53 protein-coding genes and 1 tRNA gene (2 of these 54 running past the window's edge) are annotated in these 56,579 nt (G+C 71.1%); 19 read left to right on the forward strand and 35 right to left on the reverse strand.

The window, feature by feature from the left end; translation table 11 throughout:
* The 10 genes from era to WMR31_RS18315 form a co-directional block, all read right to left on the reverse strand.
* A protein-coding gene (gene era, locus WMR31_RS18270; protein ID WP_340540321.1) for a GTPase Era crosses the window boundary here: on the reverse strand, nucleotides 1-53 show its 5' portion. 895 nt of this gene lie to the left of the window's left edge; the window shows 53 of its 948 coding nt (coding positions 1-53); the start codon lies at nucleotides 51-53; its stop codon lies off the left edge, out of view.
* Complete coding sequence (locus WMR31_RS18275) at nucleotides 50-841, reverse strand: siderophore-interacting protein (RefSeq protein WP_340540322.1); 792 nt, start codon at nucleotides 839-841, stop codon at nucleotides 50-52. Before WMR31_RS18275 ends, era begins: the two co-directional genes overlap by 4 nt.
* Before the next feature lie 203 nt (nucleotides 842-1,044).
* Nucleotides 1,045-2,325, reverse strand: coding sequence for a class I SAM-dependent methyltransferase (locus tag WMR31_RS18280; protein ID WP_340540323.1), 1,281 nt, complete (start codon nucleotides 2,323-2,325; stop codon nucleotides 1,045-1,047).
* A 10-nt stretch (nucleotides 2,326-2,335) separates the two neighbouring features.
* The gene (locus tag WMR31_RS18285) at nucleotides 2,336-3,697 is read right to left on the reverse strand and encodes an FAD-binding oxidoreductase (RefSeq protein WP_340540324.1); all 1,362 of its coding nucleotides are present in this window, start codon (nucleotides 3,695-3,697) and stop codon (nucleotides 2,336-2,338) included.
* Between the two features lie 105 nt (nucleotides 3,698-3,802).
* Nucleotides 3,803-4,168, reverse strand: a complete 366-nt coding sequence (locus WMR31_RS18290; protein ID WP_340540325.1) for a cytidine deaminase-like protein — start codon at nucleotides 4,166-4,168, stop codon at nucleotides 3,803-3,805.
* Nucleotides 4,169-4,299: 131 nt separating this feature from the next.
* Nucleotides 4,300-6,036: a signal peptide peptidase SppA gene (gene sppA / locus WMR31_RS18295; protein WP_340540326.1), complete on the reverse strand. Its 1,737-nt coding sequence runs from the start codon at nucleotides 6,034-6,036 to the stop codon at nucleotides 4,300-4,302.
* A gap of 36 nt (nucleotides 6,037-6,072) precedes the next feature.
* On the reverse strand, nucleotides 6,073-8,316 hold the full coding sequence (locus WMR31_RS18300) for an Ig domain-containing protein (protein ID WP_340540327.1): 2,244 nt from the start codon (nucleotides 8,314-8,316) through the stop codon (nucleotides 6,073-6,075).
* Between the two features lie 94 nt (nucleotides 8,317-8,410).
* Complete coding sequence (locus tag WMR31_RS18305) at nucleotides 8,411-9,760, reverse strand: hemolysin family protein (RefSeq protein WP_340540328.1); 1,350 nt, start codon at nucleotides 9,758-9,760, stop codon at nucleotides 8,411-8,413.
* 7 nt (nucleotides 9,761-9,767) lie between these two features.
* Nucleotides 9,768-10,217 carry an rRNA maturation RNase YbeY gene (gene ybeY / locus WMR31_RS18310; protein ID WP_340540329.1) on the reverse strand — a complete coding sequence of 150 codons (450 nt, stop codon included), beginning with the start codon at nucleotides 10,215-10,217 and terminating at the stop codon, nucleotides 9,768-9,770.
* 7 nt (nucleotides 10,218-10,224) lie between these two features.
* Nucleotides 10,225-11,238, reverse strand: a complete 1,014-nt coding sequence (locus tag WMR31_RS18315) for a PhoH family protein (RefSeq protein WP_340540330.1) — start codon at nucleotides 11,236-11,238, stop codon at nucleotides 10,225-10,227.
* A 165-nt stretch (nucleotides 11,239-11,403) separates the two neighbouring features.
* Between WMR31_RS18315 and WMR31_RS18320 the strand changes: the two genes are divergently transcribed.
* Complete coding sequence (locus WMR31_RS18320; protein ID WP_340540331.1) at nucleotides 11,404-11,667, forward strand: hypothetical protein; 264 nt, start codon at nucleotides 11,404-11,406, stop codon at nucleotides 11,665-11,667.
* Nucleotide 11,668: 1 nt separating this feature from the next.
* Here the strand turns inward: WMR31_RS18320 and WMR31_RS18325 are convergent, their stop codons facing one another.
* Nucleotides 11,669-12,016 carry an HIT domain-containing protein gene (locus tag WMR31_RS18325; protein ID WP_340540332.1) on the reverse strand — a complete coding sequence of 116 codons (348 nt, stop codon included), beginning with the start codon at nucleotides 12,014-12,016 and terminating at the stop codon, nucleotides 11,669-11,671.
* A gap of 82 nt (nucleotides 12,017-12,098) precedes the next feature.
* On the opposite strand from WMR31_RS18325, the gene WMR31_RS18330 reads away from it, so the two are divergent.
* From WMR31_RS18330 to WMR31_RS18340, 3 genes are read left to right on the forward strand one after another with little or no spacing between them, the layout of a single operon-like run.
* Nucleotides 12,099-12,617, forward strand: a complete 519-nt coding sequence (locus tag WMR31_RS18330) for a SigE family RNA polymerase sigma factor (RefSeq protein ID WP_340540333.1) — start codon at nucleotides 12,099-12,101, stop codon at nucleotides 12,615-12,617.
* Entirely contained in the window at nucleotides 12,614-14,290 is a 1,677-nt protein-coding gene (locus tag WMR31_RS18335; RefSeq protein ID WP_340540334.1) for a Gmad2 immunoglobulin-like domain-containing protein, read from the forward strand. Before WMR31_RS18330 ends, WMR31_RS18335 begins: the two co-directional genes overlap by 4 nt.
* Before the next feature lie 37 nt (nucleotides 14,291-14,327).
* Nucleotides 14,328-15,278, forward strand: coding sequence for a Gmad2 immunoglobulin-like domain-containing protein (locus WMR31_RS18340; RefSeq protein WP_340540335.1), 951 nt, complete (start codon nucleotides 14,328-14,330; stop codon nucleotides 15,276-15,278).
* A gap of 72 nt (nucleotides 15,279-15,350) precedes the next feature.
* Here the strand turns inward: WMR31_RS18340 and WMR31_RS18345 are convergent, their stop codons facing one another.
* From WMR31_RS18345 to hrcA, 3 genes are all read right to left on the reverse strand, one after another.
* Nucleotides 15,351-16,091 (reverse strand): 16S rRNA (uracil(1498)-N(3))-methyltransferase, encoded by a 741-nt coding sequence (locus WMR31_RS18345; protein ID WP_340540336.1) that lies wholly within the window; start codon nucleotides 16,089-16,091, stop codon nucleotides 15,351-15,353.
* 7 nt (nucleotides 16,092-16,098) lie between these two features.
* Nucleotides 16,099-17,247, reverse strand: coding sequence for a molecular chaperone DnaJ (gene dnaJ / locus WMR31_RS18350; RefSeq protein ID WP_340540337.1), 1,149 nt, complete (start codon nucleotides 17,245-17,247; stop codon nucleotides 16,099-16,101).
* Between the two features lie 64 nt (nucleotides 17,248-17,311).
* Nucleotides 17,312-18,322, reverse strand: a complete 1,011-nt coding sequence (hrcA, locus tag WMR31_RS18355) for a heat-inducible transcriptional repressor HrcA (RefSeq protein WP_340540338.1) — start codon at nucleotides 18,320-18,322, stop codon at nucleotides 17,312-17,314.
* 179 nt (nucleotides 18,323-18,501) lie between these two features.
* On the opposite strand from hrcA, the gene WMR31_RS18360 reads away from it, so the two are divergent.
* From WMR31_RS18360 to WMR31_RS18370, 3 genes are all read left to right on the forward strand, one after another.
* Nucleotides 18,502-19,383 (forward strand): MBL fold metallo-hydrolase, encoded by an 882-nt coding sequence (locus WMR31_RS18360; RefSeq protein ID WP_340540339.1) that lies wholly within the window; start codon nucleotides 18,502-18,504, stop codon nucleotides 19,381-19,383.
* Between the two features lie 72 nt (nucleotides 19,384-19,455).
* Nucleotides 19,456-19,710, forward strand: a complete 255-nt coding sequence (locus WMR31_RS18365; protein WP_340540340.1) for a hypothetical protein — start codon at nucleotides 19,456-19,458, stop codon at nucleotides 19,708-19,710.
* A gap of 36 nt (nucleotides 19,711-19,746) precedes the next feature.
* On the forward strand, nucleotides 19,747-20,586 hold the full coding sequence (locus WMR31_RS18370) for a DUF3097 domain-containing protein (protein ID WP_445321649.1): 840 nt from the start codon (nucleotides 19,747-19,749) through the stop codon (nucleotides 20,584-20,586).
* Between the two features lie 339 nt (nucleotides 20,587-20,925).
* Here the strand turns inward: WMR31_RS18370 and hemW are convergent, their stop codons facing one another.
* From hemW to WMR31_RS18400, 6 genes are all read right to left on the reverse strand, one after another.
* Entirely contained in the window at nucleotides 20,926-22,149 is a 1,224-nt protein-coding gene (gene hemW / locus WMR31_RS18375) for a radical SAM family heme chaperone HemW (RefSeq protein ID WP_340540342.1), read from the reverse strand.
* Between the two features lie 52 nt (nucleotides 22,150-22,201).
* Entirely contained in the window at nucleotides 22,202-24,022 is a 1,821-nt protein-coding gene (locus WMR31_RS18380) for an AMP-dependent synthetase/ligase (RefSeq protein WP_340540343.1), read from the reverse strand.
* Nucleotides 24,023-24,139: 117 nt separating this feature from the next.
* The gene (locus tag WMR31_RS18385; RefSeq protein WP_340540344.1) at nucleotides 24,140-25,045 is read right to left on the reverse strand and encodes an aminoglycoside phosphotransferase family protein; all 906 of its coding nucleotides are present in this window, start codon (nucleotides 25,043-25,045) and stop codon (nucleotides 24,140-24,142) included.
* Nucleotides 25,042-25,560, reverse strand: coding sequence for a GNAT family N-acetyltransferase (locus WMR31_RS18390; RefSeq protein WP_340540345.1), 519 nt, complete (start codon nucleotides 25,558-25,560; stop codon nucleotides 25,042-25,044). Before WMR31_RS18390 ends, WMR31_RS18385 begins: the two co-directional genes overlap by 4 nt.
* A complete protein-coding gene (gene lepA / locus WMR31_RS18395; RefSeq protein WP_340540346.1) occupies nucleotides 25,557-27,449 on the reverse strand; it encodes a translation elongation factor 4 in 1,893 nt (630 codons plus the stop codon). Before lepA ends, WMR31_RS18390 begins: the two co-directional genes overlap by 4 nt.
* A gap of 137 nt (nucleotides 27,450-27,586) precedes the next feature.
* Nucleotides 27,587-29,167, reverse strand: a complete 1,581-nt coding sequence (locus WMR31_RS18400; protein ID WP_340540347.1) for an FMN-binding glutamate synthase family protein — start codon at nucleotides 29,165-29,167, stop codon at nucleotides 27,587-27,589.
* 62 nt (nucleotides 29,168-29,229) lie between these two features.
* On the opposite strand from WMR31_RS18400, the gene WMR31_RS18405 reads away from it, so the two are divergent.
* Complete coding sequence (locus tag WMR31_RS18405; RefSeq protein ID WP_340540348.1) at nucleotides 29,230-30,192, forward strand: phosphotransferase family protein; 963 nt, start codon at nucleotides 29,230-29,232, stop codon at nucleotides 30,190-30,192.
* Between the two features lie 151 nt (nucleotides 30,193-30,343).
* A complete protein-coding gene (gene rpsT, locus WMR31_RS18410) occupies nucleotides 30,344-30,604 on the forward strand; it encodes a 30S ribosomal protein S20 (RefSeq protein WP_340540349.1) in 261 nt (86 codons plus the stop codon).
* A 204-nt stretch (nucleotides 30,605-30,808) separates the two neighbouring features.
* On the opposite strand, the gene holA is transcribed toward rpsT, so the two are convergent.
* From holA to WMR31_RS18425, 3 genes are read right to left on the reverse strand one after another with little or no spacing between them, the layout of a single operon-like run.
* Nucleotides 30,809-31,783, reverse strand: a complete 975-nt coding sequence (gene holA, locus WMR31_RS18415) for a DNA polymerase III subunit delta (protein WP_340540350.1) — start codon at nucleotides 31,781-31,783, stop codon at nucleotides 30,809-30,811.
* Nucleotides 31,784-31,821: 38 nt separating this feature from the next.
* Nucleotides 31,822-34,170: a ComEC/Rec2 family competence protein gene (locus WMR31_RS18420; RefSeq protein ID WP_340540351.1), complete on the reverse strand. Its 2,349-nt coding sequence runs from the start codon at nucleotides 34,168-34,170 to the stop codon at nucleotides 31,822-31,824.
* Nucleotides 34,171-34,185: 15 nt separating this feature from the next.
* Nucleotides 34,186-35,274, reverse strand: coding sequence for a helix-hairpin-helix domain-containing protein (locus WMR31_RS18425; RefSeq protein ID WP_340540352.1), 1,089 nt, complete (start codon nucleotides 35,272-35,274; stop codon nucleotides 34,186-34,188).
* 110 nt (nucleotides 35,275-35,384) lie between these two features.
* On the opposite strand from WMR31_RS18425, the gene WMR31_RS18430 reads away from it, so the two are divergent.
* On the forward strand, nucleotides 35,385-36,425 hold the full coding sequence (locus tag WMR31_RS18430; RefSeq protein ID WP_340540353.1) for an HPP family protein: 1,041 nt from the start codon (nucleotides 35,385-35,387) through the stop codon (nucleotides 36,423-36,425).
* A 6-nt stretch (nucleotides 36,426-36,431) separates the two neighbouring features.
* On the opposite strand, the gene WMR31_RS18435 is transcribed toward WMR31_RS18430, so the two are convergent.
* The gene (locus WMR31_RS18435) at nucleotides 36,432-37,313 is read right to left on the reverse strand and encodes a DegV family protein (protein WP_340540354.1); all 882 of its coding nucleotides are present in this window, start codon (nucleotides 37,311-37,313) and stop codon (nucleotides 36,432-36,434) included.
* A 26-nt stretch (nucleotides 37,314-37,339) separates the two neighbouring features.
* Nucleotides 37,340-39,841, reverse strand: coding sequence for a leucine--tRNA ligase (gene leuS, locus WMR31_RS18440; protein WP_340540382.1), 2,502 nt, complete (start codon nucleotides 39,839-39,841; stop codon nucleotides 37,340-37,342).
* A 215-nt stretch (nucleotides 39,842-40,056) separates the two neighbouring features.
* Here leuS and serS point away from each other — a divergent pair, with 215 nt between their 5' ends.
* Nucleotides 40,057-41,319: a serine--tRNA ligase gene (gene serS, locus WMR31_RS18445; protein WP_340540355.1), complete on the forward strand. Its 1,263-nt coding sequence runs from the start codon at nucleotides 40,057-40,059 to the stop codon at nucleotides 41,317-41,319.
* Nucleotides 41,319-41,780: a VOC family protein gene (locus WMR31_RS18450; RefSeq protein WP_340540356.1), complete on the forward strand. Its 462-nt coding sequence runs from the start codon at nucleotides 41,319-41,321 to the stop codon at nucleotides 41,778-41,780. The genes serS and WMR31_RS18450 overlap by 1 nt, the downstream gene beginning before the upstream one ends.
* A 135-nt stretch (nucleotides 41,781-41,915) precedes the next feature.
* Here WMR31_RS18450 and WMR31_RS18455 read toward each other — a convergent pair whose 3' ends face one another.
* Nucleotides 41,916-42,542, reverse strand: coding sequence for a TetR/AcrR family transcriptional regulator (locus WMR31_RS18455; RefSeq protein ID WP_340540357.1), 627 nt, complete (start codon nucleotides 42,540-42,542; stop codon nucleotides 41,916-41,918).
* 121 nt (nucleotides 42,543-42,663) lie between these two features.
* Here WMR31_RS18455 and WMR31_RS18460 point away from each other — a divergent pair, with 121 nt between their 5' ends.
* From WMR31_RS18460 to WMR31_RS18480, 5 genes are all read left to right on the forward strand, one after another.
* A complete protein-coding gene (locus WMR31_RS18460; protein WP_340540358.1) occupies nucleotides 42,664-43,467 on the forward strand; it encodes an SDR family NAD(P)-dependent oxidoreductase in 804 nt (267 codons plus the stop codon).
* 3 nt (nucleotides 43,468-43,470) lie between these two features.
* Complete coding sequence (locus tag WMR31_RS18465; RefSeq protein ID WP_340540359.1) at nucleotides 43,471-44,610, forward strand: DUF5938 domain-containing protein; 1,140 nt, start codon at nucleotides 43,471-43,473, stop codon at nucleotides 44,608-44,610.
* A gap of 5 nt (nucleotides 44,611-44,615) precedes the next feature.
* On the forward strand, nucleotides 44,616-46,157 hold the full coding sequence (locus WMR31_RS18470) for an acyl-CoA synthetase (protein ID WP_340540360.1): 1,542 nt from the start codon (nucleotides 44,616-44,618) through the stop codon (nucleotides 46,155-46,157).
* 206 nt (nucleotides 46,158-46,363) lie between these two features.
* Entirely contained in the window at nucleotides 46,364-47,155 is a 792-nt protein-coding gene (locus tag WMR31_RS18475) for an SDR family NAD(P)-dependent oxidoreductase (RefSeq protein WP_340540361.1), read from the forward strand.
* A 68-nt stretch (nucleotides 47,156-47,223) separates the two neighbouring features.
* Nucleotides 47,224-47,757, forward strand: coding sequence for a hypothetical protein (locus tag WMR31_RS18480; RefSeq protein WP_340540362.1), 534 nt, complete (start codon nucleotides 47,224-47,226; stop codon nucleotides 47,755-47,757).
* Here WMR31_RS18480 and WMR31_RS18485 read toward each other — a convergent pair.
* The 3 genes from WMR31_RS18485 to WMR31_RS18495 form a co-directional block, all read right to left on the reverse strand.
* A complete protein-coding gene (locus WMR31_RS18485; RefSeq protein ID WP_340540363.1) occupies nucleotides 47,735-48,505 on the reverse strand; it encodes an alpha/beta fold hydrolase in 771 nt (256 codons plus the stop codon). The genes WMR31_RS18480 and WMR31_RS18485 overlap by 23 nt on opposite strands.
* A gap of 111 nt (nucleotides 48,506-48,616) precedes the next feature.
* Nucleotides 48,617-49,237: a response regulator gene (locus WMR31_RS18490; RefSeq protein ID WP_340540364.1), complete on the reverse strand. Its 621-nt coding sequence runs from the start codon at nucleotides 49,235-49,237 to the stop codon at nucleotides 48,617-48,619.
* The gene (locus WMR31_RS18495) at nucleotides 49,234-50,415 is read right to left on the reverse strand and encodes a sensor histidine kinase (RefSeq protein ID WP_340540365.1); all 1,182 of its coding nucleotides are present in this window, start codon (nucleotides 50,413-50,415) and stop codon (nucleotides 49,234-49,236) included. The genes WMR31_RS18490 and WMR31_RS18495 overlap by 4 nt, the downstream gene beginning before the upstream one ends.
* Nucleotides 50,416-50,577: 162 nt before the next feature.
* Between WMR31_RS18495 and WMR31_RS18500 the strand changes: the two genes are divergently transcribed.
* Together WMR31_RS18500 and WMR31_RS18505 are read left to right on the forward strand one after the other, a co-directional pair.
* Nucleotides 50,578-51,654 carry an ABC transporter permease gene (locus tag WMR31_RS18500; RefSeq protein WP_340540366.1) on the forward strand — a complete coding sequence of 359 codons (1,077 nt, stop codon included), beginning with the start codon at nucleotides 50,578-50,580 and terminating at the stop codon, nucleotides 51,652-51,654.
* Nucleotides 51,651-52,385, forward strand: coding sequence for an ABC transporter ATP-binding protein (locus WMR31_RS18505; protein ID WP_340540367.1), 735 nt, complete (start codon nucleotides 51,651-51,653; stop codon nucleotides 52,383-52,385). The genes WMR31_RS18500 and WMR31_RS18505 overlap by 4 nt, the downstream gene beginning before the upstream one ends.
* 24 nt (nucleotides 52,386-52,409) lie before the next feature.
* On the opposite strand, the gene WMR31_RS18510 is transcribed toward WMR31_RS18505, so the two are convergent.
* From WMR31_RS18510 to rsfS, 6 genes are all read right to left on the reverse strand, one after another.
* A complete protein-coding gene (locus WMR31_RS18510; protein ID WP_340540368.1) occupies nucleotides 52,410-53,609 on the reverse strand; it encodes an acyl-CoA dehydrogenase family protein in 1,200 nt (399 codons plus the stop codon).
* A complete protein-coding gene (locus tag WMR31_RS18515; protein WP_340540369.1) occupies nucleotides 53,606-54,760 on the reverse strand; it encodes a CaiB/BaiF CoA transferase family protein in 1,155 nt (384 codons plus the stop codon). Before WMR31_RS18515 ends, WMR31_RS18510 begins: the two co-directional genes overlap by 4 nt.
* A gap of 312 nt (nucleotides 54,761-55,072) precedes the next feature.
* Nucleotides 55,073-55,291 (reverse strand): addiction module protein, encoded by a 219-nt coding sequence (locus tag WMR31_RS18520; RefSeq protein WP_340540370.1) that lies wholly within the window; start codon nucleotides 55,289-55,291, stop codon nucleotides 55,073-55,075.
* Between the two features lie 373 nt (nucleotides 55,292-55,664).
* Nucleotides 55,665-55,737: transfer RNA gene (locus WMR31_RS18525), tRNA-Ala, on the reverse strand.
* Between the two features lie 98 nt (nucleotides 55,738-55,835).
* Entirely contained in the window at nucleotides 55,836-56,453 is a 618-nt protein-coding gene (locus WMR31_RS18530; RefSeq protein ID WP_340540371.1) for a histidine phosphatase family protein, read from the reverse strand.
* A protein-coding gene (gene rsfS / locus WMR31_RS18535) for a ribosome silencing factor (protein WP_340540372.1) crosses the window boundary here: on the reverse strand, nucleotides 56,450-56,579 show its 3' portion. It continues 293 nt past the right edge of the window; 130 of the gene's 423 nt are visible here — the last part of the coding sequence; its start codon lies beyond the right edge, outside the window; the stop codon is at nucleotides 56,450-56,452. The genes WMR31_RS18530 and rsfS overlap by 4 nt, the downstream gene beginning before the upstream one ends.

The following is a 56,579-nucleotide window of genomic DNA, read 5'->3' on the forward strand; positions in this document are numbered from 1 at the left end:
AACCCGCTGCGATGGGCTGTGGTGGTCTCGTCCTCGCTCGGCTGCTTGCTCATCGCTCCCGCGCCTCGTCGTAGTCGGCCCAGATCTGCTCGTCGGTCTTGCCCGCTGCCTTGCCGGCCCGCCAGATGGGGCCCGGGTCGACGGCTCGCGGCTGGCGGCCGGTGGTGGCGCGCCAGTAGCCCATCACGTCGTAGTCGCTGCTGGGAAGGCGGCGCTCGCGCATCAGGTGCTTGCGGATCGCGCGCATCTGCGCGGACTCCCCCGCCATCCAGAAGTAGCCGGAGCCCTCGGGCCACACCAGGTCGCTCACGACCTCGGCCAGCCGGCTCTCGCCGTCGCCGGGCTGCACGAGCCGGTCGACCTCGACGTCGGGCAGGTAGGCGGTCAGGGACGTATCGGCGTCGGGATCATCGGGCACCTCGGCCCACACGCGGATCGGGACCCGGCCGCCGTGGGTCTGGCAGATCCGCGCCATCGCCGGCAGCGCCGTGAGGTCGCCGACCAGCATCAGCCATCGCGCGTGCTCGGGCATCGCGAAGGAGCCCTTGGGCTCGCTCACCGTGACGACGTCGCCGACGCAGTCGCGACTGGCCCACTCGGTGACCAGCCCGACGTCGTGCACGACCACGTCGAGCACGAGCTCGGCGCCGTCCCAGGAGCGCACGGTGTAGTAGCGGCTCTGGAACTGCCCCGGCACGACGAGGCCCACCCACTCGTCGGGGATCGCGGTGGAGCGGAAGTCGGCCAGCCCCGGCCCACCGAGCACCAACCGCACCAGGTGGTCGCTGAGCGGGGTGCGCGAGAGGACGGTCGCCTCGTACATCGCTGCCCTGGTGCTCACCCGCCGAGCCTAGTGGGCCGCCTCCCCCGGCTCTCCCGGTGGAGCCGTCGTCCGCAGTTAGTGCGGACTTTTGGGATAGTCCCTGGCGTTCGGGTTGTTTTGAAACGTTGCAGAGGACCCAAACGGCCGGGACTATCCCGACCGGCGGCCCGACACCGGCCCGGTCAGATCACCCGGTCAGATCACCGGGTGGGCCGGCCGGGTCACCAGGTGGGGCGCAGGGGGAAGCCGTCGGCGCCGTCGGGGCCCGTCTTGACGGCGAGGACCTGGTGCAATTGCACCTCGTTGCGCTCGAAGCCCACCCGGCAGGCGGCCATGTAGAGGCCCCACACCCGGGCGGTCCCGATGCCGACCTCCTCGACGCAGGCGTCCCAGTTCTCCACGAGGTTGTGGTTCCAGTCGCGCAGGGTGAGCGCGTAGTGCAGCCGCAGGTTCTCCTCGTGCATGACCTCGAGGCCGGCGTCCTGGATCTCGGTGATGATCCTGCCCGAGCCGGTGAGCTCGCCGTCGGGGAAGACGTAGCGGTCGATGAAGGCGCCCGCGTTGGTCGGCCGGTTGTCATGACGGGTGATGCAGTGGTTGAGCAGCCGCCCCTCGGGCTTGAGGTGGTCGCGCAGGAAGCCGAAGTAGGCCGGGTAGTTCTTGATGCCGATGTGCTCGGTCATGCCGATCGAGCTGATCGCGTCGAAGTCGGTCTCGGCGACGTCGCGGTAGTCGAGGTGGCGCACCTCCGCGAGGCCGGACAGCCCGGCCTCCTCGATCGCCGCCTGGGCCCAGGCCGCCTGCTCGCGGCTGAGCGTGACGCCGAGTGCCTTGACGCCGTACTCCTTGGCCGCGTGCATGACCATCCCGCCCCAGCCGCACCCGACGTCGAGCAGCCGCTGCCCAGGCTCGAGGCCGAGCTTGCGGGCCACGAGGTCGAACTTCTCGTACTGCGCCTCCTCGAGCGTCGAGGAGTCCTTGGGGTAGATCGCGCAGGTATAGGCCATCGAGGGGCCGAGCACGTGACGGTAGAAGGTGTTCGAGACGTCGTAGTGGTGGTGGATCGCCTCGGCGTCGCGGGTCAGCGAGTGCCGCACTCCCTCCATCATGCGGCGCCAGCGCGGCAGGTGCTCCTGCGGCGGCGGGGGCGGCGGCTTGAGGTTGGAGAGCCCCAGGCCGCGCAGCAGCGTGACCAGCTCCGAGGGCGACGGCGCCCGGAACTTGGTGTGGTCCTTGAGCTTGCTCATCACCTCGTACGGGTTGCCCGGATGCTCACCATGGACGACGAGATCACCGCTCACATAGGCGCGAGCGAGGCCGAGGTCACCGGGTGCCGTGGCGAGGTACTGCAGGCCCCGCTGGTTGACCAGCTCGAGCCGGATCTCGGCGTCCTCCGGGCCGCTCGCACTGCCGTCGTAGGCCTCGAACCGGAGCGGCATCCCGCCCCTGGTGAGGTCGGCGATGACGTCGGCGATCTTGAACTCTGGCTTGGTGCTGCTCACTGTGGGTCACTCACTTCCGGCGAACGGTCTTGTCGTACAGGCTGGTCAGTCGGTGATCGGGGTCGTAGCGCTTCTTGACGGCGGCCAGGTGCGCGCCGTCGTAGAGAGCATCGAAGGTGTCCTGGTCGTAGAAGGCCTCGGAGTACAGGGACTTGTGGCCGCCGAGCCGGTGCACCTCGGCCTCGATCGCGCGGTTGCGGGGGGCCTCGACGGCGTCCGGCCCGACGTGGACGGTGCCCCAGAATCCGGCGTTGACATAGACCTCCCCCGCTCGCAGCGGGTAGGTGGGCCAGGCGCGTCTGGCGACCAGCGGGCACAGCCAGACCGGGCGCATGCCGATGTGCTCGTCGAACCAGGCGAGGAACTCCTCGATCCGTTCGACCGGGACCTCGATGTCCTGGACCACCCGCTCGCGCTGCGGGCGGCCGGCGCGGCGGTCGAGTCGGTCGGCGATGTCGAAGCGGCGGTCGAGGCCGAGCAGCAACATGTAGACGTCCGAGCGCCGCCACTTGCGCGGCCAGAGCCGGCGGATCCGCGGGTTCTGCGCCCCGAAGGCACCCGAGCACCAGAACCAGTCGGTGTCCCAGCGCCACAGGTAGTCGTACATCGTGAGCAGGTCGGTCTCGCGGTCGCGTACCGAGGCGAAGTAGATGTCCTGCCCGGCGTAGTCGGACGGCGTCGCCCCGGAGGCGGTGTCGGTCCAGCGGGCGAGGGTCAGGTAGTACTCGCCGGGGGCGAACGCGACGCCGTCGAGCCCGTCGACCGGCTCGCCGTCGTACTCGCGGGTCTCGGCGATCTCGGCGATCGCCTTGGCCAGGAGCCCGGCGTCCTCGAAGCGGACGTGCCGCAGCGCGACATAGGCCGAGACCGGCTCGAGCTCGATCCGCAGCCGGGTCGCGTAGCCGAGGGAGCCGTAGGAGTTGGGGAAGGCGTCGAACAGCTCGTCGCCGGGGCGCGTCGTGACAACCTCCCCGGCGCCGGTGAACACGTCCATCTCGAGCACCGACTCGTGTGGCAGGCCGTTGCGGAAGCTGGTCGACTCGATCCCCATGCCCGTGACCGCGCCGCCCAGGGTGATCGTGCGCAACTGAGGCACCACCAGCGGGATCAGACCGTGCGGGAGGGTGGCGTCGACCAGGTCCTCGTAGGTGCACATGCCCTGCACCTCGGCGGTACGTGTCTCGGGATCGACCTCGATCACGCCGTCGAGACCGGAGACGTCGAGGCCCGGTGCGCTGCTCTCGCTGCGCACCCGGAACAGGTTCGTCGTCCGCTTCGCCAGGCGCACCGCGGCCCCGGCCGGGATCGCGGCATAGGACGCCGCGAGTCGCTCCACCGCCTGTGCGTGCTGCTGCCAAGCGTTCTCAACCACGTGCTCTCCCACCCTTCGAAACTACTCCGGGGTCGGGTCCGGCGGCGCGTGGGGGCGGTGGTCTGCTCGGCCGGCGGGTGGAGCCCGAGGGCGACTCCGTCTGGTTCAGGCCAGGATCGTGCCGCGCGCGTCGCCGAGGTGCACCACGACGTCGGGGCCGGCGAACTCCTCCAGCACTGCACGATCGGCCTCGCCGAGCTCGGAGGCGTCGGCGAGGACGACGGCCGCGGCCACGCCGCGCGCTGCCGAGGAGACCGCCATCGCGATGCAACCCTGGAGCGCGCTGAGCCGCAGCGCTTCGAGATCGAGGCTCGCGGCGGCATAGGTGCGCCCGTCGAGGTCGCGGACGGCGGCGCCCTGGGCTGCCTGGGCTCGCGCGCGCGTGGCGCGGGCGAGCGTCACGAGCTTGGCGTCCTCGGGGCTCAGGGCTGGTTCCTGCGGCTGCTGCGACTCAGGCGACTGCGGCGACATGTCCTCAGCCTAGGGACGTCGGTCAGCCGGCCGGCTCGCGGACCGACCCGAACGGCGCAATTGCGCCGTTCGGGTCACCGGGCGGCTCGTCCACCGCACCATTCGGCGCAATTGCGCGGAACGGGCAGGCCTCAGAGCCAGCCGTCGCCGTCGAGACTCACCCCCGGCGGGAGCGAGAGCACGCCATGGGTGACGGGGAGACCGATCGCCTCGGAGACGCGGGCGAGCAGCGCCTCCGGTCCGCGCGACAGCGGCCCCGAGCCCACGATCCCCGCGGCCGCGGGCGACTGGCTCGACTCGGCCGGCTTCAGCTGACGCAGGAGGTCCAGGGCCGACGGGGTATGGAGGCGGACGTCGTCGACGTCGATCTCGGCGAGCGCGCAGACCCGCTCGAGCGCGAGTCGCGAGCCGCCGAGGTGGTCGATCAGGTCGCGTTCCGCGGCGTCGCTGCCGACCCACACCCGACCGCGCGCCAAGGGCTCGAGCGTGGCGAGCGCCATCCCGCGGTCGGTGGCCGCCTTCTGCGTGAAGTCGGCGTAGACCTCGTCGAGCCAGGCGTCGAGGACCGCCCGCTCGTCGGTGGTGAAGGGACGCGACGCGGCCATCATCGCCGCGCGCGGTCCTGCGATCGCGTTGTCGTGCACGATGCCCGCACGCTCCAGCAGCCGCTCGATCACCATCTTGCCGGCCAGGACGCCGATCGAGCCGGTGAGCGTGGTCGGCTGCGCGATGATCTCGTCGGCGCCCATCGACACGAAATAGCCGCCGGATGCGGCGACGGTGCCCATCGAGGCCACCACCGGGCGGCCGCTCTCGCGCAGCCGGCGCACCTCGCGCCGGATGGCGTCGCTTGCCACGTAGGAGCCGCCAGGGCTGTCGACGCGCAGGACCACGCCGCGGACGTCGTCGTCCCGGCCGGCTTCCCGGAGCCGGGCGCACACGCGCTCGGCGCCGGCCTGACGCCCGTTGCCGGGTCCCAGGACGATCGAGCCGTGGACGTCGACCACTGCGACGGCCGGGTGGCTACGCCGGGTCAGGGCGCCGAGTGCCGCCGCCTTGTCCTTGTGGTCGGCGGCATAGCGATGGACGTAGCGCGGCTCCCACTGGGGCGTCCAGGTGTCGTGGGCCCAGGCGTAGACCTCGTCGGCATAGCCGAGGCGGTCGACCAGGCCGGCCGACAACGCGGCGTCGGCCGAGAGCGGCGCCCGGTCGATCGCCTCGCGCACGGCCGCCTCGTCGAGTCCGCGACGCGCCGACGTCCGGGTGACGGTGTCGTCGAGGACGGCGTCGGCCAGGCGTTGCATCATCTCGCGGTAGGCGGGGGTGATCTCCCTGGCGGCCAGCGTGTCGGCCGCCGTCTTGAACTCGTAGCGCTGGCCGAACTCGGGATCGACGCCCAGCTTCTCCAGGCCCCCGCGCAGCAGCGTCATTCCGGTCTGGACGCCGACGAGACCGAGCGCCCCGGTGGGCTGGACCCAGATCTGGTCGGCACCGAGCGCGACCCGGTAGCCGACCAGGCCGCTGGTGAGCTCGCCGAAGGTCTCGGTCCACGCCACCGAGGGCTTGTCCCGGGAGAAGTCCGCGACCAGCTCGGCGATCTCGTCGGCCTGCGCCAGGGTCACGGGCGCGGTGCCGACGTGCACCAGCAGGCCCAGGACGTCGTCGTCGGACGCCGCGCGCCGCAGTCCGTCCTGCAACGCGCGCAGGGTGGGCGCCTGCCTGAGTCGGAAGGCCTCCAGGGGGCTGCTCGGCGCGCCGAACTGCACCCCGTGGGAGAGGTCCAGCTCGAGCACGGTCCGCGTCCCCGAGCCGCAGAGGCTGGAGAGACCGGGAATGCGATCGAGGAAGGGCAGCGCGCACGGCTTCATGCCCACGAGGCTAGAAGGTCCGTGGTCGGCCGAGTCTCAGCGGAGGGTGACGGCGACGCCGAGGCTGCGTGCGGGCGACGCCGTCTCAAGGCGCACGATCCGGTGGGTCTTGCCGCCGACCTTCCGCGGAATCTCGATGCTGCCGCGGATCGTGCCGCTGTGGCCGACCACCCCGCGAGCGAGGACCTTGCCCGGGCTGAGCCGAATCAACCAGGGCTGGCCCGGCAGCAGGTTCGATGCGGAGTAGGAGACCTTCGCGCCAGGCTTGATCCTGGTGCGCGCCAGGCTGAACCGCATCGGGGCCAGCGCGACCTTCGCGGCCACGGTGGCGCTCGAGGTCGCCGGCCCGTAGCCCCGCACCGCGACCGTGGCGAGCACCGCGAGCCGCGCGCCGTACTGCCTGGTGGTCGGCACGAACCGATCGGACCGCGCACCCGCGATGGGCACACCGTCGGCCAGCCACTGCCAGGACACCGACGCATTCGCCGGCACTGCGTCGATGGCTGCCGACAGGCTCTGCCCGACCTGTGGCACCCCCGTCACGTTCAGCTCATAGACGGCCGGTGCTCCGGGACCGACCACGCCCGAGGAGGCGGTGGTCACGGCGTCCCGGTATCCGTCGCGGGTCGCGGTCACCTCGCAGGTCATGACCGCGCCGAGATCCTGAGGGGCGAGCCGGTACAGCTCACCGGTGCCGACGACGCTCCCGCCTCTGAGCCAGCGATAGCTCGGGTTCCACGGTCCACCGGCTGCATCACATCTCAGCAGTCCACCGACGATCGCGGCGCCGGTGAGCGAGGGTGGACCGGGTTCGAAGGTGCCCGACTCGACCGGGTCGGTGTCGGCGTACGAGGTCGCCGGGACGTAGCCGGGATACGTCACGGTCATCACGCACCGCAACGGCTCGCCGACGTCGGCCGGGGTCGGGGTGTACCACCTGCCTGTCGCGATCACGATCGTTCCCCTCCGCCACTCCAGGACGGCTTCGTGCCAGTAGCCCGTGGGGTCGCAGACGAGCTCGCTTCCCACCTGTGCGGTCCCGTAGATCGTGGGCCTCTCGACCGTGGTGTGTCCGAGTTCGACGTCGACTCGGGCGGTACCGACGCCGGGCTCGTACCCCGCCTTCGAGGCAGTGACACGGCAGGTGAGGGTGGCACCGGCGTCCTCCGCGACCGGCCAGTAGCTGCGTCCCGACCACACGGGATCGGCGCCTCGCAGCCACTCGAACTCGGGCCATTCGCCGCCCTCGGAATCGCAGGTCAGCATCTTCCCCACCCGTGCCACACCATCGATCGACACCGTCGGCGTGAACCTCGCGCGGGCCACTGGGGACGTGGGCGACGAGGTCGCCGCGGCGGATTCGTGATCGTCACGCTGCGAGGTGATGGTGCAGGTGAGCTCGGCGTCGACGTCGCGTGGTGCGGGCACGTACGTGTCGGCGCTGCCCAGCTCGACGCCGTCGTCGCGGGTCCAGCGGTAGGAGAGGCGTCCTGGGGTGCCCTCGACAGGGTTGCATGTCAGGAGGTCGCCGACGACGGGCTGTCCGGTCACCACGGGAGCCTCGATCTCGAACCGGCGAGCCCGGACGGGCGCCGATTCGGCGCTGCCGGCTCCCAGGCTGCTCCAGAAGTCTCCCGGGGGCGAGGCAATGAAGAACCCGGCCGAGAGCGTGGCGCCGTAGTCGGCGGGGACCGGGGTGTAGGTCCAACCGGTCCCCACGAGGGTCGACTGGAGGTCGCCCTCGTGCCGTCGGAACCACTCCACGTCGGTCACCATCGCACCCGGCACGCTGAGGCTCACCTCGAGACCGAAGGGTTCACCGACGTGCGGAGCATCGCTGGTGTACTCGGCGATGTAGTCCGGAATCTCCTCGACCTCGATCAGGATCGTGCCGGTGGCGGATCCGGCGCTGTTGGTCGCAGTGACCGAGACCGGGTAGCCGCCCCGAGTGGTCGGCGTGCCCGAGATGATCCCCGTTCGCGGGTCGAGGCCCAGTCCGGCAGGGAGTCCCGAAGCGGTGAGGACCGGCGTCGGAGCGCCGGTGGCGCGCACCTGGTAGGCGAACATCGGTATGCCGACCGTGGCCTGGGTGACGTCGTCTGCGACGGTCGGTGTCTCCGCCTCCTCTGAGACCGCTGCGGTCTTGGCCGTGGCCGCGGCGGCCGGGCCGGCGGCCCCGAGGACCGCGAGCCCGCACGCGACCAGAACGACCGACAGACCAAGGAGCAGGCTGGAGAGCAGCCCGCGCAACGCGCGCACCATCCAGGACGAGCGAGACATGTGGGGGCTCCGAGACGGAGAGTGCGGGCAGGACGACTGAACGCTAGTCGCCAGCCGACGATCCCGCCGCGGAATCGTCGATCTCGCTGACCCGTCAGCTATGGCTGACGGGTCGATCCGATTCCTGCGCCGACCCGTCAGCCATAGCTGACGGGTCAGCGGAATCGGAGCGGTCGGCCGGCTCGTCGGGGAGCACCCGTCGGATGCGCACGGTGCCGACCTTGTTGCGGCGGCCGGCGACGTCCTCGGCCTCGAAGCGCAGGCCGTGGGCCTCGACGACGGAGCCCGCGATCGGGACGCGGCCCAGATGCTTGGCCATCAGGCCGCCGACGCTGTCGACGTCCTCCTCCTCGACGTCGAAGCCGAATAGCTCGTCGAGGTCGTCGACCGGGTAGCGCGAGGAGACCCGGACGCCGTCGGCGGGGTCGTCGAAGTACTCGACCTCGATCTCCTCCTCGTCGAACTCGTCGGTGATCTCGCCGACGATCTCCTCCAGGAGGTCCTCGATGGTGATGAGGCCGGCGGTGCCGCCGTACTCGTCGACGACGATCGCGATGTGCTGGCGGTCGGCCTGCATCTGGCGGAGCAGGTCGTCGACCGGCTTGGACTCCGGCACCCACAGCACCGGGCGCATGACCTCCTCGACGTGCTGGACCAGCTCGACGTCGGGGGCCTCGAAGTCGCGACGCACGACGTCCTTGAGGTAGGCGAAGCCGCGGATGTCGTCGAGGTTCTCGCCGACGACCGGGAGCCGCGAGCAGCCGCTGCGCAGGAAGAGCGAGAGCGTCTGGCGCAGGTTCTTGTAGTGCTCGATGTAGATGATGTCGTTGCGCGGCACCATGACCTCGCGCACGGTGGTGTCGCCGAGCTCGAAGACCGAGTGGATCATCTTGCGCTCGCCGGCCTCGATCAGCGCGGACGCCTCGGCGATGTCGACCATCTCGCGCAGCTCGGTCTCGGAGGAGAACGGGCCCTCGCGGAATCCCTTGCCCGGAGTGATCGCGTTGCCGAGCAGGATGAGCAGTCGCGGCAGCGGTCCGAGGATCTTGGTGAAGATGTTCAGCGGACCCGCCGAGAGCACGGCGACGGTCTCGGAGTGCTGCCGGCCGAGCGTGCGAGGGCCGACGCCGATGACGACGTAGGAGACCAGGAGCATCACGCCGATGGCGATCAGCACGCTGGCCCACCAGCTGCCGTCGAGGGTCCGGTCGAGCTCGATCGTCACCAGCACGATGGCGGCGATCTCACAGGCCATCCGCAACAGCAGAGCGGTGTTGACGTGCCGCGGCGCGTCCTCGAGGAGCCGCACCAGCTGCTTCGCGCCGGCCCGCTCCTCGGCGACCAGCTCGCCGGCACGAGCGCGGGAGAAGGAGGCCAGCGCGGCGTCGACGGCGCTGAACACCCCCGCCAGGACGACCAGCAGCGCGGCCAGTACCCAGGTCACCGGCTGATCACTGGCTGCGCCACCTCGCCAGGAGGTCGTCTTGGAGACCGAACATCTCCTTGTGCTCCTCGGGCTCGGCGTGGTCGTAGCCGAGCAGGTGCAAGATGCCGTGGGTGGTGAGCAGCTCGAGCTCGGCCACGGTGCCGTGACCGGCGGCCTCGCCCTGCCGGACGGCGACGGCCGGGCAGAGCATGAGGTCCCCGAGCACGCCCTCCTCGGGCTCGACGTCGACCAGACCCGGCCGCAGCTCGTCCATCGGGAAGGCCAGGACGTCGGTGGGGCCGTCCTTGTCCATCCACTGCTGGTTGAGCTCGGCGATGGTGTCCTCGTCGACCGCCTTGATGCACAGCTCGGCCTGCGGGTGCACCCGCATCTGGTCCATCACGAACCGGCTCAGCCGCGCCAGGTGCTTGACGTCGAGCCCGTGCCCGGACTCGTCGATGATCTCGATCGTCACGTGCGGCTCACGACCGCTGCTCGGTGGCGGTGTGCAGGCCGCCACGAGCGTCGAACTCGTCGTAGGCCGCGACGATCCGGCCCACCAGGCGGTGGCGGACGACGTCGTTGGCACTCAGGCGCTGGAAGGAGATGTCGTCGACGTCGTCGAGGATCGACTCGATGACCCGCAGACCCGACTTCGTGCCGCCGGGCAGGTCGACCTGGGTGACGTCGCCGGTGACCACGATCTTGGAGCCGAAGCCGAGCCGGGTGAGGAACATCTTCATCTGCTCGGGCGTGGTGTTCTGCGCCTCGTCGAGGATGATGAAGCTGTCGTTGAGGGTGCGCCCGCGCATGTAGGCCAGCGGCGCCACCTCGATGGTCCCGGCGGCGAGCAGCTTGGGGATCGTGTCGGGGTCGATCATGTCGTGCAACGCGTCGTAGAGCGGCCGCAGGTAGGGGTCGATCTTCTCGCTCAAGGTGCCGGGCAGGAAGCCGAGGCTCTCCCCCGCCTCGACCGCCGGCCGGGTGAGGATGATCCGGTTGACGTTCTTCGTCTGCAGGGCCTGGACCGCCTTGGCCATCGCCAGGTAGGTCTTGCCGGTTCCGGCCGGCCCGATCCCGAACGTGATCGTGTGCTTGTCGATGGAGTCGACATAGCGCTTCTGGTTGAGCGTCTTGGGGCGGATCGAGCGGCCGCGGTTGCTCAGGATGTTCAGCGAGAGGACGTCGGCGGGCCGTTCGGTGGTCTCGGCGCGCAGCATCGAGATGACGCGTTCGACGGTCTCGGAGGTGACGCCCTGGCCGGTGCGCAGGATCGTGACCAGCTCGTCGAGGAGGCGCTCGGCCAAGGCGACCTCGCCGGGCTCGCCGCGCAGGGTGATCCGGTTGCCGCGCACGTGGATCTCGGCGTCGAAGCCGCCCTCGATGATCCCGAGGTGTTCGTCGCCGGGGCCGAGCAGGCTGACCATGTCGATGCTGTTGGGGACCACCACGGTGTGACGGGTCTGGAGGTCACCGGAACTGTGAGAGTCGGTCATGGGTGCCCGGGCGGGGCGGCCTTTCGATCGGGGGAACTGCCTTCTTGACTGAGACTCATGGTACGCCGGGGCCCTGTGGCCGTTCCACTCGTTTGCCTTCCTCCGGGCTGCGTCGGCGGCACATGGCTCTCGCCGGAGGGGGCAGCGACGACGTACGGTGACCACATGCGGCGCGACGAGTTCGACGAGGACTTCGCGCCGGAGGACGATCCTGCCGACGTTCCGCGCTGGTTCCCCGGCGAGCACCTGCCGCCCGAGGCGCGCGCCATGGGCCTGACCCACCACGTGCCCGACGGCGCCCTCCTCGACTTCGCCGGGAACCTCGACGGCGCCAAGCCGCTGCACCGGATCACCGCCTGGGTGCTGCTGGTGGTCTTCGGGCTGCCGGTGGTCTTCGCGGTCCTGCGGCTGGTCTTCGCGATCGTCTGAGTCAGCCCGGCGGCCAGGTGAAGTCGCGCCCGCCAAGCACGTGCAGGTGGGCGTGGAAGACGGTCTGGCCGGCCCGCTCCCCGGTGTTGAACACCAGCCGATAGTCGTCGTCGTGGCCCTCGGCCACCGCCACCGCCGCGGCAGTGCGGATCAGCTCGGCGGCCGCCTCGGGGTCGGCGGCGGCCAGCGCGGCGGCGTTCGGCTGGTGCTCGCGTGGGACGACGAGCACGTGCGTGGGCGCCTGGGGGTTCAGGTCGCGGAAGGCCACGGTGCGCTCGGTGCTGTGCACCACCTCGGCAGGGATCTCGCCGGCGACGATGCGGCAGAACAGGCAGTCCTCTGAGGTCATGGACACCCACGGTAAACCGTGAGCGGGCCTCGCGCGTGGCACTAGCGTGACGAGGGCAAGCACAGTCGACGACGAGGACGCGATGAGCGCACCCGCCCGATGGGACGCCGACGAGGCGCTGGAGTCCCTCTACGCCGCCCACTGGCGGCAGCTGGTGCGGCTCTCGGTGCTCCTGGTCCGCGACGTCGGCACCGCCGAGGAGATCGTCCAGGACGCCTTCGTCGCGATGCACGGACGCTGGCGCCGACTCCGCGAGCCCGACAAGGCGCTGGCCTACCTGCGCCAGGCCGTCGTCAACGGCTCGCGCTCGGTGCTGCGGCATCGCGGCGTCGTGGAGCGCCACGCGAGCCGGCAACGCCCACCGGACGACGTCGCCCCGGCCGACCAGAGCGCTCTCGCGCACGCGCGTCGCGAGCTCGTCCTGGACGCGATCCGGTCTCTTCCGCAGCGCCAGCGCGAGGTGCTGGCGCTGCGCTACTACGTCGACCTCTCCGAGGCCGACATCGCCGAGACCCTGGGCATCAGCCGGGGCGCGGTCAAGTCCCATGCCTCCCGCGGCGCCGCCGCACTGCGAGATCTCCTGAACGGAGCCGACCTGTGAACGCCCCCGACCACCTCGACGACCTGCGCGCGCTCCTCGGCGACGCGGTCGCCGACGTCGAGCCGACCGACCGGCTCGCAGAGATCCGCTCGCGCACCTCGGCGTACGACAGCCGGCGCCGAGGCTGGTACGCCGCCGGCGGCGTGGCCCTGGCCACCGCTGCGGCGATCACCGCCTTCGCGGTGCTCTCCCCGGGCGACTCCGGCTCGCCGCACGACCCGGCGACGTCGTCGACGGCTCCGGCCGTCCCCACTCAGGCGGTGGGGCTCTACTTCATCGGCGACACCCCGCAGGGCCCTCGACTCTTCCGGGAGTTCCGGCAGATCCCCCGGTTCGACCCCGCCGGCGACATCCTGCCCGCGCTCGACGCGCTCGACCACGCCGACGACCCCGACTACCGCACCGCCTGGCCGGAGCGATCGATCCTCAGCGCGCAGGTCGACGGCGGCGGGGTACGCGTCGAGCTCGGCCCGAACGCACCCAGCGACGACCTGGCCCTCCAGCAGCTGCGGGCCACCGTCGCCGGGGTCACCGGACTCCAGGACATCACCCTCGATCGCGACGGAACGACCAGTGCGGTCGAGCAGGACTTCGCCGACCTCTCGCCAGTGAGCATCAGCGACCCCACCGAGGGACGCACGGTCTCGGGGTCCTTCACCGCCCGCGGCGTGGCGAACACGTTCGAGGGCACCGTGGGCTGGCAGATCCGCGACAGCGCGGGCGACGTCGTCGAGGAGTACTCCGCGACCGCCGAGGGCAGCGGCGGTGAGCGGCTCTACCCCTGGGAGACCGAGGTCGACGTCTCCGACCTCACCCCCGGCACGTACACCTTCGCCGCGATCGAGGACAGCGGCGACCCCGAGTACCGCCCCATTGAGGACACCCGGACGATCGTGGTCGAGGCACCGTCGAGCAGCCCTGCGGCGACCGACCCGCCTTCGTCGCCGTCCGACGCGAGCGGCGTCGTGGCCTGGTACGTCGGCCCGGCGCCCACCGGCCCGGACGTCCCCTTCGGCGCGTTGCTGTACCCCGAGACCACCGAGCTCGACGACCCGGTCGCGGCGCTTCTCGCCGAGCCCGGAGACCCCGACTACCGCACCCTGTGGCCCGCCGGCTCGCTGATCGGCATCGGCGACCCCGAGGGTGGGGTCAGCGTCGTCGAGGTGAGCGCGGCGGCGCTGCGGCGTCCGTCCGGCATGACCGACGGCGAGGCCACACTCGCGATCCAGCAGGTCGTGCAGACCGTGCGCTCCTACTACGGCGACGAGTCCGACGTCGCCTTCGTAGGTCCGGACGGCCCGGTCGACACCGTCCTCGGCACCGACGTCGGCACCCGGATCAGTGCGGCGTCCGACCTGGTGTCCCTCATGCAGATCCACACGCCGGTCGAAGGCGCCACCGCGCACGACACCCTCGCCGTCACGGGCGTGGGCCTCGGCTTCGAAGGCACCGTGGCGTGCTCGCTGGCCGCCCCGGGGGGCGCCGTGGTCTGGGAGGACGCCACCATCGCCGGCTCCTTCGCCGAGTCGACCCCGCAGCCCTGGCGGTTCGACGTCGACGTGTCCGGCATCGCGCCCGGCGACTACGACCTCACCTGCGCCACCGACGACCCGGCCGGCGGCAGCGAAGGGCGCGGCAGCGACGTCGACACGCGCGGGATCACACTCGAATGAGCACCGTTCTCCGACGAAACGACGAAAGGATGGGCCCATGAAGCACCTCAGGACCCGCGCAGCCGTTGTCGCGCTCTGCCTCCCGCTGGGCCTCGGCCTGCTCGCCGCGTGCGGCGACGACGAGCCCGACAATGCCGGCACCGACCCGAACTCGAGCTCGCCGAGCTCCGAGCCGTCGAGCGAGCCGGGCGAGACGACCACGACCCAGAGCGAGAGCCCCACCGAGACCGAGGGCCCGAGTGAGACCGAGTCGCCGGACGGCTCGACCGCGACGGTGCCGATCTACTTCGCGGGCGACACGCCGATGGGCACGCGGCTCTACCGCGAGCTGCGCCAGGTCCCGGCGGAGGACTCGCTCACCGAGGCAGCGCGCCTCCTGGTCTCCGGCGACGCCCTCGACCCCGACTACCGCACCCTGCTCGACGGCGTCACGATCAACGAGGTCACCGAGGAGGTCGGCGGAATCGTCGTCACGCTCGGCGAGGACTCGATCACCAGCGCCGACAAGGGCCTCTCCCCCGCCGACGCCAAGCTGGCGGTGCAGTCCCTGGTCTACACCCTCCAGGGCGCGGCCGGATCCAAGGACCACGTCGAGGTGCGTCTGGCGAACACCACGCCGGCCGACCTGTTCGGTCAGCCGACGAGCATCGGCGTCAAGGCCGCCCCGCAGCTCAAGGTGCTCTCGCTGGTCAACATCGGCCTCCCGGAGGAAGGCGCGAAGGCGTCGGGCACGCTGAAGATCGACGGCATGGCGTCCTCCTTCGAGGCGACCGTGCGCTACTTCGTCACCTCCGAGTCGGGGGCGACCGTCGTCGACGACAGCGCGATGGCCAAGGGCTGGATCAACCGCCTCTACCCGTGGAAGGCCACGATCGACCTGTCCGGATTCGAGCCGGGCACCTACGTGCTGCACGCCCAGACCGACGACCCGACCGGGGGCGAGGGCCCCGGGCCGTTCGAGGACACCCGGACCTTCGTCGTCGAGTGAGGCTGCCGGGACCCTGAAGACGCCGAGTCGGCACTTGTGCTAAACAAACGCGCCGACTCGGCGGGGGGACGGTCAGCGCCAGCGGTCGCTGCGGGACAGCAGGGCACTCACGGCGGCCAGTCCGGCCGTGGAGGTGCGCAGGACCTCTGCGCCGAGCCGGACCGAGACGGCACCGGCGTCGGTGAAGGCGGTGACCTCCTCGTCGGTGAGGCCGCCCTCGGGGCCGACCACCACGACGATCGATCCCGTCTCGGGCACCGGCACGGCGGCGAGGGCCGCCTCGGCGTCCTCGTGCAGGACGACGGCGAGGTCGGCGGCGGCGATCAGCTCGACGACGTCGGCTGTGCCGGCGAGGGCGCTGACCTCGGGATGCCAGATCCGGCGGGCCTGCTTGGCCGCCTCGCGGGCCGTGGAGCGCCAGCGCGCCAGCGACTTCGCGGCACGCTCGCCCTTCCACACCGCGACCGAGCGGGCCGCGGCCCAGGGAACGACCCGCGCGACGCCGACCTCGGTGAGGACCTCGACCGCGAGCTCGCCGCGGTCACCCTTGGGCAGGGCCTGGACGACCACCACCGACGGCGCCGGCTCCTCGGAGGTCTGGACGCTCTCGACGGTGACGTCGAGCTGTCGCTTGCCGACGCCGGAAACCGTGCCGGTGATCGCCGTGCCGGCGCCGTCGGTGAGGACCAACGACTCGCCAGCGCGCATGCGACGCACGGCCACGGCGTGATGGGCCTCGTCTCCCTCGACCCGGACCACGTCGCCGACGGCGACGCCGTCGAGGCCGGGAACCAGATGGACCGGAAGCGACATCGCCGGATCAGTGGCCGAAGAGGCGGCCGAACACAGACTTCTGCTGGGCCTTCACCTGGCCCGTGGGCCGCTCCTCGCCGCGGAGGGCGGCGAGCTCGCGCAGCAGCTCCTCCTGCCGGGAGTCGAGTCGACCGGGCGTCTCGACGACCGTCGTGACCACGAGATCGCCCCGACCACCGCGCAGGCCGGGGACCCCGCGGCCGCGGAGCACGCGCTCGGACCCGGACTGGGTGCCGGCCTCCAGGTCGAGGTCGAAGGTGGTCTCGACCCCCGAGCCGGTGTCCTCGACCAGGTCGGCCTCGAGCAGCGGCAGGTTCAGGGTGGTGCCGAGAGCGGCGGCGGTCATCGGAACCGTCACGGTGCAGTGCAGGTCGTTGCCGTGGCGGGTGAACACCTCGTGCGGACGCACCTGGATCTCGACGTAGAGGTCGCCGGCCGGACCGCCGCCGGGGCCGACCTCGCCCTGCTCGGCGAGCTGGACCCGGGTGCCGGTGTCGACGCCGGCGGGGATCTTCACCGTGAGCGAGCGTCTCGAGCGGACCCGGCCGTCGCCGGAGCACTCCCGGCACGGCTCGGGGATGATCGTGCCGAACCCGCGACAGGCCGCGCAGGGGCGCAGGGTGCGCACCTCGCCCAGGAAGGAACGCTGCACATGGGCGACCTCGCCCTGGCCGCGGCAGGTCTCGCACGGCACCGGATGACTGCCGGGAGCGGCTCCGTCGCCCCCGCAGGTGGTGCACACGACCGCGGTGTCGACCTTGAGGTCGCGCGAGACGCCGAAGGCCGCCTCGGCGAGGTCGACGTCGATGCGGATCAGCGCGTCCTGGCCACGGCGCACCCGCGAGCGCGGCCCGCGGCCGGCCGCACCGGCACCCTGACCGCCGAAGAAGGCGTCCATGATGTCGGTGAAGGAGAACCCGGCGCCCTGGCCGAAGCCGCCACCGAACGGGTCGCCGCCGCGGTCGTACGCCGCGCGCTTCTGCGGGTCGGAGAGCACCTCGTAGGCGTGCGAGACCTCTTTGAACCGGTCGTGGGTGCCGGGGTCGGGGTTGACGTCGGGGTGCAGCTGGCGGGCGAGCCGCCGATAGGCCTTCTTGATGGTGTCGCTGTCGGCGTCACGAGAGACACCGAGGACGTCGTACAGGTCCTTGCTCAACTGCGTTCCTTCGAAGATGGCTGGTGGGGCGGTACTACTCGATCAGGGATGGGCTGGGCGTCGGTCAGTTCTCGTCGAGGATCCGGGAGACATAGCGTGCGACAGCGCGGACCGCGGCCATGGTGCCGGGATAGTCCATGCGGGTGGGACCGACGATCCCCAGAGCGGCGAGGGCGTCGTCGTGCGGGCCGTAGCCGGTGGCCACGACGCTCGTGGCGGAGAACTGCTCGATCGGGCCCTCGGCGCCGATCCGCACGGTCACGGTGTCGGCGTCGGAGGCCTCGCCGAGCAGCTTGAGCAGCACGACCTGCTCCTCGAGCGCCTCGAGGAGCGGGCGCACCGCGGAGTCGAAGTGGTCGCCGTAACGGGCGAGGTTCGCGGCACCGCCGACCGCCACGCGGGAGTCGGAGCGGTGATCCTCCAGGGCCTCGACCAGGACGCCGGCGACGGCGGCCGCCGGTCCGGACTCGGACTCCGCCAGAGCGCCCAGGGCCGTGGCCGCGTCGGAGATGACCGAACCGGTGGCGGCACGACCCACCTTGGAGCGCAGGGCCGCGAGGTCGTCGTCGACCAAGGGCTCCCCGAGCTCGACGACGCGCTGCTCGACCCGCCCACTGCTCAAGATCAGCACCGCGAGCAGCCGCTCGGCGGTGAGCGCGACCAGTTCGACATGGCGCACGGTCGAACGCGACAACGTGGGGTACTGGACGACGGCGACCTGGCGGGTCAGCTGGGACAGCAGGCGCACCGAGCGGGCCACGATCTCGTCGGGGTCGGCGGCGCCGTCGAGGAATCCGGCGATGGCGCGCTTCTCGGCCGCACTCATCGTGCGCAGCGTGGTGAGCCGGTCGACGAAGAGCCGGTAGCCCTTGTCGGTGGGGACTCGGCCGGCGCTGGTGTGGGGCTGGGTGAGGTAGCCCTCGTCCTCCAGCGCCGCCATGTCGTTGCGCACGGTCGCCGGTGAGACATTGAGCCCGTGGCGCTCGACCAGCGCCTTCGACCCGACCGGCTCCTCGGTGGCCACGTAGTCCTCCACGATCGCGCGGAGGACGGCGAGCCGTCGTTCCTCTTGCATCCTCGCCTCCTCGCGATGGGGTGCCGGGCGCCTGTTCGGGCCGTCTGGCACTCGTGTAGTCAGAGTGCCAAGTCTACCGCGCGGGTGCACGGATGCGCCTTCGCCGTGCCCGGTCCCGCCGTCGGCCCGGTCTCGTGGCCGGTCCCACGCATTGGGCGGAGGATTCGTAGGCTCGACCCATGAGGTTCAACGAGGTCGCGGACCGGATCTGGGTAGCCCGTCATCCGTGGCTCGATGTGAACGTCACCGCGGTAGGTGGCACCCGTGGTCTGCTCGTGGTCGACACCGGCACCTCGGCCGCGGCCGGACGGCAGATCATCGGCGAGCTCGAGCGTTTGGGCGCCGGCCGCGTGGTCGAGATCGCCAATACCCACGACCACTTCGACCACGTGCTCGGCAATGGCGCGCTGCGCGGGGAGTTCGGCGAGGTGCCCATCCGGGCACACGAGGCCGCGGCCGAGGAGATGGCCGGGGCCGTCGAGCGGGCCAAGCGCGAGGCCGAGCGGGAGATCGCCGGAGACCCCGAGGCCCCTCACGCGGCCGAGGTCGCGGCCATGATCGAGACCGAGGTGGTCCTCCCCGACCACACCTTCTCCTCGGCGATGGCGCTCGACCTCGGCGACCGCTTCGTGGAGATCGCACACCCGGGCCGCGGCCACACCGCCGGCGACCTCGTGGTGCGCGTCCCGGACGCCGACGTCGTCCTGGCCGGCGACCTCATCGAGGAGTCCGCCGAACGGGAGAACGCCCCCGGCTTCGGGCCGGACTGCTATCCGTGGGACTGGCCGCTGACCCTCGACGTCGTGCTCGGCCTCACCACCGGGGCGAGCACGATCGTGCCCGGCCACGGCTCGGTGGTCGACCGTGCCTTCGTCGAGCAACAGCGCAACGACATCGGCATCCTGGCCGAGACCATCCGCGACCTCGCCCAGCGACGGGTGCCGGTCGACGAGGCGCTCGCGCAGGGCGAGTGGCCCTTCCCGGTGCGCTACCTCCGCGACGCGGTCACGCGGGGCTACGAGCTGCTGCCGCAGGCGCAGAAGCGCCTCCCGCTGGTCTGACCGCCCGCAAGCCGTCCGCGGCCCGCCCGCAGAGGTGTTCCGATCGGCCGGGCCGACTGCCAAGGTGGTGCGATGAGCGAGTCCACCCAGGAACCGAACGCCTCCGGAATCGACGACGAGCAGCTTCCCGAGGATCTCCGCCCGAGCGAGGACAACCCGCTGGCCGAGGGCCTGCCCGACGGCGAGACCGCAGGCGACCTGCTCGCCGACGGCAAGACGGCCGACGAGAGCCCGGATGAGCCGGAGTCCGAGGGCGCCGACGATGGGGAGCCTAAGGGCGACGGCGAGAGGCGCGCGTCACGAGACGGTGACGACGGCGCGTCCTGAGCGGCACTGTCCCCGTCGGCGCCTAGCGTGAGCGCCGTGGATCGCTACGGCTCCGATGTCCTCTCCGGCGACTGGCGCGCGCCCGCTCGCGGTCGCGCGGTCGAAGCTGCGGCCGACTCCGGCTTGGTGGTCGAAGAGGTGATGACCGACTTCGTCGGCGAGATCGTCGCGGTCGACCGCGACCTGCATGTCCTCACCCTCGAGGACCGCCGCGGCAAGCGACGCACCTTCCCCCTCGGCCCCGGCTTCCTGCTGGAGGGCAAGCCGGTCATCCTCACCGCGCCGGTGCGCGTGACGGCGCCGGCCAAGCCGACCCGGACCGCCTCCGGCTCGGTGGCCGTCCACGACGCGAAGGCACGCGTCGCCCGCGCCAGCCGGATCTTCGTCGAGGGCCGCCACGACGCGGAGCTCGTCGAGAAGGTCTGGGGCGACGACCTGCGCATCGAGGGCGTCGTCGTGGAGTACCTCGAGGGGGTCGACGACCTCGCCGAGCACCTGCGCGCGTTCGGCCCGAGTGCGCAGCGACGCGTCGGCGTCCTGGTCGACCACCTGGTGCCGGGCTCGAAGGAGAGCCGCATCGCCCAGGCGATCGCCGCCTCCCCGATCGGCGAGCACGTGCTCGTGCTCGGTCATCCGTTCGTCGACATCTGGGCCGCGGTGGTGCCCGCACGTCTCGGGCTCGACCGCTGGCCCGACATCCCGCGCTCGATCGAGTGGAAGAAGGGGATCTGCCAGCATCTCGGCTGGCCACACCGCGACCAGGCCGACATCGCTCGTGCGTGGAAGCAGATCCTCGGCCGGGTCGACTCTTTCCACGACCTCGAACCCGCCCTGCTCGGCCGGGTCGAGGAGCTCATCGACTTCGTCACCGCCTGAGACCCGACTGCACCATCCCGCGCAATTGCGCCGTTCGGGTCACCCACCGGCCACCCGACTGCACCATTCCGCGCAATTGCGCCGTTCGGGTCACCCACCGGCCACCCGACTGCACCATTCCGCGCAATTGCGCCGTTCGGGTCACCCACCGGCCACCCGACTGCACCATTCCGCGCAATTGCGCCGTTCGGGTCACCCACCAGCCACCCGACTGCACCATCCCGCGCAATTGCGCCGTTCGGGTCACCCACCAGCCACCCGACTGCACCATCCCGCGCAATTGCGCGGAACGGTGCCATCCGAGTCGCACACAGACGGGGCGTCGGCGGACCGCCCGGCTCAGCCGAGCAGCTCCCGGACGACGGCGTCGGCGAGCAGTCGGCCGCGCCGGGTGAGGAGCAGCCGGCCGTCCTCGACGTGGGCCAGGTCCTGTGCGAGCACGTCGGACACGCCCGCGGTCGAGTCCAGGACGTCGAGTGCCAGCCCCTCGGACAGCCGGACCTCCAACAGCACCCGCTCGAGGCGTCGGGTGTCGGCGTCGAGGATCTCCCTGGCCTGGGCCGGGCTGCGGTCGGAGGCGAGCCGCTCGGCGTAGGCGACCGGATGCCGCACGTTCCACCAGCGGGTGCCCCCGACGTGGGAGTGGGCGCCGGGCCCGATGCCCCACCAGTCGCCGCCGCGCCAGTAGGCCAGGTTGTGACGGCACGCCGCGGGACCGGCGATCCCGCCTCGCGCCCAGTTCGAGACCTCGTACCAGTCCAGACCGGCAACGGTGAGCCGCTCGTCGGCGAGGACGTACTTGTCGGCGAGGTCGTCGTCGTCGGGCATCGCGAGCTCCCCGCGGCGCACGCGGCGGGCCAGGGCGGTGCCGTCCTCGACGATGAGCGAGTACGCCGAGACGTGGTCGGGCTCGCACGCCAGCGCGGCGTCCAGGCTCCGGGACCAGTCGGCCACCGACTCCCCCGGAGTGCCGTAGATCAGGTCGAGGCTGATCTGGTCGAAGCCGGCGCGGCGCGACCACTCCACCACCTCGGGCACTCGCTCGGGGTCGTGGGTGCGGTCGAGCACCCGTAGCACGTGGCCGACCGAGGACTGCATGCCGAAGGAGATCCTGGTGAACCCGGCCTCGCGAAGCGCAGCCAGCTCGGCAGGCCCCACAGAGTCGGGGTTGGCCTCGGTGGTGATCTCCGCGTCGGGAGAGAGACCGAACTCGTCGGCGATCGCGGCGAGCACCGAGCCCAGGTCGGCCGGGCTCAGCAGGGTCGGGGTGCCTCCGCCGAAGAAGACGGTGGACGCCGCCAGCTCCACGGAGCCGAGGGCCGCGCGAGCGCGGCGCACCTCGGCGATCGCCGACTCGGCGTAGCTCTCGCGCGAGGCTCCGCGCTCGGGGGTGCCGAGCTCGGCGGCGGTGTAGGTGTTGAAGTCGCAGTAGCCGCAGCGCACGGTGCAGAACGGGATGTGCACGTAGAAGGAGAACGTGCGCTCGCCGAGCCCGTGGAGGGCGGACGCCGGCAGGGCCCCGTCGTCGGGAACCGGATCGCCGGAGGGAGGGACCGAAGGCACCCCGGCATCCTGTCACCCCGGTCCGGCCGCGTCCGGCCGGACCGAGGTCGGGTCAGGAGTACAGCCCGTCGATCAGCTCGGCGTTGTTGGACTCCACGACGTTGCGCTTGACCTTCATCGACGGGGTGAGCTCACCGGACTCGATGCTGAGGTCCTCCGGCAGGATCTCCCACTTCTTGATGGTCTCCCAGCGGTTGAGGCGCCCGTTGAGCTGGTCGACGTAGTCGCCGACCATCGCGTGCACCTTCTCCGAGCCGACGATCTCGGAGTACTCCTTGCCGGCCATGCCGTTCTCCGCGGCCCAGTCGGCCATGGCGTCGGGATCGAGGGTGATCAAGGCGACGACGTAGTTGCGCTCGTTGCCGAACACCATGAACTGGCTCGCATACGGGCACAGCGCCTTGAACTTCGCCTCGATCGCCGGCGGCGCGATGTACTTGCCGCCCGAGGTCTTGAACAGGTCCTTGATCCGGCCGGTGATGGTGAGGAAGCCGTCCTCGTCGAGGGAGCCCTTGTCGCCGGTGTGCAGCCAACCGTCGGTGTCGAGCGCCTTGGCGGTCTCCTCCGGGTTGTTGTGATAGCCCGCCATGATGTGCGGCCCGCGCAACAGGACCTCGTCGCCCTCGCCGATCTTCACCTCCGCGCCCGGGAGGGCGGGACCCACCGTGCCCATCTTGTAGCGGTCCGGGTGGTTGACCGTGGCTCCGGCGGCATTCTCGGTCATGCCGTAGCCCTCGAGGATCGTGATGCCGGCAGCGTGGAAGAACGCGCCGATCTCGGGGTTGAGGGCAGCCGAGCCGGAGATGAAGAAGCGCACCCGGCCTCCGAAGCGGTCCCGGACCTTGCTGAAGACCAGCTTGTCGAACAGCCCGTGCTGGAGCTTGAGCGGCAGCGGCACCGACCTGCCCTCGAAGCGACGCCGGTCGACCTCCTGCCCGACGACGAAGGCGCGCTTGAAGATCTTCTCCTTCAGCCCGCCCTCGGCGGCCTGCATCGTGACGATCCGGGCGTGCGCCTTCTCGAAGATCCGCGGCGCGGCCCCCATGAAGGTGGGCTTGACGACGCCGAGGTTGTCGACGATCTTGTCGACCCGCCCGTCGACGGCGGTCGCGAAGCCGCACGCCAGTTGGGCCGAGAGCAGCACCTTGCCGAACGAGTGGGCCATCGGGAGCCACAGGAACTGCAGGTCGGTCTCGTCGAGGATGTCCTGGACCTGGATCGAGGAACCCTCGTACACCCAGGTCTTGTGGAGCAGCCGCACGCCCTTGGGGCGTCCGGTGGTGCCGGAGGTGTAGATCAACGTAGCCAGCTGGTCGGCGGGGATCGCGCGCGCGGTCTCCTCGACGACGTCGGGGTGCTCGGCGAGGTAGGCGTCGCCCACCTTCGCCAGGTCGTCCATCGACAAGACGTGGTCGCCGTCGGACGTGCCGTCGAAGGTGATGATCTTGACCAGGTCGGGCAGGCTCGCCTCCTGCTCCCTGATCTTCTCCAGCTGGACGTCGTCCTCGGCGAAGACGAAGCGGCAGCCCGAGTCGCCCAGGATGTAGCCGGTGTCCTCGGAGTTGGTGCTGGGGTAGACGGTCGTGGTGGCTCCGCCCGCACACATGATCGCGAGATCGGCGAGGATCCACTCGTAGCGGGTGCTCGCCGCGATGCCCACCCGCTGCTCGGGCTCCAGGCCGAGGGCCAGCAGGCCGGCGGCGAGTCGGTGGACCATGTCGCCAGTCTCGGCCCAGGTCACCGACTCCCAGGACTCTCCGCGCGGGAACCGGAACGCCTCGTTGTCGGGCGAGGCCGCGACCCGATCGAGGAACTGGACAGCGACGTTCTGCGGCATCGAGTCGATGAACGAGGTGTCGTATCTGACGGGCATGGCTCTCCTGGGCTCGAACGGGTCCGGGCGGCTTGCGACGTAACCTAGATCACTACGCGTACTCACGGGTAGATATACCTGAACCCGTCAAGGTGTGGACCAGCAGGTGCCGACGGGTCAGTCCTGGACCGCCTTGGCGAGAGTGATGCACTGGGTGAGCCAGTCCTCGTCGGTCGCCGGGTCCTCCAGGGTCCACAGTGCGTTGTGGAGCATGCGGACCACCACCCAGTCGCGGGCGCGGTCCTCGTCCAGGCCCGCGGCGTCGATGGTGGCGTGGAACCGGCGCCGCACTCCCCCGCGCACGTCCCCGGCGAGCTCCTCCCAGCGGTTCCACAGCAGCGGCGCCACCTCGTAGTGCGGGTCGCCGTCGAGCGGCTTGGGGTCGATCATCAGCCAGGGCTCGCGGTCGGCGGCGAGCACGTTCTCGTAGTGCAGATCGGTGTGGATCATGGTGCCGAGGCTCGCGGGGTCGTCGACGAAGGCCCGGCCCAGGCTGACGGCCTGCTCGACCAGCCGGTGCGGGAGCGGAGCACTGCGGGGCAGGGCGGCGAGCCGGTCGGTCCAGCGCTCGACGTAGAAGGTCAGCGGGCGCAGCTGGGGCGGAGCGGGCAGATGGATGCGGGCATAGAGGCCGGCGACGATCTCGCACGCCTCCAGGTCCCAGACGTCGGTGAGGTCGGTCGGGTGCAGGCGCTCGAGGAGCAGGAGGCGTCGGGTGGGGTCGGCGCGCAGGAGTCGGACGGCGCCGTCACCGCTGATCCGCTGCAGCGCGAGCGCCTCGTGCTCCTCCTCGTCCTCTCCTGGGAGGCCGGGGCACACGAGCTTGAGTGCCGCGGGGGTGCCGTCGCGATCGCGCACGGGCACCACCAGCGCGGTCCAGCCATGGGTGGGCTGTCCGTCGAGGGTCAGCTCCCATTCGGCCAGCACGTCGTCGACCAGACGGGGCAGGCGGTCGACCCAGGTGGCCCAGGCCGGACCCCGCGCGGCGAAGGCGAGCACGCCCTCGGGCAGCGGCACGCTCACTCGACCGTCTCGATCCAGTGGTCGGGCGGCAGGTCGGGCTTGCCGGGCACCGGTCTCGCTTCCTCGACCCACGCGACTCCTTCGGTACCGAAGGCTGCGGTCGCGACGCGCCGCCAGAACGCTCCGGCGCCCACATTGTCGCGCTGGAAGGCGATCGACCACGGTCCGTCGTGGCGGCCGATCGCATCGAGAGCGAGCTTCGTGCCGAGTCCGCTACGCCGCAGCACCGGGCTGGTCCAGAACGCCAGGATGTGGCGCCGCGGCTCGGTGAGACCCGCCACGATCGCGAAGCCGACCGGCGACTCGCCACCGTGTGGATGCGGCGTCCAGGCGAGGTAGCCCGCGGCGTCCGGACTCGGGAGCGGGTCGAGCCACGCGTGCTGGTAGCGGCCGTCGGCATACGGAAGCCCATGGACGATCGTCGCGAGGTCGTGCCGGAAGAGCTGCCACAGCCACGCGACGACGTCCCACTGATCCTCGGCCACCGGCCGGACGTCGAGGGGCGTGCAGGTCACTTCTTGGGCTTCTCCGCGCCCCCGCCGCCGGTGGAGAGCGCGGCGACGAACGCCTCCTGGGGGACCTCGACGCGGCCGACCATCTTCATCCGCTTCTTGCCCTCCTTCTGCTTCTCCAGCAGCTTGCGCTTGCGGGTGATGTCGCCGCCATAGCACTTGGCGAGCACGTCCTTGCGGATCGCTCGGATGTTCTCCCGGGCGATGACCCGCGCGCCGATCGCGGCCTGGATCGGCACCTCGAACTGCTGACGCGGGATCAGGTCCTTGAGCTTGCCGGCCATCATCACGCCATAGGCATAGGCGGCGTCCTTGTGGACGATCGCGCTGAAGGCGTCGACCGGCTCGCCCTGCAGCAGGATGTCGACCTTGACCAGGTCGGCGGCCTGCTCACCGGAGCGCTCGTAGTCGAGGGAGGCGTAGCCCTTGGTGCGCGACTTCAGCTGGTCGAAGAAGTCGAAGACGATCTCGCCCATCGGCAGGACGTAGCGCATCTCGACGCGGTCCTCCGACAGGTAGTCCATGCCCTGGAGGCTGCCGCGCTTGGTCTGGCAGAGCTCCATGATGGTGCCGATGTAGTCGGCCGGGCTGAGGATCGTCGCCTTGACGATGGGCTCACGGACCTCGGCGATCTTCATCTCCGGGAACTCGCTGGGGTTGGTGACCTCGATCTCGGTGCCGTCCTCGAGGAGCACCTCGTAGACGACGTTCGGGGCGGTGGAGATCAGGTCGAGGTTGAACTCGCGCTCGAGCCGGTCGCGAGTGATCTCCATGTGCAGCAGGCCGAGGAAGCCCACGCGGAAGCCGAAGCCGAGTGCGCCCGACGTCTCGGGCTCGTAGGTGAGGGCGGCGTCGTTGAGCTGGAGCTTCTCCAGCGCCTCGCGCAGGTCGCCGAACTGGTCGCCGTCGATCGGGTAGAGACCGGCGTAGACCATCGGGTTGGGGTGCTTGTAGCCGCCGAGCGGCTCGGTGGCGCCGTGGTGCTGGGTGGTGACGGTGTCCCCGACGCGCGACTGCCGCACGTCCTTCACTCCGGTGATGAGGTAGCCGACCTCGCCGACGCCGAGCTCTCCGGCCTTGACCTGCTCGGGGCTGATCACGCCGATCTCGAGCATCTCGTGGGTGGCGTTGGTCGACATCATCTTGATCCGGTCGCGGTGGCTGAGCTTGCCGTCGACCACGCGGACGTAGGTGACCACACCGCGGTAGGTGTCGTAGACCGAGTCGAAGATCAGCGCACGAGCCGGCTTGTCGGCCTCGCCGACCGGCGGCGGCGTCTCGCCGACGATGTGGTCGAGGAGGGCCTCCACGCCGGCGCCGGTCTTGGCGCTGACCCGCAGGACGTCCTCGGGCTCGCAGCCGACGAGTCCGGCGAGCTCGGCGGCGTACTTCTCTGGGTTGGCGCTGGGCAGGTCGATCTTGTTGAGCACCGGGATGATGTGGAGGTCGGCGCCCATCGCGAGATAGAGGTTCGCCAGGGTCTGCGCCTCGATGCCCTGGGCCGCGTCGACCAGCAGCACGGCGGCCTCGCACGCCTCCAACGACCGCGACACCTCGTAGGTGAAGTCGACGTGGCCAGGGGTGTCGATCATGTTGAGCACGTAGGTACCGGGCTCGGCGACCTGCTCCTCGCCGTCCGCCGCCGGCTGCACGGTCCACGGCATCCGCACGGCCTGGCTCTTGATCGTGATCCCGCGCTCGCGCTCGATGTCCATCCGGTCGAGGTACTGAGCCCGGGCGGCCCGCTCGTCGACCACTCCGGTCAGTTGCAGCATCCGGTCGGCCAGGGTCGACTTCCCGTGGTCGATGTGGGCGATGATGCAGAAGTTGCGGATGATCGCGGGGTCGGTGTGACCCGGCTTCGGCGCGGCGGCAGACACGGTGGCAGACATGGCACCGCCATTCTCCCCGACTCCCCCGCGCCGCACGAATTGGTTCGCCCCGGGGCGGGATAGTCCCGGCCGTTTAGGCCCTTTTCACGGCGGCCAGGGGGCCCAAACGGCCGGGACTATCGCCTCAGGAGCCTTGGTCAGGGGGTGAAGCGGTCGGGGTCGGCGGCATCCCAGTCGGCGCGCCAGGACGGCGGCGCGGACTCGAGCAGGCGGCCGGGCGTGAGGTAGTCGAACATCTCGGCGTAGGACGAGATGGTGTCGTGGCTGACCCGACGACGCAGCATCCGGGGGTGCAGGTCGGCGAAGGAGTGCAGGCCCATCGAGGCCACGACGGTCATGGCCGAGGCGATCACCTCGCGCTGGTAGTTGGTCACCCGCTGGGTCTTGGAGGCGACGTCGAGGGCACGCGCCCGCTTGGGGTCCTGGGTCGCGACGCCGACCGGGCAGGTGTTGGTGTGGCAGGTCTGCGCCTGGATGCAGCCGACCGCCATCATCATCGCCCGCGCGGCCATGGTGAAGTCGGCGCCCTGGACGACCCGCTTCACGACGTCGACGCCGGTGGCGACCTTGCCCGACGCGCCGACCTTGACGGCCTCCCGCAGACCGACCCCGACCAGCGCGTTGTCGACGGTCATCAGCGCCTCGGTGAGCGGCATCCCCACATGGTCGGAGAACTCCATCGGCGCCGCGCCGGTGCCGCCCTCGGCGCCGTCGACGATGACGAAGTCGGGCGCGGTCCCCTCCTCGACCATGGCCTTGCAGATCGCCAGGAAGTCGACGCGCGAGCCCAGGCACAGCTTGAAGCCGACCGGCTTGCCGCCGGCGAGGTCGCGCAGCCGGTCGAGGAAGCCGATCAGCTCCCGCGGCGTCGAGAAAGCCTGGTGGTAGGGCGGCGAGACGACCGTCTGCCCCACCGGTACGTCCCGGGTCTCGGCGATCTCCTGGGTCACCTTGGCGCCGGGGAGCACGCCGCCCAGGCCGGGCTTGGCGCCCTGGCTGAGCTTGACGCTCACCATCTTCACCTGCGGATCGGCGACCTTGGTGGCGAACTTCTCGGCGTCGAAGCCGCCCTCGGGGGTGCGGCAGCCGAAGTAGCCCGAGCCGATCTCCCAGACCAGGTCGCCGCCATGACGGTGGTACGGGCTGATCGCGCCCTCGCCGGAGTCGTGGGCGAACCCTCCGGCGGCAGCACCCTGGTTGAGCGCGCGGATCGCGTTGCCGCTCAGCGCCCCGAAGCTCATCGCGCTCACGTTCAGCAGCGCCATGTCGTAGGGCTGGGTGCACCGCGGTCCGCCGATCCGCACCCGCGGGGGCTCCGGCATCGGGTCGACCGGCCGCGTCGAGTGCACGAGGTACTCGTAGCCCACGGCGTACAGGTCGCGCTCGGTGCCGAACGGCTGCTCGTCCTGGTGACCCTTGGAGCGCTGATAGATCGAGGAGCGGGTGTTGCGGTCGTAGGGCCGGCCGTCGAAGTTGCGCTCGATGAAGTACTGCTGGAGCTCGGGACGGATCTCCTCCATCAGGAACCGGATGTGCCCGATCACCGGATAGTTGCGCAGGATCGAGTGCTTGCGCTGCACGAGGTCGTAGACGCCGACGGCGAGCAGCAGCACCGCGACCGCCAGCAGCAGGAACCAGCCCGGGCCCCCGAGCGTCGCCGCCAGAGTCGCCATCGCCCCGACGAACAGAAGCGTCCCGAGGACGTAGAAGCGCAGCACGCTCAGGTTCTACACCAGAACCGGGTCGCCGTCCTCGCGCCGCATCGGCGAGGATCGACGCCGTGATCCCGCCTCGTCCCTATCCGGTGCCCGTCGGCCGCACGAGCAGACGCCTCGAGTGGGCGCACCTGCCTCCCGCCGTCCGCGCCGCGATCGAGCGCCGGATCGGCACGCCGGTCACCGAAGCCCGCTCCCAGACCTCGGGATTCACCCCCGGGTTCGCCTCGGTGCTCCTCGGCGCCGACGGCACCCGCCACTTCGTCAAGGCAGCCTCGACCAAGGCCCAGCGGATGTTCGCCGACTCCTATCGCGAGGAGGCCCGCAAGCTGGCGAGCCTCCCGCCGGAGGTTCCGGCGCCGCGCCTGCGGTGGACGCTCGACGTCGAGGACTGGTTCGCGATCGGCATCGAGCATGTAGAGGGACGGGCGCCTCGGCGACCCTGGACCCAGGAGGACCTCGACCTCGCGCTCGACATGCTCGCGGTGACGGGCGAGGCCACGACACCGGCCCCGGACGGCCTGCGGCTGAACACCTTCGCCGACGAGCTCGCGTCGTGGCCGGCCTACTGGGACTACCTGCGCGCCACGTTCGTGCTCCCCCACGGCGACGAGGCGGCCGCGCTCGCGGCGGGCTTCGCCGACGTCGTCCACGGCACGACGATGGTGCACACCGACGTGCGCGACGACAACATCCTGATCACCCCCGAGGGCCGCGCGCTGCTGTGCGACTGGAACTGGCCGGTGGTCGGTGCCCCCTGGCTCGACTCGCTCCTGCTCCTGATCGGCCCGTGCGGAGACGGCCTCGACGTCGAGGCGGTGATCGCGCAGCACCCGTCCTTCGCCGGCGTGCCCGCCGAGTCGATCGACCGCGTGCTCGCGCTGGTGATCGGCTACTTCCTCAAGTCGGGAGACGACCCGGTGCCGCCGACCTCGCCCCACATCCGCGACCACCAGCGCTGGCAGGGCGACGTCGTCTGGGACTGGCTGTGCCACCGCCGGGGCTGGGAGACCGGCGAGCCGGCCTGAGCGGCGTCGGTCGGCGATTTCGGCCCTCGTCGTCCCACTGGTAACTTGGTCCGTCGCGTGTTCCGCCGTTCCGGCGCGCCCGCGCACCAGACTTTGTAGCACCAGTCAGACATCCACATCAGCACTAGGCATCGAGGCGAAGGCACCCCCTGTGGCGAACATCAAGAGCCAGATCAAGCGGAACAAGCAGAACCTGAAGCGTCACGAGCGCAACAAGGCCGTCAAGACCGGCCTGAAGACCGCGATCCGCAAGTTCCGTGAGGCCGCCGAGTCCGGCAACAAGGACGAGGCGATCACCCTCGGCCGCGAGGCGAACCGGCAGCTCGACAAGGCCGCCTCCAAGGGCGTCATCCACAAGAACCAGGCCGCCAACCGCAAGTCGGCGATCTCGAAGAAGGCCGCCTCTCTCTGAGGCCCGCCGCACGCGGCGCCGTCCCCTTGCGGGGGCCGGCGCCTTTCGTGCGTTTTCGGCCGCACGTCGCAGGTCGGCGGGAGGGCAGGTCGGCGTGGCGGGATTTCCCCGGTCGACCGGGGAAGTCTGAACTTGGGGGCCGATATCCCGCCCGTCAGGTTCAGGTTTCGGCCGCCCAGTCGTGCAGCGGCGGACCTGGTGGGGTCAGGTCTGATCCCGTAGCCCGGCGACGGTGAGGACGAGCCGCTCCAGCGCGTACGACGCATCGCTGGCCGCGCCCTTGATGTCGGCGTCCGCCTGGGCGACGGCGCGGATGGCGCGGGCCAGACCGGCCTCCGACCAGCCCTGGGACTGCCCGCGCAGGGTCTTCAGCTTCCACGGCGGGACGCCGACCTCACGGGCCAGGTCGCCTTCGCGCATCCCGCGGGGCGCGCCGCGGTAGCGGGCCAGTCCTCGGGCGCTGCCGGCGAAGGCGGAGGTGACCAGCACCGCCGGAGTGCCGTTGTCCAGGGCCCAGCGCAGCTCCTCGAGCGCCTGCTCGCGGCGTCCGGAGAACGCATGGTCGGCGACCGCGAACGACTTCGCCTCGGCACGACCACCGAAGTAGCGCGCCACCTTGTCGGCGGTGAGCCGCTCGCCGTGGAAGTCGTCGGTGAGCTGGTGGGCGGCCGAGGCGAGCGAGCGCAGGTCCTGCCCGACGGCCTCGACCAGCGCCCGGGCGGCGTCGTTGTCGATCGCCGCCCCTCGGCGGCGCACCTCCGCGGTGACGAAGCCCGGGAACTCCGAGGCCTTCGGCTCCTCGGACTTCACCTCGGTGACCGCGGCCAGCTTGCGGAGCTTGGTGAGGGTGCCGCTGCCCTTGGCCCCGCCGCCGTGCACGAGCACGAGCGCGACGTCCTCGACCGGAGCGCCTGCGTAGTCGAGCAGTCCCGCGACCGACTCGTCGGGCAGATTCTCCAGCCCGCGGACCACCACGCATCGCGTCGCGGAGAACAACGACGGCGCCGACAGCTCGCCCAGGGTCGCGAGGGTGAGGTCGGCCGCCACCGTCTCGGACAGCTCGGCCTCGGCGTCGTGGGAGCGAACCAGCTCGCGGACGGTCTGCACGGTGCGCTCGTTGAGGAACTCCTCCTTGCCGGTGACCAGGGTGACCCGGCCGAGGACCTCTCCTGCGCGCATGAGTGCACCCTGACACATCCCGCCGACACCGGCCGCTGCTACTCCCCTCCGTCGTGCTGGGTGAGTAGTCGGGGGCCGTCGGGCCCGGCGACCACCAGTACGTCGCCGTCGCGGTCGGTGCGCGCCAGGCGGGCACCGGCGGCAGCCAGGGCATCGAGGAGCGAGGGGGCCGGGTGCCCGTAGTCGTTGTCCGCGCCGACCGAGACCAGCGCGAGCGAGGCCTGCAGCGAGGTGAGCCACTCGACGTCTTGGAAGCGGCTCCCGTGGTGCGGCACCTTGAGGACGTCGACGGTGAGGCCCGGGTAGGCCCGCTGGAGCGCGAGCTGCCCGGGCGGCTCGAGATCGCCGGTGAGCAGGATCCGAAGCCCCGCCACCTCGGCGAGCAGCACGACGCTGGCCTCGTTGGCGGTGCTGCCGTCGCCCGGTCCGTAGCTCGCCGGCGACTGCTCCGGCCACAGCGGCTGCAGCGTGACCGGACCGATCTGACGCGCGGTCGCCGGCGAGACGAGCGGCTGCAGGCCCACCGCTCCCGCCTCGGCCATGACCGCGCGGACCGACTCCGGGGGGTCGAGCAGGGACGTCGTCCAGATCTCCCCCACCGGACGTCCCAGGACGCCGGGCAGCCCGTCGACGTGGTCGGCGTGGAAGTGGGTGAGGACGACCAGCGGGACGCTCTGGATCTCCAGCCGGTCCAGGCAACGGTCGACCGCGCTCGGGTCAGGCCCGGCGTCGATGACGATCGCGCTGTGCTCGGCGACCCGCAGCGCCAGCGCATCGCCCTGCCCGACGTCGCACATCGCGAGCACCCAGTCCGGTGGCGGCCATCCGGGCGTCGGCAACGGGACCGTGACCACCATGGTCGCGAGCGCGGTGGCCGGCACCGTGCGCCACGGCGAGCGGAGCAGCCACGGCGCCGCGGCGGCGACCGCCGCACACACGGCGGTCAACAGAGCGAGAGACACCGCCCCCGAGCCCCAGTCGAGTGCCGCCACCGGCAGGTCCGCGCCGTGCCTGGCCACCGCGACGATCCAGCCGACGCACCACGCGGCGCCGGTGCCGAGGACGGCGCCCAGCGGCGCGGAGACCAGGCCGACCAGGCCGCCGGCGAGTCCGAGCACCGTCGCAGGGCCCACGACCGGTCCGACGAGCAGGTTGGCGGCGACCGCGACCAGGCTCACCTGGCCCGAGAGGCCCGCGACCACCGGCGTACACGCCACCTGCGCGGCCGCCGGCACGACGATCGCCTCGGCGAGCCAGCGCGGCAGCCAGCGTGCCAGCGCATCGCGCCACCCCGGAGCCAGGACGACGATGCCGGCCGTCGCCAGCACCGACAGCGCGAACCCGGCCGACGTCGCGAGGCCAGGTTCGAGCAGCAGGAGCACGATGGCGGCCACCGCCAGCCCGCGAAAGGCCCGGCGTCGGCTGCCAGCGGCCATCGCCATCAGCCCGACGGTGCCCATCGCGGCGGCTCGCAGCACGCTCGGCTCGGTGCGCGCGAGCAGGACGAATCCCACGATGCCGAGGACGGCGACCAGGCCGAGCCAGCGTCCACGCACCCGGCACCACCGGGCTATGACGAGCAGGAAGCCCACCACCAGTGTCAGGTTCGTGCCGGAGACCGCGGTCAGATGAGTGAGCCCGCAAGTGCGGAAGTCGGCCGCCAGGTCGTCGCTGAGCGCCGCGTCGTCGCCGTCGACCAAGGCCGGCACCAGCGCTCGCTGATCCGCGGGGCGACCCGCCACCGCCTCGCGGATCGAGGCCCGCACGGCACCGGCGCCGCGCCACCACACGTCGGGGCCGCGGACCACGCGCGGGGTCGTGGCCCCCAGGAGCACACCGGCCAGATCCCCGCTTTCGGCGGGAGACAGTCGCCCGCCGGCGCTGACCACCGCGCCGAGCTCGACGTCGCCCCAGTCCTGATCCCCCAGCACCAGTGCCGGGACGTTGACGCCGTGACGCCAGCCTCGTCCGACCACCTCATGGACCGTGACCCGCACGGCGAAGCCGTCGGCGAAGGCGCCCTTGACCGGTCGCGGATCGGCGGTGACCACCGCGAGGACCTCGACCGCAGCCCTCTCCTTCGCCAGGGCCGCGACCGGACTGGTCGTGATCGCCTCGGTGCGCAGCAACGCCGAGCCCAGAACCGCGAGCGCCATCAGGGCGCCTGTCGTGACGGTGATCAACGGCCGGGCCGAGTGCCCCAGGACCCGGACGGTCACCCCTACCGATACGGCGACGGCGAGGACCACCGCAACGGCGACCCCCGGCCGCACGCCCCCGGCCAGCAGACCACCACCCCATGCGGCGGCCGCGAGCAGAGGCGCGCGCAGGTCCGCAGGGGCGGACTCGGCCCGCCCTCGGGCCTCCGCCTCGTCGATCTCCGGCACGTCGTCACGTCACCCTCACACCGTGACCAGTGGGGTGAGGGTCGCGAGGGTGGCCTCGCCGATGCCGCTGACCTCGAGCAGCTCGGTGACCGCGGTGAACCCGCCGTGCTCCTCGCGCCACGCGATGATCGCGGCCGCCGTGACCGGCCCGACGTCGGGAAGGGTCTCCAGCAGAGCCTGGTCGGCGAGGTTCAGGTCTACCAGCGCGGCCGGAGCGGTCGAGCCGGGCGCACCCGTGGTGCTGCTCGATCCCGGGAGCGGGCTGGCCGGGTCCGGCGAGGCGCCGATCCCGACGACAATCTGCTCGCCGTCGACGAGCACCCGAGCGAGGTTCAGCGAGCTCAGATCGACCGACGGCCGCGCGCCACCGGCCTTCTCCAGCGCATCGACCACGCGGGCGCCGGAGGCTAGGACCACGATGCCCGGACGCCGCACCTTCCCGGCCACATCGACGGTGACGGTCTTGCCCGAGGGTCCCGTGGCGTCCGGACTCGTGGACGACGGTGCGGCCGAGGCCATCTCTGACTGCGGCGCGGCGACGACAGGCGGCTGCTCACCCGACGGTCCGGTGACGGGCACCGGGGGGTCGGGGTCGTCGCGGATCACCTGCCAGGCCGTGATGCTCAGCGCGACCGCGACCAGCAGGGCGACGACGCCGAGTCCGGCCGGTGAGATCCGCACGCGACCACGCAGCGTCTCCGGCACCAAGGCTGCCGCGGAGATTCGCCGTCGGGCCGCGTGCCGGCCCGGCTCTCGCACTCGCACAGGCGCGGGCGCGGGCGCACGCGGCATCGGCACCTCCGCGCCGAGCCGATCGCGGCCGGGCAGCGTCGGCGCCGCCGGCGCGGGCTCCGGCGCCGGCTCCGGCACGTCGGGGACGGCGTGCAGGGGCGCCCGCGCCTGAGCGACGCGGGTGTGCTCACGCCACCACTCCTCGCCAGCGGCCGCCGGAAGCTCGGTACCGGCGGTGTCGGCGGCGTCGGCGGCGTCGCGTCCCGCGGCGAACTGCTCGGCGAGGTGGGCCAGCCGGCTCGAGACGAGAGCCTGGCGCTGGCGCTCCTCAGACAGACGCGGGGTCACACGCGGGCGACGGATCGAGGGCATGCCCCGACGCTAGGAGTTCCGGCCGGTCCGCGGGGCGGCCGAACGACGTCCTGTGGATAACTCGCTCGATGCCGTACCTGTGGACGAACGGGCTACTAGGGTGGGCCGGCGTGACCCGCTACCCCCACATCGACGTGGTCCGCGCCGGGCTCGGGGCGCTCATCGGCATCGTGGTGGCCGGTGCGGCGGCGCGGGTGATCCCCGGCGGTCCGGAGTCGCTGCCGTACATCATCGCCCCGATGGGGGCCAGCGCGGTGCTGCTCTTCGCGGTGCCTGCCAGCCCGCTCGCGCAACCATGGCCGGTACTCGGCGGAAACCTGATCTCCACCGCGATCGGGCTCGGAGCCTATGCACTCCTCGGGGACCCCTTGGTCGCCGCCGCGGTGGGGGTCGGGGTCGCGATCCCGACCATGATGCTCCTCGGCTGCCTCCATCCGCCCGGCGGCGCGTGCGCGCTGCTCGCCGCCACGGCCACCCCTGCCATCGACGAGCAGGGGCTCGCCTTCATCGCCTTGCCGGTGGCGGTCAACACCGTCGCCCTCGTGCTGGTCGCCATCGCGGTCAACAACCTCACCGGACGCCGCTACCCCCACCATCCCCCCAAGCCCTCACCGACGCCGGGCGCCTCGGAGAGGCTCGGCGTGCAGACCAGCGACGTCGAGGAGGCGATGCGCCGCTCCGGTCAGGGCCTCGACATCCTGCCCGCCGATGTCGTCGCCCTCGTCCGCGACGCCGAGACGCATGCACTGGACCGGCGCCTGGGCTCGCTCAAGGTCTCGCGGATCATGAGCACCGACGTCGCCTCGGTCCTGCCGTTCGAGTCGATCTACCGTGCCCGTGCCCTGATCGTGCAGCGCCACGTGAAGTCGCTGCCCGTCGTCGACGACGAGCGTCACGTGATCGGCATCGTCTCGATCACCGACCTGTTCACCCGCGACCTGGTCGAGCTCGAGCCGGTGGAGTCGATGATGACCACGCCGGTGGTCACCCTCGAGGAGAACGCGCCCGTCGCCGAGCTGGTGGGACTGATGACCGACAGCGGCTACCGGCACCTGCCGATCGTCGACGACGACGACCGGCTGGTCGGCATGGTCACCCGCGGTGAACTGGTCGCGGTGCTCAACCGAGCCCTGCTCGGCGAGCGGCTCTGACGAGCCTCATCTCAGGATCGGCGCCACCGAGGCCGCGATCATGCCGGGCCCGACATGCGCCCCCAGGACCGCGCCGATCTCGGTGCACCACACCTCGCGGCCGTCGAGCTGCTCGGCGAGGCGCTCGGCGAGCTGGTCGGCGAGCTGACCGGCACGCTCGGGGCTGGCCAGGTGCGCCACGCACACCTCGACCGGGCCCTCGGCCTCCTCCGCGGCCGCCACCGCGAGATCGCCGAGCCGTGCCAGAGCGCGTCCCGACGTCCGCACCCGCTCCAGCGAGGAGACGACGCCGTCCTCGATGGTGAGGAGCGGCTTGACGGCCAAGGCGCCGCCGAGCAGAGCCGCCGCGGCGCCGATCCGGCCGCCGCGGCGCAGGTACTCCAGCGTGTCGACGTAGAAGTACGACGAGCTCGCGGCCGCACGGGCCGCAGCCGCCTCAGCCGCCTCGGCCGCCGAGCCACCCGCGTCCGCGACGTCGGCGGCGCTCAGGGCGGCGTATCCGGTGGCGACCCCCACCTGCCGGGTGTCGACGCACTCGACCCGAAGGCCCTCGTTGCGCGCCTGGCGGGCGGCGAGCTGGGCGGACTCGAAGGTGCCGCTCATCTCGCCCGACAGGTGCACCGACACGACCTCCTCGGCGCCCGCGGCCGCCGCGGCACGGTAGGTCTCCAGGAACACCGCCGGCGCCGGCCGCGAGGTGCTGACCGGCCGGAACTCCTTCAGCGCCTCGGCCAGCCGCTCCGGGGTCGCCTCGGCCGAGCCCTCGTCGTAGGCGTCGGCTCCGATCACGACCTGGAGCGGCACCACCGTGAGGCCACGCTCGGCGGCCAGCTCGGGGTCGAGACTGGCCGTGGAGTCCGTGACGACGGCGACGGACGGCGCGGGCATGTCGGGGATCCTATGCGGCGGATCCCTCACACCACCACGTTGACCAGCTTCGGCTCGCGGACGATGACCTTGCGGATCTCCCGACCGTCGATCGCGGCGACGACGGCCGGATCGGCCAGGGCCATCGCCTCCAGGTCGGCGGCGCTGATGTCGGGCGCGACCTCCAGCCGGGCGCGCACCTTCCCCTGGATCTGGACGACGGCGGTGACCGACTCCTCCACCAGCAGCGCCTCCTCGACCACCGGCCACGCGGCCTGCGCCACCGACGGCGTGTGCCCCAGCCGCTCCCACATCTCCTCGGCGACGTACGGCGCGACCATCGACAGCAGGATCGCGACCGCCTCGACCGCCTCGCGGACCGCCGGGTCGTCGCCGCCGGCGCCGGAGTCGATCGTCTTGCGGGTGGCGTTGACCAGCTCCATGACCCGGGCCACGAGGACGTTGAAGCGGTAGCCCTCCACCAGCTGCTCGGCCGCGCGGACCGTGCGGTGGGTGACCCGGCGCAGCGCCACGTCGCCGTCGGAGGCCGGAGCGCCCGGCGCCGAGGTGACGTCACCGCTCAGCCGCCAGGCCCGCTGCAGGAAGCGCAGCGCACCCGCGGGGCTGACGTCGGCCCAGTCGATGTTGTCCTCCGGCGGGCTGGCGAAGACCAGGGTCAGCCGGACGGCGTCGACTCCGAACTCCGCAAGTTGGTCCCCCAGACTGACGCCGTTGCCCAGCGACTTGCTCATCTTGCGTCCGTTGTTGATCACCTTGCCCTGGGACAGGTAGGCCTCGAACGGCTCGTCCCAGGTGATCAGGCCCATGTCGCGCAGGGCCTTGGTGAAGAACCGGGCGTACATCAGGTGCAGCACCGCGTGCTCGTCGCCACCGATGTACAGGTCGATCGGGCCCCAGGCCTCGGCCTTGGCCGGGTCGAAGGCCTGGGTGTTGTCGTGCGGGGACAGGTAGCGGAAGAAGTACCAGGAGGAGTCGACGAAGGTGTCCATCGTGTCGGTGTCCCGCTGGGCGGGACCGCCGCACACCGGACACGTGACCGAGACCCACTCGGTGGCCGCACCCAGCGGCGAGGTCCCCTTGGGCTTCAGGTCGGCACCGCGCAGAGCCGGCAGCTCGACGGGCAGCTGGTCCTCGGGCACCGGCACCTCGCCGTCGACCGGGCAGTGGATGATCGGGATCGGGGCGCCCCAGTAGCGCTGGCGCGAGAGCAGCCAGTCGCGCAGCCGGAAGTTGACCGTGCCGGTGCCGCGGTCCTCGGCCTCCAGCAGTCCGATCGCGCGGTGGATCCCCTCGGACTTGTCGCTCAGGCCGTCCAGCGGGCCGGAGTTCACATAGACGCCGTCGCCGGTGGTGGCGACGCCGCTCTCTTCGGGGTTGTCCTCGCCGGTGTCGACGACGCGGCGCGCCGGCAGGTCCATGGCGCGGGCGAAGTCCAGGTCGCGCTGGTCGTGGGCTGGCACCGCCATGATCGCGCCGGTGCCGTAGTCGGCCAGCACGTAGTCGGAGGCCCAGACCGGGATCCGCTCGCCGTTGATCGGGTTGGTGGCGTGGACGCCCAGGAACACCCCGGTCTTGGGCCGGTCGGTGGCCAGCCGGTCGATGTCGGAGGCCTTGCCGACGTCGTCGCGGTACTGCTCCAGGGCCGCCCGCTGCTCGTCGGTGACCAGCTCGGCGGCCAGCTTCGCGTCGGCGGCCACCACCATGAACGTCGCACCCCACAGCGTGTCGGGGCGGGTGGTGAACACGGTCAGCGGCTCGTGGCCCTCGACCTCAAAGGTCACGTGCGCACCCTCGGACCGGCCGATCCAGGCGCGCTGGGCGTTGACGACCTTGCCGATCCAGGTGTCCTGCAGGTCGTCCAGGCTGTCGTACAGCTCCTGGGCGTAGGCGGTCGTCTTGAAGTACCACTGGGTCAGCTCGCGCTTGGTCACCTCGGCGCCGCACCGTTCGCAGGTGCCGTCGGCCAGCACCTGCTCGTTGGCCAGCACCGTCTGGTCCTGCGGGCACCAGTTGACCGGGCTGTTCTTGCGGTAGGCCAGCCCCTGCTCGCGCAGCTTCAGGAACAGCCACTGGGTCCAGTGGTAGTACTCCGGGTCGGAGGTGTGCAGCCGGCGCGACCAGTCGAAGCTCAGCCCGTAGCGCTTCATCGACTCGAACTGCGTCTCGATGTTCGCGTAGGTGTAGGTGGCCGGGTGCTCGTCGTTGCGGATCGCGGCGTTCTCGGCCGGCAGGCCGAAGGAGTCCCAGCCCATCGGGTTCAGGACCTCGTAGCCGCGGAAGCGCCAGTAGCGAGAGATCACGTCGTGCAGCGCGAAGACCTCGGCGTGACCCATGTGCAGGTCGCCGCTGGGGTAGGGGAACATCGTCAGGGCGTACTTCTTCTCCCGCTCACCCGAGACGACCGAGTCGTCGTCGGCGCGGAAGGGGTCGAGCTCGGACCAGACCTGCTGCCACTTCTGCTCGACCTGCGCGACGTCGTACGTCGCCGCCTCGGTGCCGGTGTCCGCCGTGGTGTCCTGCTCGCTCATCGCCTGCTCCTGCTCGTCTGCTTCGTGGTGTGGCCTGGGCATGAAAAAGCCCCTCGCAGGGAGGGGCTGCCGCGCGATCACAAAGGGATCAGCGCGGCTGTCCAAGAAGCAGGGTGTGGGTCCTCACGACTCCATCGTAGCGCGTCGGGCGCCGAGCGTCCGATCCGGCGCGACCGCCGGTCCCCCCGGTCTCTAGTGCCGCCTAGGCTGTCGCCATGCTGGACGTACGCATCATCCGTGAGAGCCCCGACCTGGTGAAGCACGCTGTCGAGGTGAAGGGGATCGACCTCGACGTCGACGCCCTGGTCGCCCTCGACGCCGAGACCCGTCGCCTGCGGCACGAGGTCGACAACGTCCAGGGCGAGCGCAAGCGGCGCTCGAAGGAGTTCGGACGGGCCGACGAGGCCACTCGGGAGAAGCTGCGCGCCGAGCAGGCCGACTTCGACGCCCGGCTCACCTCGCTGCGCGAGGAGCACGCGGCCAAGGCCGCCGAGCTGCAGGAGCTGATGCTCCAGGTGCCGGGCATCCCCTGGGACGGCTCGCCGGTCGGTGCGGGCGAGGCCGAGAACGTCGTCATCAAGCAGGTCGGCACTCCCCCGACCTTCGACTTCGAGCCGCTCGACCACGTCGCGTTGCTCGAGGAGCGCGGCTGGGCGGAGTTCGCCCGCGCCCGCAACGTCTCGGGCGAGCGTGCCTATGCACTCCGGGGCGACGCCGTCCTGCTGGAGCGAGCACTGCTCTCGTTCGCCCTCGACCTTCTCATCGCGCGCCACTTCACACCGATCTCGGTGCCGTCACTGGTGCGCGAGGGCCCGCTGGTCGGCACCGGCATGTTCCCCAAGGGCCGCGAGGAGACCTACGAGCTCCCGGCCGACGACCTCTTCCTCGCCGGCACCGGCGAGGTCGCGCTCGTGGGCCTGCACGCCGGCGAGATCCTCGACAAGGCCCAGCTCCCCGTCCTCTATGCCGGGATCTCGCCGTGCTTCCGCCGCGAGATCGGCAGCGCGGGGCGCGACGTGCGCGGCCTGATCCGGGTGCACCAGTTCGAGAAGGTCGAGCAGTTCGTGATCTGCGAGGCCGACGACGCCGAGTCCGAGCGGTGGCACCAGGCGCTGCTCGACTGCGCCGAGCAGGTGCTGGTCGACCTCGACCTGGCCTACGAGGTGGTCGAGTGCAGCACCGGCGACATGGGCCTGGGCAAGTTCCGGATGAACGACATCAACACCTGGTTCCCCAGCCTCGACAGCTATCGCGAGACCCACTCGTGCTCCACGCTGCACGACTGGCAGGCCCGGCGCGCGAACCTGCGCTACCGCGACGCCGACGGCACGATCCGGCACGCCCACACCCTCAACAACACCGCGGTGGCGACGCCGCGGCTGCTCGCCGCGGTCATCGAGAACCACCAGACAGCCGATCGCCGCATCGCCGTCCCCGAGGCGCTGCGGCCCTACCTGCACGGACGCGAGGTGCTCTGATGGCCCTGTCCCCCTGGATCGTCGCCGCGGACGCCGCCGGGCTCCTCGACTTCCTCACCGAGGTCTTCGGAGCCCAGGAGCGCGGGCGCTCTCCCGGACCGGACGGCCGGATCGGGCACGCCGAGACGGTCGTGGGCGGCGCGAGCGTCGTCGTCATGGATGCCCACGACGGCTGGCCGGCCCAGCCCGCTCTGTTGCGAGTCGACGTGGAGGATCTCGAGGGCACCCTCTCCCGTGCCGAGGCCGCCGGCGCCACGATCGTCACGCCGCGCACCTCCCTGCCCTTCGGCGACGACGTCGCCCGGTTCACTGACCCCTGGGGCAACCTGTGGTGGGTGCAACAGCACGTCGAGGACGTCGACTTCGACACCCTGCTGGCCCGCATGGAGGACCCCGCCACGGCCGAGACCATGGCCGCCTACGAGGGCTCGCTCGACGAGGAGATGCGGCGTCGGGCCTAGCGTCCGCTTGTTACCGACCGTTGTGACTTGTTACCGACCGTTGTGACCTCTGGCCTGCTCTTGTAAGCGCAGGCCAGAGGTGAGAACGGTCAGTAACAAGCGCGACCGACCACCACCAGCACCCGCCCCCGACGGTCAGGACTGCGGCGCCAGCAGCAGCGGCATCAGCGCGCGCACCTGGCCCGGCAGCGCCTCGAGGACGGCGTCCTCACCGCGCGGCAGGGCGAGCAGCGCCTGCTGGAAGACCCCGTCGAGGACGCCGTAGGCGGCCGGTGAAGCAAGGGCCGGCGGCCGGCCGGCGAGGTCGGAGTAGCGCTCGACGACGCGCCAGATCATCTCCTGGAGGGTCTGGTCGATGTAGGTGACGGCCTCGCGCAGGCCCTCCTCGAACATGCTCTGCGAGCGCAGGTCGTACCAGAGGCGGTGCATCGGCGCCTCGTCGCGCAGGGTCTCGACGAGCTTGGCCCCGAAGGCCTCGACCAGTTCGTCTGCCGTGGTGGAGTCCTCCACGACCGAGTCGTAGCGACGCACGCACTGGGCCTTGTAGTAGCGCACGCAGTAGACGATGAGCTCGAGCTTGTCGCGGAAGTAGTAGTGGACGACGCCATGGCTGAACTCGGAGTTCGTGGCGATCTCCCGCAGGCTCGCCCGGGCGTAGCCGAGCTCCCCGAGGGTTCGCAGGGCCGACTCGGCGAGCTGGTTGCGGCGCTCGTCGTGCTTGTCGGCCGACGACCGGCGGGCACGGGTCGCGGTGGTCGTCATGTGCCCATCCTGCCACAGTGGCCAGCATTCCTGGACAGTCGTCAAGATTTTCCTTGACAGTCGTCAAGCCAATCGGTCACCGTGTGAGCGGCACCACATACCCGACCCAGGAGGCCGCCGCATGACCCATCACGATCGATCGCCGTTGAGCGGGCGCACCGCGCTGGTCACCGGCGGGGCCCAAGGGCTCGGTGAGGGCATGGCCCGCGCCCTCGCCGCGGCCGGCGCCACCGTCGTCGTCGCCGACCTCCAGGACGGGCCGGCCGGGAAGGTCGCCGAGTCGCTCGGCAACGACAGCTCGGCGGTCCACCTCGACGTCACCGACGAGGCCGGCTGGCAGGCCGCCGTCGCCACCACCGTCGAGCGCACCGGACGCCTCGACGTCCTGGTCAACAACGCCGGCGTCGAGATCTCCAGCCTCATCGCCGACGTGAGCGTCGACGACATCCGCACGATGCTCGACGTCAACGTGCTCGGCACCGCCCTCGGCATCAAGCACGGCCTGCGCGCGATGCGGCCCGACGGCGCCGCCGGTCAGGGCGGCAGCATCCTCAACATCTCCTCCGTCGCCGCGACCATCGCCTTCCCCGGCATCCCGATCTACTCCGCCACCAAGGCGGCCGTCGACCGCCTCACCCGGGTCTCGGCGATGGAGGCCGGCAAGCTCGGCTGGGGCGTGCGCGTCAACTGCGTCTACCCGGGCCTGGTGCCCACCGAGATGGGCACCGGCCTCGCTGTCGACATGGCGAGCCTCGGCCTCTTCGAGAGTCCCGACGCCGCCGTCGGCGCGGTGGTCGAACAGACGCCGCTGGGCCGTCTCGGCACGGTGGAGGACATGGCCGACGCCGTGGTCTTCCTCGCCTCTGACGCCTCCCGATTCATCACTGGAACCGGCCTCTCGGTCGACGGCGGAATGGGGATGTGAGTCATGACTGACCAGAGCGAGAAGAAGCCGGTCGTCGTCTACGGCGCCTCCGGCTACACCGGCCGTCTCGTGTGCGAGTACCTGCGCGAGTACGGCGTCCCGTTCATCGCCGCCGGCCGCAGCGCCGACCGGCTCAACGCCTCCATGGAGTCCAATGTCGCCGGCATCGAGACCGCCGACTACGAGGTCGTCGAGGTGGCGGGCGACGTGGAGTCCCTCACCGAGCTGTTCCGGGGTGCCCAGGTCGTCCTCAACACCGTCGGCCCGTTCAGCAAGTACGGCCCCGCCGTCGTCGAGGCGGCACTCGCCGCCGGCGCGCACTACAGCGATCCGACCGGCGAGCAGGACTGGCTGATGACCTGCGACGAGAAGTACGGCGCCGCCTTCGCCGAGGCCGGGCTGCTACTGGCCCCTGGGCTCGCGCACATGTACACCACCGGCGAGATCGCCGCCCAGCTGTGCCTGGAGACGCCCGGCCTCGACACCCTCGACATCGCCGTGTTCTGGGGCGGCAGCCCCACCATCGCCTCCACCCAGACGATCCTGGTCAACGCCGCCACCTCCGCGGCCCACCACCTCGAGCAGAACCAGTACGTGCCCTTCGATCCCGACCAGGGACTCGTGCCGCTGGTGGTGCCGGGCCAGCACGAGCTCGCACTCTCGCTCCCCTGGGGCGGCACGTCGCACCCGGTGTGGTTCAAGCGGGACCCGCGGGTCGCCAACTGCAAGGCCCAGGGAGGCGTGTTCAACGCGGCGCTGATGAACGGCGTCCCGCAGATCGTCGCAGCCGCCCTCGACGCCACGCGGGACATGAACGACGAGGACCGTGACGCCGCGCTCACCGCTACCGCGGCGCAGGTGATGAACGTGATGCCGCCGCGAGAGAACCCGCGGCTGAACAAGTCCCTCGACTCCGTCCATGCCTCGGGCCCGCTGGGGCGAGCCCATTGCGTCATCCACGGAAACTCCAACTACAAGCAGACCGGGCTGCTGCAGGCCTACGCCGCCTACTACCTCCTCCAGCAGCCCCCGCTGCGGGTGGGCTTCGCCTCCGGCTGCCAGGCCTTCGGGCACCGCGAGCTCCTCGGAGTGCTCCGGTCCTTCGGTCTGGTGGCCAAGCCCGTCCTCACCGTGGAGGACTGACCGCCGTGCGCCTGGCCGACTACCTCGACAAGGGGGCCTCCCTCGGGCCCGATGCTGCCTGCCTCACCACCGACGGGGTCACCAGCACCTACGCGGAGGTGCAGGCCCTCAGCCACCGGATCGCCGGAGGCCTGCGGGCTCGAGGGGTCGCGCCGGGCGACACGGTGGCCATCTTGTCGGCCAACGATCCGGTCGCGTTCACCGCCGTGTTCGGCATCAGCCGCGCCGGTGCGGTGTGGTGCCCGATCAACCCGCGCAACGAGGCGGCCGAGAACCGCGAGCTGCTGGAGCTCTTCGACTGCTCGGTGCTGATCTTCCAGGCGTCGTTCGCGCCGTTGGTCGACCAGATCCGCGGCGAGCTCCCCGCCTTGACCACGCTGGTGTGTCTCGATGCCGATCTCGACTGGGCACTCACCTGGGACGACCTCCTCTCCGGCGGAGCCGACGGTGACGACGTCGAGCACCCCGGCGTCGACGACCTCGCGATGATCGTCGGGACCGGGGGCACCACCGGACGACCCAAGGGCGTACTGCTCACCAATCGCAACCTCGAGACGATGAGCGCCATCACGTTGATGAGCTATCCGTTCGAGGGGCGCCCGGTCTATCTCGCGCTCGCGCCCCTCACGCACGCGGCCGGAGTCCTCTGCTTCCCGGTGCTGGCGCACGGCGGGGAGATCGTCGTGATGCGCTCCCCCGACGTCGGCGCGTTCCTCGAGCACGTTGAGCGGCACGGCGTCACCCACACCTTCCTGCCACCCACCCTCATCTACATGCTCCTCGCACACCAGGCACTGGAGAGCACCGATCTCTCCAGTCTTCAGTGCTTCTGGTACGGCGCCGCACCGATGTCGGTCGCCCGCCTCGAGGAGGCGCTGACCCGCATCGGACCGGTGATGGCCCAGCTGTTCGGCCAGACCGAGGCGCCGATGATGATCGCGACGCTGCCGCCCCGTGAGCACTTCCGGGACGACGGCAGCATCGCCCTCGAACGGCTGTCATCAGCGGGGCGTCCAGCACCGCTGGTGACGGTCTCGATCATGGGATCCGACGGCGCGCTGTTGCCGCCGGGCGAGACCGGGGAGATCGTCGTCCGCGGCTCCTTGGTGATGGCCGGCTACCACCGCAACCCGGAGGCGACCGCCGAGGCCTCCGAGCACGGCTGGCACCACACCGGCGACGTCGGCTACCTCGACCCCGACGGCTACCTGTTCATCGTCGACCGCGCCAAGGACATGGTCATCACCGGCGGCTTCAACGTCTACTCCACCGAGGTCGAGCAGGCACTGATGGCCCACCGCGACGTGCAGGACTGCGCGGTGATCGGCCTGCCCGACGAGAAGTGGGGCGAGCGGGTGGTCGCCGTCGTCCAGCCGCGGGCGGGGGCCAGGCCCGATCCCGCCGAGCTCACCGCCTTCGTCAAGGGCCGGATCGGCAGTGTCAAGGCGCCCAAGCAGATCGAGCTCTGGGACGACCTGCCGCGCTCGAAGGTCGGCAAGGTCCTCAAGACCGACATCAAGGACCGGCTCGCCCCTCCGGCAGGCTGAGACTGCGCGGAGGCGACGGGCCGATGCTGGCTCGTAGGCTGTCGCGGCTAAGTGTTGGTGTTGGGCGTGCTCAGGGTGCGTAGCGCGCAAGGCGCCGAATCGATGCCAGACCGGGCGTCTCGCGAGATTCGGCAACGCCGCGAGGTGCGTGGCATGGGTGCGGGCAGCCCAAGAGTTAGCTGCGACGGCCTACTAGGGTCCCGGGTATGACTGACACCTCCGCGTCGGGCGAGTCCCGCACCGTTCCCGACCTCTTCCGCCTCGACGGAAAGGTCGCCGTCGTCACCGGAGCTTCCAGCGGGCTCGGAGTGGCCTTCGCCAAGGGTCTCGCCGAGGCCGGCGCCGACCTCGTGCTCGGAGCGCGTCGCGTCGACCGGCTCGCCGAGACCGCCGCCCTGGTCGAGGCCACCGGGCGCCGCGCCCTCACCGTCGCCACCGACGTCGCCGACCCCGAGTCCTGCACCAACCTGGTCGCCCTGGCGATGGAGGAGTTCGGTCACGTCGACATCCTGGTCAACAACGCCGGCATCGGCACCGCCGTCCCGGCCACCAAGGAGACGCCGGAGCAGTTCCGCAACGTCATCGACGTCAACCTCAACGGCTGCTACTGGATGGCGCAGGCCTGCGGCCGGGTGATGCAGCCGGGCTCGAGCATCATCAACATCTCCTCGATCCTCGGCATCACCACCGCCGGACTCCCCCAGGCCGCCTACGCCGCCTCGAAGGCCGGCCTGATCGGGCTGACCCGCGACCTCGCCCAGCAGTGGACCGGCCGCAAGGGCATCCGGGTCAACTCCATCGCGCCGGGGTTCTTCACCTCCGAGATGACCGACCAGTACCCCGAGGGGTACCTGGAGTCGCAGGGCCCACGCATCTCGGTCGGCCGCAAGGGCGACCCGGTCGAGCTCGCCGCCACCGCGGTGTTCCTCGCCTCCGACGCCGCCGGCTACATCACCGGCCAGACCCTGCCCGTCGACGGCGGGATCACGATCACCTGAGGTCCTCACGCACGCCCGCGGGTCGCGTTACTGTCCTGGCACTCGTTCTCGGAGAGTAGGAGCAGGCCATGCGTGACCCTCAAACGACCATCCGCACTCTCGTCGTCGCCCTGGTGACGGTCGTGGTGGCCTTGATCGGCGTCGTCGTCGCGCTGGTAGTGGCCGTGGTTTCCGACGATCCCCCCGACGCCGCTCGTGAGCGGCCGGGCGACCAGCCGACGAGCCGCGCCGACGACCGCATAGTGGAGGTGAGAAGTGCCTCCGTAGGGCAATGCATCGACGTGTCCGAGTCCACCAACACCATCACGATGATGAGCACCGACTGCTCCGACCTCCACGATGCTGAGATCTCCTACGTCGGGTTCTACTCCGACGTGAGGAGTCTCGACGTGATACCCAGCGATCCCGACGACTACACCGACGCAGGAGCCTCCGCCCTCATCTGCACTGCCTTGATGGACAGCGAGGCAGTAGCCGCCCTTGACGTTCATGTGATGCACCAGTTGATCACCCAGGATGACTCTCCTTCCGACGGCGACTCCATCCTCTGCTACGTGAGCAGCGACGACGGCATCCCGTTCACCGAGAAGCAGTTGCCCTAGTTCGTCGGGGCCACCACGCCACCACCCCGTCCACGATCGCGTCGGGCGTGCGCACCCAAGCGATGTGGTCGGTGGAGGCGCGCTCGGGGACCTCGTCCCCGGCGAAGTGCCAGCGGGTGACGACGTCGGGCTCGAACAGCCCTCCGAGGGCGTCCACGGACGGCGACGGGGCGAGTCGGTCGCCCTCGAGGCTGACCAACAGGGCGGGTGTGTCGATCGGCCGAGTCTGCGGGAACGGCGGGCGACCGGTGAGCACCATACGGGCCCACTCGCGCATGAGGGTCCGGGCGCCGGGACCGCCGAAAGCCGGCTTCGGCACGTACCCGAGCGCCAGGGTCGTCAGGGGCACCACGGTGCCGACCATGGCGGCCAGCGGGAGACCGCCGTACTCGTAGTGGCGGAAGTACGGCAGGGTGCCGCCGACCGTGACCACGCCGTCCACTGGTTCGTGGGTCAGCTCGTGTCCAGCGGCGAGCTGCGCACCGAGGCTGTGGCCCAGCACCAGCACCGGGCGCTCGGGCCGCTCGGCGCGGGCTTCCCGGACCGCCGCGGCGAGGTCGTCGATCTCGTCGCTGTAGGACCAGTCGACCCGACGGCTCGCGCGCACGCCATCGCGCTCGAAGCCGCGGCGTCCCAGCCCCCTCGCCTCCCAGCCGCGTGCCTCGAAGGCCTCGACCAGCGGGCGGTAGTAGCCGGATCCGATCGCCATCGCGGGTGAGATCAGTACCTTGGGCGCGGCCGCGGGCATGCGGGCTCCTGTCTCGGAGAGGACTTATGTTTGCACTGCTCACATTAGCGTAGTGAAGCGACGGGTCGGTGGCAAAACGCCCAGGGACGAGACTCCGCGACCGGTCGCTCGTCAGCGCAGCAGGCCCAGCGAACGACCGGCCGAGACCGCCGCGGTGCGCGAGGAGACGCCTAGCTTCGAGAACACGTGCACCAGGTGCGACTTCACCGTCGCATCGGTGATGTGGAGACTGCTGGCGATCTCGGCGTTGGAGGCACCGGAGGCCACCAGCTCGAGCACCTCGATCTCACGGCCGGACAGGCTCACCTGCGGGGTGCGCATCCGCTCGAGCAGGCGCCCCGCGATCGTCGGCGCCAGGGCACTCTCCCCCGCGGCCGCCGCCCGGATCGCCGCGACCAGCTCCGCGGGCGGCGCGTCCTTGAGCAGATAGCCGCTCGCCCCCGCCTCCACCGCACCGAGGATGTCGCCGTCGGTGTCGTAGTTGGTGAGCACCAAGACGTACGGCGGCGCCGCCTGGCCTCGGATCAGGCGGGTCGCCTCCGCGCCGGTCGCGCCGCCGGCGAACTGAAGATCCATGAGCACCAGCTCGGGCGACACGGTGGCCGCCAGTTCGACGGCGTGCTCCGCCGAGGACGCCTCGCCGACGACCTCGAGATCGGGCTCACTGTCGAGCAGCGCACGCAGCCCGGCTCGGACCACGGGGTGGTCGTCGGCGATGAGGATCCGGATCATGGCGCACTCCGATCGACGGTGACGGCCAGGGTCGTACCGGCGCCCGGCTCGCTCTCGACCTCGACAGTGCCACCGATCTGCGCGATCCGCTCACGGATGGCCCGGAGTCCGAAGGAGTCCGACGGCGAGGCGGCGCGCACGGCGGCGGGATCGAATCCGACGCCGTCATCGGCGACCGACAAGGTGGTGTGAGCTCCGTCGTCGGTGAGAGCGATGACGACCTGGGTGGCTCCGGCGTGCTGGACGACATTGGCGAGAGCGCCCTGCGCGACGCGCAGCAGCGCGGTCTGGACCGGCATCGGCAGCTCGACGCCGTCACGAGCACTCACCTCGATCTGCAGCCCGTTCATGGCAGCCTGGGTCTCGGCCAGGCGCCGTAACGCGCTGGGTAGGCCCTTGTCCAGCCCCGGCGGACTGAGCTCACGGATGAACTGGCGCGTCTCGGCGAGGACGTCGGCGGCGGTCTCGCGCGCCAGTCGCACGTGGGCGAGCCCCGGCCCCTCCGGATCGGACCGCTCGGCGGCATGCAGGAGCATCTGCACGCTCGACATCCCCTGCGCGACGGTGTCGTGGATCTCGCGCGCCAGGCGGGCGCGCTCGGCGAGGATCCCCTGCTCGTGCTCGGTCGCGGCCAACTGGTCGCGGGTGGCGACGAGCTCGGCCACGAGTTCCTCCCGTTCGATCGCCTCGCGGGCCAGGGCTCGGTAGCCCAGGCCGATCAGCAGGGCGACCGCCGCCCCGACCAACGGCCCGATCACGCCGCCGGCGGTGAAACCCGAGTGCATCCCGAGCGCGATGATCGCGATGCCGGTGGCCAGCACGACCGCGACCGGCCCCCAGGGCGGCGCGATCAGGTGCAGATAGAGGAAGAACATGGGGAAGACCAGGTAAGCGGCCTCGGGTGTGGTCGCCATGAGGGCGACCCACAGCACGGTCAGCACCGCCAGCCAGATCGCACCGGCTCGCGCACGACGTTCGCCGGTCGAGGTGGTCCGCGCCCACCAGGCTCCGGCGACGTAGACGACGCCGAACAGGGTCACGAGGGCGACCGCGGCCCAGGTGGGCGAGGCCTCGCCCACCGCGATGCGGAACGCCACCAGCGCGAGCAGCGCGGCGACGAGGAGGTGGAGCCCGGTGCGGAGTCCGATGAACACGGGCGTCAGAGAGGCATGCGGCATGGCAGGCCCCAGCCTACGGAGCCGACCCGGCTGAGGGATCCATCGAAAGTTGGATCGGAGGACCCATCCCACTGCCGATGTGGCGACGACGCGGGAGGAGCAGGCTTGGAGACGTCTCCATCGGGGCGCTCGACGCCCCACCTATCGGAAGGAACCATCACCGTGTTCGTCGCTTGGCGCGATCTCCGGTTCGCGCGCGGCAGGTTCGCGCTCATCGCGGCCGTCGTCGCTCTCATCACCCTGCTCGTCGGATTCCTCGCGGGTCTCTCCGGGGGCCTCGCCTCCCAGAACGTCTCGGCCGTGCTCGCCCTGCCGGGCGACCGGATCGTGTTGGAGGACCCGGACAAGGGCGAACCCAGCTTCTCCGAGTCGAGCCTGGACAAGGCCACCATCGAGGCCTGGCGCAAGGCGGACGGTGTCGACGCCGCCGTCCCGATCGGGATCGGTCAGGGCCGCGCCACACACGAGGGTCAGCCCATCGCCGTCGCGCTGTTCGGCGTGCCCACCGACGCCGGCTCCTCCGGGGTCGGGGACCTGGCCCCTCACAAGGCCGATGAGATCGGGCTGTCAGCGGGTGCGGCCGACCAGCTGGAGGCGAAGAAGGGCGACAAGATCACGATCGCGGAGAAGACCTACACGGTCGCGGAGGTGAGCGGTGATCTCTGGTACAGCCACACACCGGTCGTCACGATGACGCCCGACGCCTGGGAGGCCACCGACAAGGCCCTGGGAGGCACGGGTGAGGCCACCGCCCTCGTCGTCAGCGGCGACGCGGACTGGAAGGCGATCGCGAAGGACACCGGCACCGTGGCCGACGGTCACATCGCGAGCCTGAGCGCCTTGGAGACCTTCAAGTCCGAGATCGGCTCCCTCGGCCTGATGATCGCGATGCTCTTCGGAGTGTCGGCACTCGTCGTCGGCGCGTTCTTCACGGTGTGGACCATGCAGCGTGCGGGAGACATCGCGGTCCTCAAGGCCCTCGGTGCGAGCACCGCCTCGCTGGTGCGGGACGCGCTCGGCCAGGCCCTGATCGTCCTGGTGGTCGGCATCGGCGTCGGACTGATCGCGGTGATCGGCTTCGGCACCCTCGCCTCGCAGGCCCTGCCCTTCCTCCTCAACCCGTGGACGACGTTGGCCCCAGCCCTCGCGATGGCCGTTCTGGGCCTCGCCGGCGCGGCCTTCGCGCTGCGCACCGTCACCCACGCCGACCCTCTCACCGCCCTTGGGAGCAATCGATGATCCGCCTCGACGACGCCACCTTGACCTACCCCGACGGCGCCGGCCGCATCACCGCGGTCGACCACGTGAGCCTCACCGGGAAGCCCGGTGTGGTCACCGGGATCACCGGCCCCTCGGGGTCGGGCAAGTCCAGCATCCTCGCGCTCGCCGCCACCCTGATCCGCCCCGACTCGGGGCACGTCTGGATCGGCGACGTCGATGCAGCGAAGATCTCGCGCCGCGAGGCCACCGACCTGCGGCGCGACCGGATCGGCATCGTGTTCCAGCAGTCGAACCTGATCGCCTCCCTCACCGCCCGCGAGCAAGTGGAGGTGATGGGTGAGCTCGGCGGCCACGACGAGCGAGCGCGACGTCGCCTCGTGCGCAGCCATGTCGAGGAGCTGCTCGACTCTGTGGGCCTGGCCGGGCAGGGCGGGAAGCGCCCCGCCCAGCTCTCCGGCGGGCAGCGCCAGCGAGTGGCGATCGCCCGCGCGCTGGCCCATGAGCCCGAGGTCCTCCTCATCGACGAGCCCACCAGTGCTCTGGACCAGGAGCGGGGTGCGGAGATCATGGAGCTGATCCACCGGCTCACCCACGAGCGCAACACCTCGACGCTTCTGGTCACCCACGACCTCGTGCACCGCAAGTCGCTCGATGAGCTCCTCACCGTCGTCGACGGGAAGATCACCGAGCACACCACGCAGCACGGGGCGAGTGGCGCAAGCGCCGCCGCCGCGCCGAGCGCCTCCTGACCGACCCGCCTGACCGGACTGGGATCAGCGGAAGGCCGAGTGGCCCGTCATGGCCTCGCCGAGGACCAGGGTGTGCATCTCGACGGTGCCCTCGTAGGTCAGCACGGACTCCAGGTTGTTGGCGTGCCGGATGACGGGGTACTCCAGCGAGATGCCATTGGCCCCGAGGACGGTGCGCGCGGTGCGGCAGATCTCGATCGCCTCTCGCACGTTGTTGAGCTTGCCGAGCGAGACCTGCTCGGGGCGGAGCGTGCCGGCGTCCTTGCGGCGGCCGAGATGCAGGGCGAGCAACAGGCCCTTGGTGTACTCGAGGTTCATGTCGACGAGCTTGTGCTGGGTGAGCTGGAAGGCCGAGATCGGCTTGCCGAACTGGATCCGCTCACCGGCGTAGTCGAGCGCCGCCCTCAGCGACGAGCGCGCGGCCCCCATCGCGCCCCAGACGATGCCGTAGCGAGCCTCGTTGAGGCAGCTGAGCGGGCCCTTGAGGCCACGCACCTCCGGGAAGGCGGCGGAGTCGGGCAGCCGGACGCCGTCCAGGACGATCTCGCCGGTGACCGAGGCGCGCAGCGACAGCTTGTGCTTGATCTCCGGCGCACTGAAGCCGGGAGTGTCGGTCGGGACGACGAACCCGCGGACGCCCTCGTCGGTCTGGGCCCACACCACGGCCACGTCGGCGATCGAGGAGTTGGTGATCCACATCTTGCGGCCCTCGAGGATCCAGTCGGACCCCTCGCCGCCCGCGCGTCGCGCGCGGGTGCGCATGCTGCCCGGGTCGGAGCCGGCGTCCGGCTCGGTGAGCCCGAAGCACCCGATCGCCTCGCCGGTGGCCATCGAGGGCAGCCACTCGTGCTTGTGCTCCTCCGAGCCCCAGCGCCAGATCGCGAACATCGCCAGCGAGCCCTGCACCGACACCAGCGAACGGATCCCCGAGTCGGACGCCTCGAGCTCCAGGCAGGCCAGTCCGTAGTCGGTCGCCGACATCCCGGCACACCCGTAGCCCTCCAGGTGCATGCCGAGCAGGCCGAGCGCGCCGAGATCCTTGGCCAGGCCGCGGACGTCGTCGATGGTGCCCCGCTCGAACCAGTCGGCGACGTAGGGGTCGACCCGCTCGGCGCACAGCTGCCGGACCGACGCGCGGACCGCGCGCTCGTCGTCGCTGAGCAGGTCGTCGATGCCGGCCGCGTCGAGCGGATCGAAGGCGGGGAGGTCGGTCGAGGGGGTCATGTCTGGCTCTCCTGGCTGGGCTGAGGCTGGAACTTCTCACGGACGACGGCGTTGTGCTCACCGAGTCGGGGCGGGGCGGCGTAGTCGGTCACCGGCGTCTCGGAGAACGTGAGCGGACTGCGGACCTGGGGCGGGCTCTGCGGTCCGACGTCGACCGTAGGCTGGAGGCCGAGTCGCGTCGCGAGCTCGAGGCCGTCGGCGAGGGTGCCGACCGGACCCACCGGCAGCCCCGCCGCCCTCAGGCGCTGGACCCACCTGGCCACGTCGTCCGCGCCCAGCGCGTCCTCGAGAGCCGCGACCAGCTCGTCGCGGTGCGCGACCCGGTCGGCGTTGGCGGCGAAGCGCGGATCCTCGGCGAGCTCCGGCCGGCCGATGGCGGCGGCCAGACGGCCGAACTGGGCATCGTTGCCGCAGCAGACCGCGACGTGGCCGTCCCCGGCGCGCAGCGTCTCGTACGGCGCGATCGAGGGATGCCGGTTGCCCATCGCCTCGGGCACCTCGCCGGTGGCCAGGTAGGACGACGCCTGGTTGGCCAGCGAGCCGAGGAGGCTGGAGAGCAGGTTGACCTCGACATGCTGTCCCCGACCGATCACCTCACGGGCCCGCAGCGCGGCGAGGATGCCGACCACGGCGTCCTTGGAGGTCAGGACGTCGACGAGCGCGACCCCGGCCTTCGTCGGCTCGCCCGGCGGCCCGGTGATGCTCATCAGCCCGCCCACGGCCTGCACGAGGAAGTCGTAGCCGGCGAGGTCGGCACCCCGCGTGGCACCGAACCCGGTGATAGAGGCGTAGACGACCCCGCGGTTGCGGGCCGAGGCGGACTCGTAGTCCAGCCCGTGGCGTGCGAGGGTGCCGGCCCTGAAGTTCTCGATCAGCACATCGCACCGGGACGCAAGCTCCTGGGCCACGGCGAGGTCACTGGGATCGGACAGGTCGAGCTCGACGGACCTCTTCGACCTGTTCGCGCACTCGAAGTACGAGCTGGAGTTGTCCGTCCACGGCGGCCCCCAGTGCCGGGTGTCGTCGCCGACCCCGGGCCGCTCGACCTTGATCACCTCGGCCCCCAGGTCGGCGAGGGTCGCCGCGGCCAGCGGACCGGCCAGCACCCGACTGAAGTCGGCGACCAACACGCCCTCCAGCGGGAGCGTCATGAGCGCCGTCCGTTCCGGCCGCAGCGGCCGTGGTAGCGGGAGCTGTCTGGGTCCACCGCGCCATGCTCGCAGGCGTGGCTCGCGGGTCGACGTCGTGCCCCCATCGTCGTCGCGGCGACGACCTGCGTCGCGAGGCTCCCAGATGCAGATCGGCGTCGATCGGGATCGGCTCGCGAGCCTCGGCCTGCGGCTGGACCGCGAAGGATCACGCCGATCCCGAACAGTTGAAGATTGCGCTCTACTACGGCTCGTCTGACTGGGACTCGAAGGAACGGGCTAACTTGCCCAGCAGCACGCGCCGGACGTCGCGCGTCATGCGGTCAGGGCACGGACGGCCGCGATGGCCTCGTCCAGCGAGAGCCCGCGATCCAGGTCGGCCACGAGTTCGGCGTGCCGACGCTCGATCGTCGCCAACTGCTCGGGCGTCAGACGAAGGTCAGCATCGAGTGTCTCCTCAATGTGGGCGACGAGCTCGATGCGCTCGTCGTCGCTCAAGGCGTCGACGGCTGCGAGGAGTTCGGTGCTGACCACGACACAAATCTACGCCCGACGCCCGACACCAATGAGCGACTCGACCGACAGTGCCGGCCTGTGTCCGCTCAATAGCGATCAGCAAGGCTGCAGTGAGCTCCTCGGGCTGGTGACGAACTCCGTCGTCGGTTCGTCGAATAGGCGGTCGGGTTTGCCCCCAGCCTGCCGCTCGGCCCGGCGATTCCGCTGCTCATGCCACCGCTGCCCGGCGGCTGGATCGGTGCTGTGGAGGGGACCTTCATACATTGCGACACTTCTGCGAACCTTCCGCGGTGAGGCTCCTGGTAGGGCTGCGAACCGCTTCCGAAGCCAGAAACAAGAACCCGCTGGTCAGGTCCTGTTTCCAGGTCCTGACCAGCGGGTTCTCATCGGGTGGAGGTGAGGGGACTCGAACCCCTGACCCCCTGCATGCCATGCAGGTGCGCTACCAGCTGCGCCACACCCCCGGAAGGATCATCACCCGGCTCGATCGACTCTCGCCTGGCGACTCGGAGTACTTTAGCCAACCCATCCAGCGGATGCGAAATCGGGCCGTGAGCCGGGCTCAGGCGGTCCGGTTGTAGGCCCGCAGCCGGAGCGGACCACCGGCCACGCCGGGCGTCTCGACCAGCTCGACGCGGCCGCAGTTGTCGAGGCCGCGCAGGCTGTGGGTCTGTTCGGGCGGCCAGCCGAGGAGCGCGACGGTGGCCTCGCGGATCGCGGCACCATGACTGATCGCGACGCCGGTCTCCCCCGGCGCCAGTTCGGCCAGCAGTTCGGTGAGGGCCTCGACCATCCGGGCCCGTACCGCCTCGGTCGGCTCGGCGGCCGGGACGTCGTCGTACCTGCCGGCCCGGAGTGCGGCGTAGCCTGCCGGGTCGCGCTCGGCGAGTTCGGCGTGCGAGAGGCTCTCGTACTCGCCGAAGGAGAACTCGCGCAGTCTCTTGTCGAAGACCGGCTCCAGCCCACTGGCCTCGGCGATCGGCGCCACCGTCTGCCGGGTGCGCTCGAGGTCTGAGCACCACAGCAGGCTCGGGCGCAGCGCGGCGATCTGTGGGGCGACCTGACGCGCCTGGGCGTGCCCGTGCTCGTCGAGACCGATGTCGAGTTGCCCTTGGAGGCGCCCCTCGTGGTTCCACGCGGTGCGTCCGTGACGTACCAGGACGAGCGTGCGGCCGCTCACTCGCCGGAGGTGGAGTCGGTGGCGCCCTCCGCGTCGTCGCGCCCCTGATGCGGGGCGGTGACCTCGGCCGGGAGCGCGATCGTCGGGCAGTCGCGCCACAGCCGCTCGAGGGCGTAGAACTGCCGC

The organism is Nocardioides epinepheli, assembly GCF_037936805.1.
Taxonomy (GTDB): domain Bacteria; phylum Actinomycetota; class Actinomycetes; order Propionibacteriales; family Nocardioidaceae; genus Nocardioides.

What these genes read in the sequence shown, in the direction of transcription:
- sppA (WP_340540326.1), bottom strand. Translation starts at nt 6,036, where the DNA reads ATGAAGCCGTGCGCGCTGCCCTTCCTCGATCGCATTCCCGGTCTCTCC.
- WMR31_RS18300 (WP_340540327.1), bottom strand. Translation starts at nt 8,316, where the DNA reads ATGTCTCGCTCGTCCTGGATGGTGCGCGCGTTGCGCGGGCTGCTCTCC.
- WMR31_RS18455 (WP_340540357.1), bottom strand. Translation starts at nt 42,542, where the DNA reads ATGACGACCACCGCGACCCGTGCCCGCCGGTCGTCGGCCGACAAGCAC.
- serS (WP_340540355.1), top strand. Translation starts at nt 40,057, where the DNA reads ATGCTGGACGTACGCATCATCCGTGAGAGCCCCGACCTGGTGAAGCAC.
- WMR31_RS18340 (WP_340540335.1), top strand. Translation starts at nt 14,328, where the DNA reads ATGAAGCACCTCAGGACCCGCGCAGCCGTTGTCGCGCTCTGCCTCCCG.
- lepA (WP_340540346.1), bottom strand. Translation starts at nt 27,449, where the DNA reads ATGTCTGCCACCGTGTCTGCCGCCGCGCCGAAGCCGGGTCACACCGAC.
- WMR31_RS18495 (WP_340540365.1), bottom strand. Translation starts at nt 50,415, where the DNA reads ATGCCGCATGCCTCTCTGACGCCCGTGTTCATCGGACTCCGCACCGGG.
- hrcA (WP_340540338.1), bottom strand. Translation starts at nt 18,322, where the DNA reads ATGCAAGAGGAACGACGGCTCGCCGTCCTCCGCGCGATCGTGGAGGAC.
- WMR31_RS18475 (WP_340540361.1), top strand. Translation starts at nt 46,364, where the DNA reads ATGACTGACACCTCCGCGTCGGGCGAGTCCCGCACCGTTCCCGACCTC.
- WMR31_RS18435 (WP_340540354.1), bottom strand. Translation starts at nt 37,313, where the DNA reads ATGCCCGCGCCGTCCGTCGCCGTCGTCACGGACTCCACGGCCAGTCTC.
- WMR31_RS18325 (WP_340540332.1), bottom strand. Translation starts at nt 12,016, where the DNA reads ATGACCTCAGAGGACTGCCTGTTCTGCCGCATCGTCGCCGGCGAGATC.
- WMR31_RS18345 (WP_340540336.1), bottom strand. Translation starts at nt 16,091, where the DNA reads ATGTCGCTTCCGGTCCATCTGGTTCCCGGCCTCGACGGCGTCGCCGTC.
- WMR31_RS18425 (WP_340540352.1), bottom strand. Translation starts at nt 35,274, where the DNA reads ATGCCCTCGATCCGTCGCCCGCGTGTGACCCCGCGTCTGTCTGAGGAG.
- WMR31_RS18460 (WP_340540358.1), top strand. Translation starts at nt 42,664, where the DNA reads ATGACCCATCACGATCGATCGCCGTTGAGCGGGCGCACCGCGCTGGTC.
- WMR31_RS18490 (WP_340540364.1), bottom strand. Translation starts at nt 49,237, where the DNA reads ATGATCCGGATCCTCATCGCCGACGACCACCCCGTGGTCCGAGCCGGG.
- WMR31_RS18360 (WP_340540339.1), top strand. Translation starts at nt 18,502, where the DNA reads ATGAGGTTCAACGAGGTCGCGGACCGGATCTGGGTAGCCCGTCATCCG.
- holA (WP_340540350.1), bottom strand. Translation starts at nt 31,783, where the DNA reads ATGCGCGCAGGAGAGGTCCTCGGCCGGGTCACCCTGGTCACCGGCAAG.
- WMR31_RS18290 (WP_340540325.1), bottom strand. Translation starts at nt 4,168, where the DNA reads ATGTCGCCGCAGTCGCCTGAGTCGCAGCAGCCGCAGGAACCAGCCCTG.
- WMR31_RS18315 (WP_340540330.1), bottom strand. Translation starts at nt 11,238, where the DNA reads ATGACCGACTCTCACAGTTCCGGTGACCTCCAGACCCGTCACACCGTG.
- WMR31_RS18365 (WP_340540340.1), top strand. Translation starts at nt 19,456, where the DNA reads ATGAGCGAGTCCACCCAGGAACCGAACGCCTCCGGAATCGACGACGAG.
- WMR31_RS18450 (WP_340540356.1), top strand. Translation starts at nt 41,319, where the DNA reads ATGGCCCTGTCCCCCTGGATCGTCGCCGCGGACGCCGCCGGGCTCCTC.
- WMR31_RS18515 (WP_340540369.1), bottom strand. Translation starts at nt 54,760, where the DNA reads ATGACGCTCCCGCTGGAGGGCGTGTTGGTCGCCGACTTCAGTCGGGTG.
- WMR31_RS18510 (WP_340540368.1), bottom strand. Translation starts at nt 53,609, where the DNA reads ATGACCCCCTCGACCGACCTCCCCGCCTTCGATCCGCTCGACGCGGCC.
- WMR31_RS18320 (WP_340540331.1), top strand. Translation starts at nt 11,404, where the DNA reads ATGCGGCGCGACGAGTTCGACGAGGACTTCGCGCCGGAGGACGATCCT.
- WMR31_RS18380 (WP_340540343.1), bottom strand. Translation starts at nt 24,022, where the DNA reads ATGCCCGTCAGATACGACACCTCGTTCATCGACTCGATGCCGCAGAAC.
- WMR31_RS18505 (WP_340540367.1), top strand. Translation starts at nt 51,651, where the DNA reads ATGATCCGCCTCGACGACGCCACCTTGACCTACCCCGACGGCGCCGGC.
- leuS (WP_340540382.1), bottom strand. Translation starts at nt 39,841, where the DNA reads ATGAGCGAGCAGGACACCACGGCGGACACCGGCACCGAGGCGGCGACG.
- WMR31_RS18465 (WP_340540359.1), top strand. Translation starts at nt 43,471, where the DNA reads ATGACTGACCAGAGCGAGAAGAAGCCGGTCGTCGTCTACGGCGCCTCC.
- WMR31_RS18480 (WP_340540362.1), top strand. Translation starts at nt 47,224, where the DNA reads ATGCGTGACCCTCAAACGACCATCCGCACTCTCGTCGTCGCCCTGGTG.
- WMR31_RS18485 (WP_340540363.1), bottom strand. Translation starts at nt 48,505, where the DNA reads ATGCCCGCGGCCGCGCCCAAGGTACTGATCTCACCCGCGATGGCGATC.
- WMR31_RS18330 (WP_340540333.1), top strand. Translation starts at nt 12,099, where the DNA reads ATGAGCGCACCCGCCCGATGGGACGCCGACGAGGCGCTGGAGTCCCTC.